The organism is Chitinophagales bacterium, assembly GCA_040877935.1.
In the GTDB taxonomy this organism is placed as follows: Bacteria; Bacteroidota; Bacteroidia; order Chitinophagales; family CAIOSU01; genus JBBDNB01.
In genome coordinates this window covers 1-57,671 of record JBBDNB010000008.1, presented here as the reverse complement: position 1 = coordinate 57,671, position 57,671 = coordinate 1, and the positions used below count along the sequence as shown (strand labels likewise).

45 protein-coding genes (1 of these 45 running past the window's edge) are annotated in these 57,671 nt (G+C 34.3%); 17 read left to right on the top strand and 28 right to left on the bottom strand.

Annotated features, from left to right (window positions below; all coding sequences use genetic code 11):
- From WD048_01880 to WD048_01865, 4 genes are all read right to left on the bottom strand, one after another.
- Positions 1-1,442 carry the 5' portion of a hypothetical protein gene (locus WD048_01880; GenBank protein MEX0810935.1) on the bottom strand. 127 nt of this gene lie to the left of the window's left edge, so 1,442 of the gene's 1,569 nt are visible here — the first part of the coding sequence; its start codon is at positions 1,440-1,442; its stop codon lies beyond the left edge, outside the window.
- 502 nt (positions 1,443-1,944) lie between these two features.
- Positions 1,945-4,236, bottom strand: a complete 2,292-nt coding sequence (locus WD048_01875) for a hypothetical protein (protein MEX0810934.1) — start codon at positions 4,234-4,236, stop codon at positions 1,945-1,947.
- An 84-nt stretch (positions 4,237-4,320) separates the two neighbouring features.
- Positions 4,321-4,911, bottom strand: coding sequence for a hypothetical protein (locus WD048_01870; GenBank protein ID MEX0810933.1), 591 nt, complete (start codon positions 4,909-4,911; stop codon positions 4,321-4,323).
- 60 nt (positions 4,912-4,971) lie between these two features.
- Complete coding sequence (locus WD048_01865; protein MEX0810932.1) at positions 4,972-6,438, bottom strand: hypothetical protein; 1,467 nt, start codon at positions 6,436-6,438, stop codon at positions 4,972-4,974.
- 442 nt (positions 6,439-6,880) lie between these two features.
- Here WD048_01865 and WD048_01860 point away from each other — a divergent pair, with 442 nt between their 5' ends.
- The 6 genes from WD048_01860 to WD048_01835 all read left to right on the top strand — a co-directional run bounded on the left by WD048_01860 (position 6,881) and on the right by WD048_01835 (position 13,255).
- On the top strand, positions 6,881-8,356 hold the full coding sequence (locus WD048_01860; GenBank protein MEX0810931.1) for a hypothetical protein: 1,476 nt from the start codon (positions 6,881-6,883) through the stop codon (positions 8,354-8,356).
- A gap of 178 nt (positions 8,357-8,534) precedes the next feature.
- Positions 8,535-8,930 (top strand): WxcM-like domain-containing protein, encoded by a 396-nt coding sequence (locus WD048_01855; protein MEX0810930.1) that lies wholly within the window; start codon positions 8,535-8,537, stop codon positions 8,928-8,930.
- 2 nt (positions 8,931-8,932) lie between these two features.
- Positions 8,933-9,835 carry a glycosyltransferase family 2 protein gene (locus tag WD048_01850; protein MEX0810929.1) on the top strand — a complete coding sequence of 301 codons (903 nt, stop codon included), beginning with the start codon at positions 8,933-8,935 and terminating at the stop codon, positions 9,833-9,835.
- Entirely contained in the window at positions 9,832-11,538 is a 1,707-nt protein-coding gene (locus tag WD048_01845; protein ID MEX0810928.1) for a hypothetical protein, read from the top strand. The genes WD048_01850 and WD048_01845 overlap by 4 nt, the downstream gene beginning before the upstream one ends.
- A 42-nt stretch (positions 11,539-11,580) precedes the next feature.
- The gene (locus WD048_01840; GenBank protein ID MEX0810927.1) at positions 11,581-12,606 is read left to right on the top strand and encodes a Gfo/Idh/MocA family oxidoreductase; all 1,026 of its coding nucleotides are present in this window, start codon (positions 11,581-11,583) and stop codon (positions 12,604-12,606) included.
- Entirely contained in the window at positions 12,566-13,255 is a 690-nt protein-coding gene (locus tag WD048_01835) for a glycosyltransferase family 2 protein (GenBank protein MEX0810926.1), read from the top strand. Before WD048_01840 ends, WD048_01835 begins: the two co-directional genes overlap by 41 nt.
- A gap of 5 nt (positions 13,256-13,260) precedes the next feature.
- Here WD048_01835 and WD048_01830 read toward each other — a convergent pair whose 3' ends face one another.
- Positions 13,261-14,934 carry a hypothetical protein gene (locus WD048_01830; GenBank protein ID MEX0810925.1) on the bottom strand — a complete coding sequence of 558 codons (1,674 nt, stop codon included), beginning with the start codon at positions 14,932-14,934 and terminating at the stop codon, positions 13,261-13,263.
- Positions 14,935-15,061: 127 nt separating this feature from the next.
- Between WD048_01830 and WD048_01825 the strand changes: the two genes are divergently transcribed.
- The 3 genes from WD048_01825 (at position 15,062) to WD048_01815 (ending at position 19,517) form a co-directional block, all read left to right on the top strand.
- A complete protein-coding gene (locus tag WD048_01825) occupies positions 15,062-16,594 on the top strand; it encodes a cobalamin-dependent protein (protein MEX0810924.1) in 1,533 nt (510 codons plus the stop codon).
- A gap of 179 nt (positions 16,595-16,773) precedes the next feature.
- Positions 16,774-17,862, top strand: coding sequence for a hypothetical protein (locus tag WD048_01820; protein ID MEX0810923.1), 1,089 nt, complete (start codon positions 16,774-16,776; stop codon positions 17,860-17,862).
- Positions 17,863-17,963: 101 nt separating this feature from the next.
- Positions 17,964-19,517, top strand: coding sequence for a cobalamin-dependent protein (locus WD048_01815; GenBank protein MEX0810922.1), 1,554 nt, complete (start codon positions 17,964-17,966; stop codon positions 19,515-19,517).
- Here the strand turns inward: WD048_01815 and WD048_01810 are convergent, their stop codons facing one another.
- Together WD048_01810 and WD048_01805 are read right to left on the bottom strand one after the other, a co-directional pair.
- Complete coding sequence (locus tag WD048_01810) at positions 19,518-20,549, bottom strand: Gfo/Idh/MocA family oxidoreductase (GenBank protein ID MEX0810921.1); 1,032 nt, start codon at positions 20,547-20,549, stop codon at positions 19,518-19,520. It abuts the gene before it with no gap.
- Positions 20,550-20,562: 13 nt separating this feature from the next.
- Positions 20,563-21,606 carry an FAD-dependent oxidoreductase gene (locus WD048_01805; GenBank protein MEX0810920.1) on the bottom strand — a complete coding sequence of 348 codons (1,044 nt, stop codon included), beginning with the start codon at positions 21,604-21,606 and terminating at the stop codon, positions 20,563-20,565.
- 329 nt (positions 21,607-21,935) lie between these two features.
- Here WD048_01805 and WD048_01800 point away from each other — a divergent pair, with 329 nt between their 5' ends.
- Both WD048_01800 and WD048_01795 read left to right on the top strand, forming a co-directional pair.
- Positions 21,936-23,234 carry a vanadium-dependent haloperoxidase gene (locus WD048_01800; protein MEX0810919.1) on the top strand — a complete coding sequence of 433 codons (1,299 nt, stop codon included), beginning with the start codon at positions 21,936-21,938 and terminating at the stop codon, positions 23,232-23,234.
- Positions 23,231-26,563 carry a VCBS repeat-containing protein gene (locus WD048_01795; protein ID MEX0810918.1) on the top strand — a complete coding sequence of 1,111 codons (3,333 nt, stop codon included), beginning with the start codon at positions 23,231-23,233 and terminating at the stop codon, positions 26,561-26,563. The genes WD048_01800 and WD048_01795 overlap by 4 nt, the downstream gene beginning before the upstream one ends.
- 20 nt (positions 26,564-26,583) lie before the next feature.
- On the opposite strand, the gene WD048_01790 is transcribed toward WD048_01795, so the two are convergent.
- The 5 genes from WD048_01790 to WD048_01770 all read right to left on the bottom strand — a co-directional run bounded on the left by WD048_01790 (position 26,584) and on the right by WD048_01770 (position 31,121).
- Complete coding sequence (locus WD048_01790) at positions 26,584-27,105, bottom strand: GNAT family N-acetyltransferase (GenBank protein ID MEX0810917.1); 522 nt, start codon at positions 27,103-27,105, stop codon at positions 26,584-26,586.
- The gene (locus tag WD048_01785; protein ID MEX0810916.1) at positions 27,092-27,817 is read right to left on the bottom strand and encodes a glycosyltransferase; all 726 of its coding nucleotides are present in this window, start codon (positions 27,815-27,817) and stop codon (positions 27,092-27,094) included. Before WD048_01785 ends, WD048_01790 begins: the two co-directional genes overlap by 14 nt.
- Complete coding sequence (locus WD048_01780) at positions 27,818-28,060, bottom strand: phosphopantetheine-binding protein (GenBank protein MEX0810915.1); 243 nt, start codon at positions 28,058-28,060, stop codon at positions 27,818-27,820.
- On the bottom strand, positions 28,057-29,610 hold the full coding sequence (locus tag WD048_01775) for an AMP-binding protein (protein MEX0810914.1): 1,554 nt from the start codon (positions 29,608-29,610) through the stop codon (positions 28,057-28,059). Before WD048_01775 ends, WD048_01780 begins: the two co-directional genes overlap by 4 nt.
- Positions 29,611-29,801: 191 nt before the next feature.
- Positions 29,802-31,121, bottom strand: a complete 1,320-nt coding sequence (locus WD048_01770; protein MEX0810913.1) for a hypothetical protein — start codon at positions 31,119-31,121, stop codon at positions 29,802-29,804.
- A gap of 448 nt (positions 31,122-31,569) precedes the next feature.
- Here WD048_01770 and WD048_01765 point away from each other — a divergent pair, with 448 nt between their 5' ends.
- The 3 genes from WD048_01765 (at position 31,570) to WD048_01755 (ending at position 35,166) form a co-directional block, all read left to right on the top strand.
- Positions 31,570-32,700 carry an aminotransferase class V-fold PLP-dependent enzyme gene (locus WD048_01765; GenBank protein ID MEX0810912.1) on the top strand — a complete coding sequence of 377 codons (1,131 nt, stop codon included), beginning with the start codon at positions 31,570-31,572 and terminating at the stop codon, positions 32,698-32,700.
- A gap of 243 nt (positions 32,701-32,943) precedes the next feature.
- On the top strand, positions 32,944-33,990 hold the full coding sequence (locus tag WD048_01760; GenBank protein MEX0810911.1) for a monodechloroaminopyrrolnitrin synthase PrnB family protein: 1,047 nt from the start codon (positions 32,944-32,946) through the stop codon (positions 33,988-33,990).
- A 138-nt stretch (positions 33,991-34,128) separates the two neighbouring features.
- Positions 34,129-35,166, top strand: coding sequence for an RluA family pseudouridine synthase (locus WD048_01755; protein ID MEX0810910.1), 1,038 nt, complete (start codon positions 34,129-34,131; stop codon positions 35,164-35,166).
- 6 nt (positions 35,167-35,172) lie between these two features.
- On the opposite strand, the gene WD048_01750 is transcribed toward WD048_01755, so the two are convergent.
- Positions 35,173-35,589 carry an energy transducer TonB gene (locus WD048_01750; protein ID MEX0810909.1) on the bottom strand — a complete coding sequence of 139 codons (417 nt, stop codon included), beginning with the start codon at positions 35,587-35,589 and terminating at the stop codon, positions 35,173-35,175.
- Positions 35,590-35,592: 3 nt separating this feature from the next.
- The gene (locus WD048_01745) at positions 35,593-35,982 is read right to left on the bottom strand and encodes an energy transducer TonB (GenBank protein MEX0810908.1); all 390 of its coding nucleotides are present in this window, start codon (positions 35,980-35,982) and stop codon (positions 35,593-35,595) included.
- Positions 35,983-36,110: 128 nt separating this feature from the next.
- Between WD048_01745 and WD048_01740 the strand changes: the two genes are divergently transcribed.
- On the top strand, positions 36,111-37,799 hold the full coding sequence (locus tag WD048_01740; GenBank protein MEX0810907.1) for a S41 family peptidase: 1,689 nt from the start codon (positions 36,111-36,113) through the stop codon (positions 37,797-37,799).
- A gap of 59 nt (positions 37,800-37,858) precedes the next feature.
- On the opposite strand, the gene WD048_01735 is transcribed toward WD048_01740, so the two are convergent.
- The 7 genes from WD048_01735 to WD048_01705 form a co-directional block, all read right to left on the bottom strand.
- Positions 37,859-38,665, bottom strand: a complete 807-nt coding sequence (locus WD048_01735) for an NAD(P)H-binding protein (GenBank protein ID MEX0810906.1) — start codon at positions 38,663-38,665, stop codon at positions 37,859-37,861.
- Positions 38,662-39,513 carry a hypothetical protein gene (locus tag WD048_01730; GenBank protein MEX0810905.1) on the bottom strand — a complete coding sequence of 284 codons (852 nt, stop codon included), beginning with the start codon at positions 39,511-39,513 and terminating at the stop codon, positions 38,662-38,664. The genes WD048_01735 and WD048_01730 overlap by 4 nt, the downstream gene beginning before the upstream one ends.
- A 14-nt stretch (positions 39,514-39,527) precedes the next feature.
- Positions 39,528-40,808: an aminotransferase class V-fold PLP-dependent enzyme gene (locus WD048_01725; protein MEX0810904.1), complete on the bottom strand. Its 1,281-nt coding sequence runs from the start codon at positions 40,806-40,808 to the stop codon at positions 39,528-39,530.
- A 183-nt stretch (positions 40,809-40,991) separates the two neighbouring features.
- Positions 40,992-44,141 carry an immunoglobulin-like domain-containing protein gene (locus tag WD048_01720; protein MEX0810903.1) on the bottom strand — a complete coding sequence of 1,050 codons (3,150 nt, stop codon included), beginning with the start codon at positions 44,139-44,141 and terminating at the stop codon, positions 40,992-40,994.
- A gap of 133 nt (positions 44,142-44,274) precedes the next feature.
- Positions 44,275-46,179, bottom strand: a complete 1,905-nt coding sequence (gene yidC, locus WD048_01715) for a membrane protein insertase YidC (protein MEX0810902.1) — start codon at positions 46,177-46,179, stop codon at positions 44,275-44,277.
- Positions 46,180-46,203: 24 nt separating this feature from the next.
- Entirely contained in the window at positions 46,204-47,865 is a 1,662-nt protein-coding gene (locus tag WD048_01710; GenBank protein MEX0810901.1) for a CTP synthase, read from the bottom strand.
- A 169-nt stretch (positions 47,866-48,034) separates the two neighbouring features.
- Positions 48,035-48,580, bottom strand: coding sequence for a tetratricopeptide repeat protein (locus WD048_01705; GenBank protein MEX0810900.1), 546 nt, complete (start codon positions 48,578-48,580; stop codon positions 48,035-48,037).
- A 55-nt stretch (positions 48,581-48,635) separates the two neighbouring features.
- Between WD048_01705 and WD048_01700 the strand changes: the two genes are divergently transcribed.
- Positions 48,636-49,931: a reprolysin-like metallopeptidase gene (locus tag WD048_01700; protein MEX0810899.1), complete on the top strand. Its 1,296-nt coding sequence runs from the start codon at positions 48,636-48,638 to the stop codon at positions 49,929-49,931.
- A gap of 3 nt (positions 49,932-49,934) precedes the next feature.
- Here the strand turns inward: WD048_01700 and panB are convergent, their stop codons facing one another.
- Entirely contained in the window at positions 49,935-50,750 is an 816-nt protein-coding gene (gene panB / locus WD048_01695; GenBank protein ID MEX0810898.1) for a 3-methyl-2-oxobutanoate hydroxymethyltransferase, read from the bottom strand.
- 404 nt (positions 50,751-51,154) lie between these two features.
- On the opposite strand from panB, the gene WD048_01690 reads away from it, so the two are divergent.
- Complete coding sequence (locus WD048_01690; GenBank protein MEX0810897.1) at positions 51,155-51,463, top strand: hypothetical protein; 309 nt, start codon at positions 51,155-51,157, stop codon at positions 51,461-51,463.
- A gap of 178 nt (positions 51,464-51,641) precedes the next feature.
- Here WD048_01690 and WD048_01685 read toward each other — a convergent pair whose 3' ends face one another.
- The 6 genes from WD048_01685 to WD048_01660 form a co-directional block, all read right to left on the bottom strand.
- Positions 51,642-53,258: a UvrD-helicase domain-containing protein gene (locus tag WD048_01685; GenBank protein MEX0810896.1), complete on the bottom strand. Its 1,617-nt coding sequence runs from the start codon at positions 53,256-53,258 to the stop codon at positions 51,642-51,644.
- A 3-nt stretch (positions 53,259-53,261) separates the two neighbouring features.
- Complete coding sequence (locus WD048_01680; protein MEX0810895.1) at positions 53,262-53,429, bottom strand: hypothetical protein; 168 nt, start codon at positions 53,427-53,429, stop codon at positions 53,262-53,264.
- Between the two features lie 540 nt (positions 53,430-53,969).
- On the bottom strand, positions 53,970-54,476 hold the full coding sequence (locus WD048_01675; GenBank protein MEX0810894.1) for a hypothetical protein: 507 nt from the start codon (positions 54,474-54,476) through the stop codon (positions 53,970-53,972).
- A gap of 31 nt (positions 54,477-54,507) precedes the next feature.
- Positions 54,508-55,134, bottom strand: coding sequence for a hypothetical protein (locus WD048_01670; GenBank protein MEX0810893.1), 627 nt, complete (start codon positions 55,132-55,134; stop codon positions 54,508-54,510).
- Between the two features lie 18 nt (positions 55,135-55,152).
- Entirely contained in the window at positions 55,153-56,589 is a 1,437-nt protein-coding gene (locus WD048_01665; GenBank protein MEX0810892.1) for an ATP-binding protein, read from the bottom strand.
- Between the two features lie 32 nt (positions 56,590-56,621).
- Entirely contained in the window at positions 56,622-56,843 is a 222-nt protein-coding gene (locus WD048_01660; protein MEX0810891.1) for a helix-turn-helix transcriptional regulator, read from the bottom strand.
- Positions 56,844-57,671: the final 828 nt, after the last annotated feature.

The window sequence follows — 57,671 nt, the reverse complement described above, 5'->3', positions numbered from 1 at the left end:
GATGCGCTCATTAGAAAAATGTTTTCCTCTCCTCCTTTCCTTACAAATTTAAAGAATTCACCGTAATGATTGGGGTCACAATTACAATAAGCTTGTAAATAAGACCTGTAGGGTTCTACGGTGCTTATATGTTGGATATCAAATAATACCACACTTTGGTAATTGTTGAATTTATAACTTTCAAATGGTTTAAATGCATTTAATATCATACTTGCAGATTGGCTGTTTAGGAAAATATTTTTGCCTTGAATGATTTCATCAAATTCACTTTTCAGGTTTTTTTGTTCTATATAAAACTTATTTAAGCTCCTGCTTTTGAACCATAAATTTGTTCCATGCCCTAAGAAAAAAACAAGGGACAACATCAAAAAAATATTTTGCAACGCATTATTTTTAATATCAATAACTATAAACAAAAAAGATACATAAAGTATGTTGATAGAGCATAATAATACAGACATTCCTGTATCTGTCATTTTAACTTTATACCCAATAAAGAGAAAAAACATCCAAATAATAATATGATAAAGGAGCATTTTTAAAGTTTCTTTATTCTTTTTTACATACCCGGCCAGCGTTATGAATAAAATAATTAAAATATTAAACAGGAAAAGGAATTTTGAAGCCAACAAAGCGTTAAAAAAGAGTGTCCAGGTATTCATCATCATGTATTGATAATCCCTTGTTTCCATTTCTTTATCAATTAATGATCTTAGAAATTCAGCATCATTAGTTGTAGCATCTCCCCACATATTTTTATTTATAGCTTTATATCTCATTGTATCAATGTAGCTATTCATTTTGTTTACAGATACGATATTATTCCTCGTGGTGAGTTCATACTCTACATCCGGTTCTATTTTTTTGTAAAATGCATCTGATGTACTGATATCATGGGCAAACCATATAATTACTGTTACCGATATTATCGCTGGTATCAGATATAGCTTTATTGAGTTTGTAAACTTTGTGATTAATTTATTTTGATCTAAAATCAAGAAGTAATAAAGCCCAACAATAAATAGCATTAAAACAGCAGCTTCAGGTCGTGTGAAAAGCCCCGCTACATAAAATAAATTATAGAACAGCCTACTTTTATAAGTGAGTTTATTGTGCCTAAATTCATATGCCAAAGCAAAGAGAGCTGAAAAACTCATTAAAAAACCAATATTGGTGCATATTAGAGTTGTTGCTTGTTCACTATAAAATATTATTAGTAGTATAACGACAGCTAAATAGTTTTTGAATTTTAAAACATATTTACTGAATATATTTAAAATTATAAAAAGGCTAACCAACAAGTAGGAGTATTGGAATACACTTAACCAGGGAATTTCTGGGAAACTTGTAAAAAAATAAGAGTAAACCTTAATGAGTAGTATATGAACTAAATAATAAAAATCATTATAAGGCATTCCTGGAGTAAGCACTCCCTCAATCATTGCTGTAAAAATAGGTTCATATCTTACATAATAGAACCCATATAGAAAATAACTAAATAATAGTGTTAAAAATGACAAAACCAATAAAAATATACTGTTTCTTAAAAGCAAGTTTATATTGTGTATGGTGCTATGAATCACAGTTTTAATTTATAGTTTTGTTACAATATTATCAATATAAAAAACATGTATTTGATTTTAAGATTTAAAATACAAATGTGACAAAATACTGCTTACAACTTACTGATAAAGTTACTTATTTCTTTGTAGAATCTTTTAAGCATAGGAATTTGCAGGGCAATTAATTTTTGTATAATTTTCTATAAAATGAACAATTGTCAATTGAAAATATATACCTTGCCATAAAATCAATAGAATAGTTGAAGCTTTTAAAACACCATAATGATAAAAGAACTTTGCACAAACATCACTTTTAGAATCATATAAATATTCTATTGGTCAAGCACATTCCTCTTGTTCGGATATAAATGCTATACGAAACTTAATTAGAATTAATAATTGCTTTGTTTAAAGACTCATGTAAAATGATCTTGTTATTAATATCACTGATTAAGTCAATTTCATTCAATCTGTTTTTTTTGAACCATAAATAATAATGAAGGGAGTAACTCAAAATTTCGAATTTATATTCATTTTCTTTTTGAGCAAAATGGTAATCTTCTATATCCAATGGAAAAAAGTTGCAAGCGGGAATCTCTTCGTACAGATTTCGTTTCCTGCGTAAGATACTGTCATTTAAATGAAGTAGGGTAACATTATCGGTAATATTTATGTTTTGTTTTAATTCATCTATTGATACTGCCTTACGAGAGTCTTTATAGATTGGACCAATGATACCATTTTGAACATCTATAGCCACAGCATATAATATAGTCTTTTCTTTAAAATAAACAAGGCATATATCGTGTTCAATTTCATCTAAATGTGCAGCAGTAGCAAAATAATTACTTTCACCCAGTTCATTTATTATCCTTGAAGTAATTAATGAGATTCCTCCGCACTGAGGTGCCCAAACACCTGATATTATATTTGATAATATAGAATCTAAAGACATTTTTTCATATGGATAGTTTTCTTTTTGAGGCATCCTTGGATCCGCAAATATTTGATATAATGAAGATGTTAAAGCAATTAGACCTTCAACACCCCCTTTTTCAATATCTTTATTAAGGTCTATCCATTCAAAATTGATTGGTGGATAAACAAGTACTTGTTTATTACATAATGAATCACTTGGATCAAAAAGTCCAATATTAATTGCCGAGTCTATATTCTCTAAAGGAATATTATCTGATAAAAATCTTTTTTGTAATTCTTCCTTGCTAATCTTTTTTGAATTGAATTTGCTTTTTTTCCTTGGTTTAATTTCCTTATCTCCTTCTAAAATAATTTGCTGGACTTTAAAATAGCTCTCGTATACTTCATTCCATCCTCCAAACCTGTTATTTTGTAAATCGAAGCCGCTAAAAATTGTTTTGGGTTTGCTTCTAAGCGTATCAATATATACGATATCATTTTTGTCATGAGTTTTTAATAGCTCCAAACGTTTTTGCATCTCAAGATGGTAATTTCGAGCATCTCCACTAAGAATATCAGTTACTGCCGAATTCCAGGTAGGTGAAAATGGCAATAATCCCAAAAAAGTAAAGCTTGAAATAATATTTACATTATTAATATTTAGCGAAATATTTAAATAGGGGTAAGAAAAATTAAGTATGTTTTGAAGTATAAAAAACCACAGAAATGGAAAAAGAAAATGTGTTACATTGAATATCCTATCCGGATAATCACCTTCTACATGATCTAGTGCCCAGTAATAGGGCAGGGGTAATATTAAGTATATTGCTAAAGCAGATACGCAAAACAGCAAATATGATTTTTTGTTTTGCTGCAAACTTGGGTTGTTTTGAACCAGTTTTATTCCTACAGGAATATATAGAACGCTTAGAGCCCATAGTAAATAATGATTTTTAAGCCAAGTCCAGTTTATTTTTATGTTTTGCGAAATAGTTATGCTTATTTTATTTGATAAATAAGCCAAGTCAAAATTAATAGGTTCTTGTGTGAAATGTGATTGGATACCAGGTGCAGATAGATGAATATATAAACCACAAGCAACGGCAAACAATAAAATGAAACTCTCAGCTTTATGATCAGATTTTTTGAAAGAGAAGTATATTACTAAGCTGAATACGGTATAAGGCAATAGGATTAGATACATTTCATTACATCCCAAAATCATTAAAATAAAAATAGAAGCAAGTAGTAAATATATAAACTTACGTCCTCCTACTAATGATTTATACATTAGTATAATTAATATGCACAGTAGTACAGTTAATACCATTGGTGTGAAATACACCATTGTACTTACCATATAATAAAAGGCTGCAGGCATAGAGGGGAAAACATAAATGCTCATTGCAAATAATAGAATAGAATAAAGCAATAAGGTGTTTAAGTTTGTTTTTGGGAAACTTACTTTCATTAAGTATAATAGTCCTGAATATAATAACACAAAATGAAGCAGTGGAATAAGTTTATACATCCAAAAATTGTAATTAACCAGTGGGTTAATTGCATAAAGTAGAGCTACAAAATATCTTCCGTCATAGGTGAAATACAAATCCTTGAAATGTACAAAACGCCCCAATGTTTGTGAAAGCATCGATTGTGAATAATCTTCAAGTCCCGGATATGTATAGTACGAAAGTATACAAAAGGGCAATAGCAAATAAACCAATAGGCTAAATAAAAAATATCTTTCTTTCATAAATAGGTGTTGATCCAATGATTTTGGAACTATCTAATATTCTGTTTTATAACACTAAATTAAACATGCAAACTGATAAGTGTTTTACATTGATGTTTGTGTAGAGTTGTTACTACATATGTAATGTAAAAAATTATTTACGTTGTTTATTTCATCGATTTTAACTTTATTAGAACCGGATTTATGCCTGCGTAGTAAGAATTGAGCACTAAATGAATCTATTTCATTTATGTGAATTGATTTAGGATGATTAGCCGGATAAAAGACAGCTATAGAATAAATTGAATCAATAGGACTGATTTTGTGGAGCGGGGCTGATAAATTAAAAATCTGTTTAACAGTAAGCATAAGTGCACTATCGCTATTTGTTATGTTTATTTTATTTTCTAATGCTGACCAATAATTATTGCAATTTTTATTTGATTGATGAATTTGAGACTTAAGTGATTGCTGTAACTTTTTTTTATCTAATATTAAATTACTAAAAAGCTCTGTATCTTTTAGAAGTAAGCTTTCGAATAATGCTTTCGTAGATTTAGTTCGTATATCAGGCTCATATTTAAATTTTTCAGGAGCAATTATACGCAATAGCTTATTGTCATGAAGAAATGTTATACTCAATGCACAAGCTAACAACAAACTGAAGATAAAGAGCAAACCAGCTTTATAACACACTTTTTTGATTTAAACATTTAAGTACTTATATTTTGTACTTTAATTTATTGATGTTTGCAGTTAATTACTTTCGGTTTTTACAATAATAGCCCCAGCATTTTCAGGATTTTTAAGTACTAATTCAAAACCCAGGGCAAAGGGTATAAATGATGGGTTAAAAGCAGTTGTAATTTTACCACCCCCGTTAGATGAACAGTTTTGCAAATAAAAAATATTATCTGGGCTTACATTATTTGAATCGGCATTATTCTCATCTAACCATACATTAAACACTGTATTACCACTGATTTGCTTACCCCCAAATATGAATCCATTTTTGCTGCTACAATTCGTGACAAAGAGTGGGGCTTTTAATGCTCCGCTTTCAAATCCGGATTCCGGGATAATTAAATCCAATGTATCCAGCGGAGAGTTGCGGTAGATGAATCTTTCAAAATGCTCATGATACCTAACAAACAATTTGTTATTCAGGAAGTCGTAAAAATATTTCATATGCAAATCTACCGGTTCGTCAGGGAAAAAATCATTTACACCGTAGATGAATTTTTTAGCAAAAGACATGCCTTTTGATTCGGAAATCTCCCCGTCTAATGAAAGTCTGGTTAATTGTTCTCTCATTAAGTGCAATGAATCGAAAAATACTTTAGCTTCATTTTTTCTTAAATCCAGTACATAACCGGATTGTTCCCAATTAATCTCGCATCCAGCGCATAATACGAATTCACCTGATATTTCTTTTGGTTTAGAAAGGGGGGAATATAAAGATACCGCTAAAGTGCTTGCTGATTTTTTCATATTCCTTTTATAACCTTCAAGTATATCCCCACTTACAGGGATAATCTCTTTTTTGTCCCACCAAGGATTGATATTGTATTTCTGAACAATAGAAGTGTCCTTTACTATGGCTTCATAAGAGGCAAATCCATTAGGAGATTTTCTGTATTCATGGATAAAGCCGGGCATTTTTGGATCAATGTCAACCATTATCCATGAATCATTAACCTTTACTTCTCCAAATGAATGATAATTTGTAGATAGTTCTCTAAAGTCCTCTACTTTGAAATAACCGGTTTTCATGAGCAATTCCGCAAAGCCCCTGAAAAAATCTTTAGAGCTTTTAACATATTGTCCCCATAGCATGCCCATTAATGAGTATTTCAAACTGTACAAATAATCAGTTTCTCCAGAGAACAAGTCCATGTCATTTTTGAAATGTATAGACTTAAAAAGTTGTCCGGCTTGTTTTATCAAGTGGATTTTAATGGATGCTTCATCACTTTTTTTATTAATGCCTTCAAGTAAGTAGTTTAATAGTGTAGAATCATTTCTAAGGGCTGTGTTTAATTTTGGCACATTAGGTTTAATATAAAATGATATAGGTTCTGAACTTGAGTTTTTTATATTGGTAGTAAAATGAAATTTGTTAGTGCTGGAATCGAACTTATGACCGGAAACCTCTACTTGTGCAAGTATGTTTTCATTGAAGGTCAATAAACATAGGAAAATAACAAGGTCTACTAATTTCATGGTAGGATTAATTTATATTGTAAATATAAAAGCGAACAATTCAGCTTTGTTTTGTCAATAATAGCATTTTGATGATGATTTTTCAAACATCTTAGGAAGCTGCCAATGACTAATTTTGTAAGAATTTTTTCTTATTTTGAATTTTAATAACAACAAGTGTTTTTAATAGTTGAAATTCCAAACTGTATTTTACTTATTCTTCAGCTATTTTAAATAATAAACTCAATTTATTTTTGAATAAATACTGGCAATATGGTATAATTGGTAAAATATAAAAACTACTATTGTCAGCTAAACATTACAGGTTAAACTCTTACTACATGAAACGAACATGCCAAAAAATTTTGACACACATGAGCATGATTAAAATTTTTTGGTATTGTGAGTTCTCCGCCTGTTCGGTCAGGCAGGCATCTAACCACTAAAAATAAATTTTAAACAGATGAAATTTTCAATTACAAGTATTTTGATTTTTATTCTTTGCTCAAATATTTCAGCCCAGTTAAAAGTACCCGGGCATAAATTTGATTCTAAATCCAAAAAATTTCATTTTACTACGAGCATTACAAATGCAGGGGATAAGCCAGTAGCATTCTATGTTCAGCCAAATATACCTGATTTAAAAAATGCATTTAGAAATGATTCGACTCTAATTGCTTATTTACTAGAGGGTTTAAATAAAGAAGCCGAAAAAGCAGACATTCAAATAAAACTTATTAAAAAGGCAGGAAGCTTATTCAAATCTGTTTTTTTTAATAATGATCGACATCTTTTCCTTGAAGATGAAAATGAACAGCTCTATGCCTTAAAATATTCGTTGATGGGCATGATATGGGGGCAGCCTTCTAAAAATTCCAATGATTTTTATAAAGGTTTTATTGAGCTGTTGGTTCGAACACCGTATTTTGATTATGATGATTTCAGAGAAGTAGCTTTAGATCACAACAGTTTTATAGAGGTTAAAATTAATGATGCCTGGGTCATGGTTGATGTTGACCCGAAGAAGCCTGCGTTTATTAATAAATATAAAAACTCACCTAATGGCTATGCTTCATTTGAAGATATTGTTGCTGATACTTCATTGATTGAAAAATATGATCATCATCAATGGTGGAGTGAAAAATATGATGTTCCTGAAAGAGGAGACATTATAGAAAAATACAAAATTAATTTAAAGCAAAAGTCAAATACAGTAATGTACAGTCCTGTGTTTCATAGCGAACAAAAAATGAAAATATCGGGAGAATTCGTATTATGTCCTGGTTGTGAAATTTTCTGGGAAGAAAGGGGCTATTTTTTAAATCTGGAAGAAAAAAGAGGTGCTGTAGTGTATGATTCCATAAATTTATTAGTTATGCAAATTAAACAACTAGATTTAAAAGGAAAATTTAATGACGTGAATGGGCAAGTTTACGGAGAAAAATTATTAGGCTTAGTAAATAATTATATACCCGATTCACCAATAAAAGAGATGGATGATTTTATACCTTTTATCTCAAATGAGTTGTATGTGATGAATAAAAACATGTTAATCAGATATATTCACAGGAAATCACCATTAGATCAGGTTGTGATAAGTGTTCCTGATTCAGGTGTAAATATTAACCAGCTTAAAGCACCTTTATTCATAACCAAAAGCGAATCTGAAGAAAACATAAAAATTAATGGTGGCAAAACTTTATCGAGTGGAGAAAACAATTTTAATGTTTGGGGAAGTGAAAATGATTCAATTCCTGTAAATCCTTCTGAAATTTTATATCTGAAAGATATAGCTACGGTTGCTAATGCAAAGTTTACCTGCCCATTTAATCCTGCTTTTATTCCATTTGCGTTTGGATTTAATTTAGTTTTATCAAATGAAAAACTATCAGAAAACCTTAGTATTGAATTGAATAAGGACGATAATAGTAGTAAATAATTTCCGGACTCAGGTTTATAAGTAATAAAAGGGTAGGGGCAGTCGGATCGATCAGCGTTCTAAACTCAATACTTTTAGTATTTTACGCTAATTTCACATTTGGAATTAAGCCATGATTCCAAATTTAGCAATTATTAATTTGTGTAAAAACAATTTTAAATTATCCCAAACTAAATAAATGCGCAAAAATCCAAGTTTAATTGAGTTCGATCAAATTAGTTTGTCCGAAGATCAGGTCAATATTGATGTATTTAATTTAGTAGATTTATGCCCTTTTGTACCCAAGAGAATTTATACAATAAAAACTGCTGAAAACGAAAGCCAAAGAGGATTTCATGCACATAAAAATCAATCGCAAGTTATCAGTATTATAAAAGGACAAGCAAAAGTTTTATTATTAAATAATGAAGGTGAAAAATTTGTTTTTAATTTAACTGCTCAGGCATTATTTATACCGCAAAATCATTGGATAGAAATCACACTACATAAGGATAGTATTCTTTTGTGTTTTGCTGAAAAGCTCTACCATGAGTTATCTACCATAAAAGATAAAACGCGCTTTCTAAATAAGTAAAAATGAATATTTCAATAATCATACCTTGCTATAATAATGCAGAAAGCTTGTGGGAACTGATAAATCGACTTAAAAAAATTGAAGAAAATCAAGTCTTTAATGCTCATACTATCGAATATGTGTTTGTGGATGATAAATCTGAAGATGATACCTATACAATTCAACAGGAAATAAAGGCTAAATACCCTAATCAAATAAAGATTATTAAACTTACCCGGAATTTTGGTTCGTACAATTCATTTTTAGCAGGTATGATCTATGCGCAAGGTGATTGTAATGTTTATTTACATGCAGACCTTCAAGACCCCCCAGAGTTAATACCATCAATGTTTGAGCATTATTTAAATGGATACAAACTTGTTATAGCTAATCGTTCAGAAAGGGCTGATAATAGTATATTTTCAAATTTATATCATATAATGGTTAAACACTTTGCTATTAAAGATATCCCTAAAGGTGGCTTTGACCTTGTATTATTTGATTCAAAAATAAGAGAAGAAATTGTAGCGATTTCTGAAAAAAATACCAATAATGTTTATTTAATTTCCTGGTTAGGATATCCATATGTTAATATTCCATACAATAGGGAGGAACGAAAATATGGGAAGTCGCAGTGGAAGTTTTTTGCAAAAGCTAAATTGTTTGTGGATACATTCTTTTCTTTTGGTAATATACCACTCTGGACAATTAGGTTTTCGTTTGTGCTATTAGTAATATATTTATTTGTAAAATTATTGATAGTGATGATTACCCCTGGGTACGACTTAGAAAAATTAGAAATTCCTTTTTTATCTGTTTTAATTAGTCTAATGCTCTTAATAATAGGAGAGTATATTAGTAGGGTTCATGAAAGTGTTCGAAAAAGACCTAATTTCATTGTTGAAAAGGTAATAGATTCAGAATGAAACAAGACTTTACATTCACTAAAAGATATTATTTAGCAGAACTTACAATCAGTATTTTAACAGTATTAGTTTGCTTGATTTTTTTTCCGATCACCTTTGATGATTCTTATGATTCGTTAATTTACAATGCGGCTTCATTACAATTTAGTAATTACTCTATAATAGATTGGCATTACCTTTTCTTAGTTGGAATTAACGAACCTTTAAAATTTTTATTCAATATATTTCCGGCAATTAACTGGTTAGTAATAAGTTATGTGTTATTCTGCTGGTTAAGTTTATTTGTTGCATTAATTTTAGTCAAAAAAGTAATATTTGACAAACACCAGGGCTATGTTTTGTTAATATGGACACAAATTTTGATTTCATTAATATTCATGGAGTCTTTTATATCATTAACATATACAAGGACAGCACTTCTATTGTGTGGTGTATCTATGTTTGGATTTTTCTTCAGTCCAAAAATTACATTTAAGCAAGCATCCGTTTACACTATTATATTCATATCAGGCATGTGTTTTAGACCGGAAGCAGCAATTGGAATGCTTCTATTAATCAGTGTCGGGCACTTTATTTATTTTACTTCTTTTAAGCGTTTAATTAAGCGCTCATTTATACCCACTTTCATAATTTTATTGGTAGCGACAGTTTTTATAATTGACTGGAACCACACGGATAGATTTGAGAAAAAAATAGAACCAAATATTGAGTATATATTATCAACGGGAAGGGTTGTTCCAATAAGTGAAATGGAAAACAAGGTTGATTCCGTTAAATATAGAATGGCTACCAGGGGAATGTTTATTGATTCAGAAACCCTGAGTGCTGATTTTATAAGAGATAAAATAGCTACTCCTGAATATAATTTCAAATTAGATAAGCTAATTAGATCGTTTACTAATATTTATGGGTTTTACAAGTATTATTTATTTATCCCTGCTGTTTTAATAATATTAATTGTATTATCTCTAATCTCTGACAATAGATTGAAAACTTTCACTTCTATTGTATTATTTAATGTTTTCAATTTCTTACTGCTTTCTATAATAGATTATAAAGCAGAAATTTACTTAAGACATTTTTTGTGTTTTCAAATATTTACTTTATTAATCTGTTTGTTCTATTTATTCAGGTCAGAGATAAAAAATAGCAAGCATACACTTATAACTGCTGTTTTATCAATAATACTAATTGTGCCCGCATTTGGATACACAATTAAGAACTATATAGAAAATTACAGTTCAGTAGCTGAAGCCATAGATTGCTACAAATCTACTATGCACAAAATTGAAGAAAACTTTCAAAACCGATATCTCTTAGTATCTTTAGAAGCATATCACCTATTTGACAAACCGCCAAGTATTAAGAATAAGAATTACACAAAGAATACATATCTAATGTACGATTTAAGTACATATTCAATAGTGCCTTCTTATGTGCGATATTTGTCCACAATTTGTAATTGCAAAGCAGAAAACCCTGTATTATTTTTAAATTGGGCTGCCGATAATCAGGTTTTATACATAGGGAATACAAATAGAGTTGAGATTTTAGAACAATTCATGAAAGTGATTTATGATATTGAAGTTTCATTCACACCTATCAGTAGTAAAAAAAATAAGCATGAATGCATGAAACCCTCTGTGAGCAACAACTCTATTGCCGGCAGTGATTTTGAGATTTTTCAAATTGATTTAAGGTAAATGGGTTAAAATAATTATTAGAATATAATACACTGAATATTTATGTTGAAAATTGGCTTAATTGGTTTTGGCTATTGGGGCAGAAATTTTGCAAGGGTAATTTTAAATTCAAGTAGTGCAAAACTATTTGTGATATGTGATATAGATGAAAATCAATCCAACGATATTTTCTTTCAAATTCACGATCAAATTCCATTCGAAAAAGATTACAAAAAAACTTTAAACTACGATTTAGATGCGGTAATAATTTGTTCACCTACAAACACCCATTTTAATATTTCTAAATTCTTTTTAGAAAAGAAAATTCATGTTTTTTGTGAAAAGCCCTTGGCCACTGAAGCATCAGAGGTATCTACACTTGATGACATTGCCCGGAAGAATAACGTTACCCTTATGGTTGGGCAGATTTTTGAATTCAACCCAGTTGTTAATAAGATTAAAACAATAATAGAAAATAAAGAATTAGGAGAGATACTGTACATAACAATGGTAAGAGCTAGTCTTGGGCCGGTAAGAACAGATGTGAATGTTGTATATGATTTAATAACACACGATGTATCGATTTTAAATTATTTATTAGATGATCAGCCTAAACAGATAAATGCTACCGGAATGTGTTTCTTTAGTGAAGGCATAGAAGATTTAGTGTTTGTTAATATGAAATACAACAACAAGTTAATTGTTAACATTCATGCATCATGGCTTGAAGCCTCAAAAGAAAGAACCATAAAAATTGTTGGTGATAAAAAGATGATTATTTTTAATGATGTAGATACTAATTCAAAACTTAAAATCTTTGAAACCGGTGAATCTTATCAAAAATTTAATGGAGATTTTGGTAGTTTTCAGCTTTCAATGAAAGATGGAGATATACATATACCTAATATCAATTACGAGGAGCCTTTAATAATTGAGTTTAATCATTTTATTAGTTCAATCGTAAACAAAACAATTCCAATAACAAATGCCCAAAATGCTTTAAAAGTTGTTTCTGTTTTAAATAAAATCCAAAAATCCTTAGAAATTAATGCGAAAAAGTTCTCTATCTATAATAACTCCGGTATTTAATGAAGAAGATATTATTATTGATTGCATTTCAGAAACAATTAAAAATGCAAATTTATACTTTGACAAAGTAGAATATATAATTGTTAATGATGGCAGTACCGATAAATCTTTAGAGATTATTAATACAAATTATGCTCTTAACCCTGATTTTAAAATTATAAACAAAGAAAATGAAGGGTTTGGTAGCGCTGTTAAACTAGGTATAGAAAATTCTACAAATGAATATATAATTTGTATTCCAGCAGATAGTCCGTTGGACAAGGATACTTGTCATACTTTTTTTAGCAGCAATATTGATTTTGCAGACATTATTATAAGCTACAGAAAAGAAAGAAAAGGCTATACAAGGTCAATGCTGCTTAACTCTAAAATTTATCACTTTTTAATTTCCTGGTTATTCTCAATTAAATTAAAAGACTACAATTGGATTCATTTATATAAAAGAGATATTTTCAATTCTATTGAAATAAATTCCAAAGGGCTTTTTATGCTATCTGAAGTGTTGGTAAAAGCAAATAAACTCGGTTTTAAAATCGAAGAAGTCGAAGTCGATCAAAAAATGAGATTAACCGGAATTGCAACAGTTTCTAAGCCATCAGCAATAATCAATACTTTAAAAGAAATGATCAGCTTCTACATATTTAGGTAAAGCTCCTAACAATTGCTGCACTTAACATAAAATGGTTTAAGTGCGTATTCTTTTATTCCAGTATTAATATGCCTGAATTCTATATCCATATCATGAATATTCTTCAGGTATTCTTTAAGAAACTGATTGTATCCATCTTGTGATATAAAAACAATGCTAGAATCATTTGCGCATTTACTTATTCTTTCAGAAAGGTATGGTAAATCCTCTCCAAAAAATGGTCTATTGTGTTTTTTATAAAAATCAAAAACATGAAACAGATAAAAATCTAAGTTGTAATGCTTGATTTTTGGTGCGTGTAAATCAGAGAACAGTTTTGAAGGATAATTTGTAAAATCAAAGCCATGGGCAAATACTATTGTCTTATTTTCAGGTGAATTTGCAAAATTCTCTTTAATCTTCCTTACTGAAAATGCCTTTTTAAAATTATCCGCTTCAAAACCAGCCACTTCTTTATAATAAAATATAGATGATAATATAAAAAAAACAAATATGAATGATAGGTTAATTTTTCCGTGTACCGAACTGTCATTTTTTTCTGCAATATATATGAAATATAATACGCACATTGACACGCATATAGAAATAGCTACAGAATATGGAAAAACAAGGTAAACATTAAATAATACAGGGAGCGTTAACAAAAAGCCTGCAAATAATAAAGTTTTATATGCTATTGACCTCTGCTTGTTTTTGCCAAATAGGTTGACAATAACGATATGAGATGTAATGTATAGTGTCAAAAAAACTAACCATTGGTACTTTTCTAAATCATACAATAGATCATCAAATTTCCCAACATAAATGGATCTAAAATCACTACTCTTAAAATATTCAATAAGAGATCTTTCCTCCATCAATATTTGATAGTCATCAATGTCGTAAACTTCATCATCCCTTATGAACCAGTTCATAGCTTGTAACTTGTAATAGGAGGAATCATTTTTCTCCGCTTTAATACTCATCCGGTCAAAAAATTCATGTTCTGCCTTTAAGATTAGTTTATGATCAGGATGATTCGATGATTGATAAATTAAATAATAAGAATATAAAGAGATGGATGTCAACAATAAAATAGTCGTTGTTTTAAATAATTTTCTATTAAATAAAAACACAAAAACTGAGGCTATTAATAATGTTATAACAGCAATTTCTAATCTTGATACAATACCAATACCAAGCAGTAATATAGATAAGCCTAAATAATATCGGGGGATGTTGTGATAACGTATAAGGTACAATAAAAGAAGTGCAGCAAAAATAGAAAAATAAGCAGCCCTGTGGTTATTTACATATACTATACAGCAAGTAAATGTTACTACTGAAAAGAGACCCGCCAAAGACGTGAAAACTAAATTTTTATTTTTATTATAGATGATCATAAACACAAAAATCAACACTCCTAATATCAAAGTATTTATAATTGTGTACAGCAGGGCATAAATATGTGCTTGAGGAAAAGCAGAACTTAAATCCGAAATTAAAGGGAATACACCAAACCATTGTGGCACAAAAAAATTATTGGTAATTGGTGCAGCACATTCCTGAAGCACAATTGAATTTATGAAAGATTCATAGGTGTCGAAATAGGTACCGAAAAAATAATTGATTGCAGCAATGTATATTAATGAAATAATGCTAGCGATTAAAAGCAAGCGATTAACCTTTTTGCCAGGCATATACTAATAAATTATTGGTTTATACTAACGAAATAAAATCATGCGGTGTAATAGTTCTCTTCTTTTTAGTTACATTCACTATATCCTTTGAATAAAAAATTGATAGAGAAAAATTTGCGTTAAGCTAATGAAAATTTGTCTAATAAAACCACCAGTTCTACATAAGGGAGTTTCCTTTGCCAGGTATGCAACCCCCCCTCTTGGCTTAGCATATATTGCAGCTGCTTTAAAAAAATCTGGAAATGAAGTGTATGTTATTGATGCTTCAGCAACTGGTATTAATAGCGTTGAGAAATACAAAGACAATATATACTTATTTGGGTTAAATAAAAACGATATATCTGATCTGATTCATGCAGATACCGAGGTCATTTGTTTTAGTTTTATGTTTACCAATAATTGGCTGTATGATCGAGAATTGGTTGGCTATATAAAGGAAAGATATCCCAATGCTATATTGATAGCAGGAGGAGAACATGCCACTGCAGCACCGCAATACTGTATGGAACAAGCTCCATTGGATTTCATTGTGCTTGGAGAAGGTGAAAGTGCTGTAGTTGAATTATGTAACAGTTTAAAAGAAAGTAACAGCTTCAGTGAGGTTCCAGGTATAGTCTATAGGAACAATGAAGGAATAAATTATTCAAAAGGGAAAAAGAGAATAAAAGATATAGAAAAAATCCCCTGGCCAGCCTGGCACTTGTTTCCTGTTGAAGAATATTTTGAAAATGAAATGACATATGGGGTTCACAGGGGCAGGACCTTACCTATTATGGCAACAAGAGGTTGCCCTTATGATTGCACATTTTGTTCCAGTCCCTTGATGTGGGGAAGAAAATACCAAATGCGTTCTCCCAAAGACTTTGTTGACGAAATTGAACATCTATACAACACATATAAAGTAGATAATTTCGATTTGTATGACCTCACTGCTATTATAGTTAAAAGTTGGATTGTTGAAATGTGCAATGAAATCATCAAACGAGATTTAAAAATCACATACCAGCTACCATCAGGTACCCGGGCAGAAGCAATAGATTTTGAGGTAGCTGATTTATTGTATAAATCAGGGTGTAAAAATATTACTTATGCTCCCGAATCCGGTTCTGATAAGGTATTAAAAGAGGTCAAGAAAAAAGTTAAGACTAAGAAAATGCTCGAATCTATTAAATACTCAAACCAGGCAGGGTTAAATATTAAACTCAATATGATAATGGGTTTTCCAGATGATACCCATAAGGATATTTGGATTTCATTTTGGTTTTTAATTAAGTCAACCTGGTATGGTGCTAATGACGCAGCACCGGCAATTTTTTCACCATATCCTGGATCTGAATTATTTGATCGTTTGATTGAGGAAGGAAAGTTGAATTTAAAAAATGATGATTTTCTTTATAGCATAATTGATTCTTATGATGTGGTGCCAAAAAAGGTATATAGTAACAATATAAGCGCTTTTTCTATAAGGGCTTATATATTTATATTCTTGATTTTGTTCTATGGGTCTAACTATTTGTTCAGGCCTAATAGATTTTTTACTACAATTTATAATGTTTTAAAAAACAAACAAGAATCTAAAATTGAGCAGTTGATTCATGTAAATCTTATAAAACCAATTGTTTTGTTTTTCAATAGGTCAAATTTATACCACAATAAATGATGCGCAAATTAAAAGGTATGTACACCTACATATCAATTACATTATTATCTGCTATTATAATATTTATTTTAATAAACCTCATAAGTTTGTTACTGCTCAATTACAATAAATCAGCAAATAATAACAAGGACAATATCATAAACAAACTGCTCTGCTATAATGCATACACTAACAAAAAATTGGGCATTAGAGTAGATACTTCAACAGTAGATTCTATGTTGGATGAGTATATGCAGTATTTGAAGTTAGGCAATAATGAATTTGAATTTCACCCGGTTACTGAGTATCAACAAGCCCCAATTCATTTTGAATGGTACAACATAAATCACAATAAGAATGATTTCAATACAAGGTCAAGTGGAAAAGAACTTAGCTGTAAAAACACTTATAAAGTGTTTTGTATTGGCGCAAGCACTACATTAGGAGTTTTACTGGAAGACCAGCATACATGGCCGTCTTTTCTTTATCGAATACTTAATGAAAATAAAGATGAAAATGCCTGTTATAATGTAACGAACTACGGTGTGGCTTCATTTAGTCCCACTCAGGAAACCAACCAATTCATCCATTTGCTTAAACTTGGTCATCGACCAAGTCTTGTCATTTTTATGGATGGTACAAGCTTTGGATCCACACATGATGGGTCAGAATTTTCCAGTAAGATATTTAACAGATTTAATTATAGTGGTTTAAAATTGGCTGATTTCCCCAAATTTTTCTCATTACTTCCTGCAATAAAATTAATTAATGGCAAGCCAATTAATGATGAAGTTGATTTTTTTAAAACTGATGAGGAGTATGATTTGCTAAATGTTGAAAGCACAACTGAATACAATGATATTATTGTAAACAGATTTATTGAAAATGCCAGAATAAGAAAATCAATTGCAGACTTGTATGGAGTTGAAATCATACAAATTCTACAACCCAATGCTTATATTAACTATAATAGAAAATATTTCTCTAAAACAGTTCAGGGATGGATGGAGAATGAAACACTGGTTGAAAAAAATCATCGCTATATTTATAATAAAATATTAGAATCTGATGTGGGCTTTGTTGATTTTAGTGAATTGTTGATTGAATATGAGAAACCTGCCATTATTGATATAGTGCATTATTCTCCTGATTTTAATAGGTACTTAGCAGCAAAAGTAAATGAACTATTAAGTGAAACTAAAGATATGGTTCCTTATAGATTTGAAGAGGATTCTGCAACAGGATATTTTTTTACTCCTAAAAAAAATACATCTATTGGTTTAAATTAAAGTACTCAATAGAGCATTGGATTTTAGAAAATATATTGTTAATTTGAATCTTAAGCTAGAAATAGCAAATTGATTTGTTGTTTTGTTTAAATATAACATGTATGAAAATTTGTATTGTTCGTCCATCAGTTTTACATAAAGAAGTTGCTTTTTCTCATATGCCTGTCGCCCCTTTGGGACCAGCATATATTGCAGCAGTATTAAGAGAAGAAGGACATGAAATTCAAGCACTTGATGCAGCAATAGAAGGCTATGATCAGGTAGAAAAATTTAAATTTGGCACCTATATATTTGGCCTCAACAAAGAAAACACAATCAAACAGATTGATGAAGGGACTGAAATTATATGCTTTAGCTTTATGTTTACCAACAATTGGTACTTTGATAGAGAACTGGTTGATGAAGCCAGAAAAAAATTCCCTGATTCTGTAATAATAGCTGGAGGAGAACATGTTACAGCTGTACCTGAATATTGTTTTGACACCGCTCCTGAACTTGACTACATCGTTATGGGCGAAGGTGAGGCTACAATCGTAGAGTTAATTCATTGTATTGAAAACAATAAACCGGTTGATGAAATATCGAGAATTGCCTTTAAGAAAAACACTTCAGTTCAAGTAAATAATACAAGTAGAAAAATTAAAAGAGTTCAGCAAATCAATGATATTCCCTGGCCTGCTTGGGATTTATTTCCATTGCAAAAATATTTTGAGAATAAGATAACCTATGGAGTTTATAGAGGAAACTCATTGCCTATCATGGCATCCAGAGGCTGTCCTTATGAATGTACTTTTTGTTCCAATCCTCAGATGTGGGGACGTAAATACAGTTTAAGAAGTGTGATGGATTTTGTAGATGAGATGGAGTTCCTGAACAGTAAATACAATGTTGTAAACTTCGATTTCTATGATCTTACTGCAGTAATTAAAAAATACTGGATCATAGAAATGTGCGATGAAATTATGCGTAGAAACCTGAAAATATGTTATCAAATGCCAGCGGGAACACGTACGGAAGCTATAGATTTCGAAGTGGCAGAAAAACTTTACAAATCTGGTTGTAAAAATATTACTTATGCACCAGAATCCGGTTCAGATATTGTTTTGTCTGATATTAAAAAGAAAGTAAAACTTGAACACTTACTTGAATCTATAAGATTTTCAAAAGATGTAGGGATGAATATCAAACTCAATATTATGGTTGGGTTCCCTGATGAAACCCATATAGATATTTTGAAAACCATTTCATTCTTAGTCAAATCAAGCTGGTATGGAGCTAATGATATGTACCCTGCAGTTTTTTCACCTTATCCGGGATCTGCTTTATATGACAGGCTTGTAAGTGATGGCGAAATTGATCTTTACAGCGATGAGTATATTATGGAAATAATCAATTCACATGATTTATGGCCTGGAAAAGTGTACAATAATAAAATCAGTTCCAATGCGATTAAATTTTATACTGTGATTATGTACCTTGCTTTTTACTCCTCTAATTTCTTGTTCAGGCCACAAAGATTTTACAATTTAATTAAAAATTTAGTGACCAGTAAACATGAATCAAGATCAGAATTAGTAATATCACAAACACTGCAAAAACTAAAAATGTCTAAAAGTAAATCGGTGGTGAAAGAAAATAAACGCTTAGCGAGCTAATTATTCCATTTCGTTCTTTGAGGACAATTTACTAACCCCAGATTGCCAAAACATAGAGTCAATAGCACTCAGGCAATAACTTTCATTATTTGTTAAAAGTGGAGCGTTTGATGGCGTTGATAGTGCGTCAACCATTTTATCGATGCTGACAGACAGTAAATCACGAGAATAAATTTCCGGATTATTATTTACTTTATAACTTGTTTTGAAATCTGCTCCAATTTTCACGCCTGAAACAATAGCTTCAAAACTATTATCAGTTCTTATTTTAACACTTGCCAGTTCAACATTTTTACTTTGCTCAATTCTCATTTTTCCATTAATGAGTTTGTCTTTTTGATTTAAATAACTGAAAGACAAAACACACTGGATATGATCATTATCCTTACTGAAATCAATATTCGAAATTGAGTATTTGCTCTGATTATTCAGGTTGAATTTTATTAAAATACTTGATAGATGAGAAATACAAAGTTCAAATAATTCTTTAGGGGGCAACAAGCCGGTCTTAGCACCAATTGAAAAAACTATTTCAAGCTCTGATTTTAATTCAGGAAGTAACTTGTTTTCTGCAAGAAATACAGGAATATAAGCTCTTTGACAATTAACCGAAAGAATAAGTCCTTTTTTTTCAGCCATTTTATATAAACTCTGCAAATAATTCAATTTTTCATCAATGATATTATCAAAACTAAATAGTGGTTTTTCACAAAATACATGCTTATTGTTTTGAATGGAAAGTTCAATATAATTCAGGTGAGTAGGTGTAGGACTTGCTATGACGACCATATCTATATTTTCAGAGCTGAAAAACCGATCAATTATTTCAAGTGGATACAGCTCCGTGCCTACCGGTATTTTTGAATATTTATTTTCAATTTCCTGGATGCTCTTTTTAATGCTTTGGATTGTGGTTCCTCCAATAGCCGTAAGCAGGGCATTTGAATTATTTAGAATCTCCCGAATTATAAAAGTGCCAATGCCATATCCATTATCATTTCTACCTGGGCCAATAATCCCTATTCTTACCATATTAATAATTCCATTATGACAAAAAGTCCAACAATCTATTCTCTGCTTCGAATATGGTATTAATCTTTCCGGAAAATACTTTTATTAATCTCCCATCATATTCAATCTTACAGGTTCTATTTGCATTCAAATCATTTATAATTGCTCTTGTAGATAAAACAGCATTTTCAAGTCTGAATTTTTCAGAAAACCCAGGATTATAATATTCCGCTTTATCTATTATTTCGGATGAATTTTCCACTTTAAAATCTTTCCCTGTACTATTTATCTTGCTAAATTCATTTTGGATTTCTTTAAAGTTATCGCTGATGTGGAGTCTTGAGTATTTCACATCATAGAGAGAGAAAACATTTGATTTATTGTTTGTTTTTAATGGAGAAAGTGTTTGAAATTCACCGTCCATTATTACATAAGAAATGTTTTGTTTTTTAGTTGTATCAATAAATATTGGCAGTTGAACAAGTTCATACTGCACCTCAAAACCAATCATTTGTGTAAAAGCACCATAAGTGCAGTCAATTACATAGTCAAAATCATATTTATTATCTATTGATATTACATTCCCTTTTTCGGAAATAGATTTAACTTTATGATTAAATGTTATTTCATCTCTAATGCGTTCATTGAAAAAATTTATAGACTTAGAAAAATCTATAAAGTATTCATCGCAAATTAAGGCACCGCTGAGATTTCTAAGCCCTAATTCGTCAGGTGATTTTTCAACAAATTGTAATCCGGATTTTTTTAGAACATTTTTATATGAATCCCAACTCATGTATGAACCATCTTTTGAAACTCCATATATATTTTTATCTACTTTGTACAGAAAGTCTTTATATCTTTTTTCAAACTCCAAAAAACCCAACTTTGTTTGATTCATGGTTTCTTGACATCTGGGATAATGAAATCCCCTATGAAGCCTGCCAGTATTGTTTCCTGATGCACTAGAAAAAATCCTATCGTTTTTTTCAAATAGTTTTATGTGGTGGCCTTTTTGTTTAAGTACGTATGCTATATGACAACCAAACCAACCTGCACCTATAATTCCGATTCTCATTTTCCTATTTATACTTGATTAGACAACAAATCTCGTTACTATTTTAAGATTTCCTATCTATTTAGATTGAGTTTAAGGAGTAAATTAAAGAACTTTTAATTAAAATCTCACTAAGCATCGAAATAGATTAATCGGCATGAAATAATTGTCCCTTTCAGTGATAATTTGGCTCTATGCTAAATTATTGCAGGAAGAATCATTTAGTTTTTGTGAATTTTTCCATTTTAAGTTTAGAGATAAAAGTATAATTTCATGGCAGTTATTTAGTACAATGAGTAATAAGCCTTTAATCCCTTTAACTTTTGAGGTTTATCTAAAAGAAAAAATTGATGATTTTAATAAAAAAAATAATTATACCATTGTTTGTTTGGTTAAGTTTTGGTTGCAATGAAAAGACTAAAATAATCCCAAATGATTATTTCATAAGTTGGAATGATCTTACTATTCAAACAATGAAAACCGATGGAATAAACCCTGTATTGGCAACCCGAATTTATTTGTATCCAAATATTGCTGCTTATGAAGTGATGGCTCATGCAGCTGATTCTCTGACTCCTTTTTCAGGAAAGATTACCGGGTTAGATTCTATACCTGCTCCAGAGAATAAAATAAATTATAACTGGGCTGCAATTACAGCATACTATAAAGTAATGTTGAAATTGAATTACAGGGAAGACTTGTATCATGATTTATATGAAAATCAATATTTGTATTTTCAGGATTTATATGCTTCCGGAATTTTGAAAAACAGTTCTGATTATGGTGAAAAAATAGCTAATGTAATAATCAAATGGGCAGAAGATGACCATTATAAACAAACTAAAGGCATGCCCTATTATATCAATTCTGAAGTACCAGGCTCATGGGTGCCGACTCCCCCGGAATACAGGTCAGCATTAGAGCCTCATTGGGGGAAGCTGAGAGCATTAACTATTGACTCACTTCCAATGTTTTCACAAGCTTTTACTATTAATTTTAGCGAAGACAGTGCTTCTGAATTTTATAATCTTGCCAGGGCTGTTTATGATTCCTCAATTAATTTAAAAGAAGAACAAACTAAAATAGCGTGGTTTTGGGACGATAATCCAGATCTAAACAATTTCAAAGGACATATGCCTGTTCCCAGAAGGCATATTAATCCTACTTCTCATTGGATGAGTATTATTGGCCAGGTGTCAAGAAAAGAACAACTAAGTTTTGCAAAAACCATTCAAATATATGCGGCTGCATCTATTGCTTTTTTTGATGCCAATTTAGTTTCATGGTATGATAAGTATCACTACAACCTGATTCGACCGGTAACCTATATTCAGCAACATATTGACCCCAAATGGATGCCATTGCTTGTAACACCTCCGTTTCCAGAACATACCAGTGCACACAGTTCGTGTAGTGCTGCCTGCGCAAGTATATTAGAACATTTTCTTGGTGATGAATATACATTTACAGATTCTACTCACTACAAAATAGGCTTGGGCACAAGAAGTTTTGATTCATTTTCTGATGCAGCCTGGGAGGTTTCTTTAAGTAGATATTATGGGGGGATTCATTATATGACCGCTATTCAACAAGGCAATACCCAGGGAAATGAAATTGGGAATCACATTATTAAAAAGCTTGAATTATGAGGTCGTATTTTCTATTCAGCATTGTCTTGTTTTATTGTTTTTTTGTTGGATGTAATGATAAGGAGAATAATGAGGGTGAAATAAAATATCTTTTTGAAGCACTATCCCCTCAAGAATCTGGGATTTACCACAAATTTGGAAAATTACCTCATGCTGGTTTAGAGGGAGGAGGAGTAGCTGTCGGTGATTTAAATGGCAATGGTTTGCAGGATATTTTTCTTGTAGGTGATTCTCTTCACGGTTTATATGAAAACCTGGGGGATCTAAAATTTGAAAATCGTTTTGGTTTATCTGGAATCCCCCCTTTCAGAGGGGCTACCTCAGTTGTAATATGGGATATCAATAACGATGGGAAATTGGACTTGTTAATTGGAAGGAGAGATGCTTCAAGTCAATCTTCATATGTAAACTTTACAGAAGACGAAAGTGTGACTTTGGAAAAAATAGAATCTAATTTTCAGATATTTATAAATAAAGGGAATTTTAAGTTTGAAAAAGACGATGCTTATAAAATAGACTTTAAAGATGCTGTTAGTGGTATAGGCCTGGCTGATTTTGACAAAAATGGATTGACAGATATAGCCATTTCAACATGGGATGTTGATTTTAATGAAGAAAATACCATGCTGTTTAAAATTGAAGATGATATGACTGTGGACAGTATACCCCCGGTTAAAATTTTCCTTCAATCTGAAAATGGTGGATTTTATTCTCGCGCTAAAGAGCTTGGGTTAAATAAAGGAAGTGTAGTTCAAACTTCATGGTCATTGTTTTGCTCAGATTTTAATAATAATGATTGGGTGGATTTATTTGTGACAAATGATTTTGATCCTCCAGACCTCTCATTTATAAACAATGAAGGAAATAATTTTGAAAATGAAATTCTGTTTGAAAACACTTCTTTCTTCTCAATGGGTGTAGATGGAGCAGATATTAATAATGATGGACTCTTAGATTATTTCGTAACGGATATGAGACCCTATACATATTATCGTGACAAGACGGTCAAATATGAAAAGTTATTTGACTGGAGTTATGGCAATATTTCAACTTTAATAAAAAATCAGACCGTAAAAAATATGTTGTATGTCAATCATGGGGAAAAGCAATTTTCAGAAATATCAGAGATGATTGATGCGGATGCCACTGAATGGAGCTGGTCTGTATTGCTGGCTGATTTTAACAACAATAAGCACAAGGATATATTTGTGAGCAATGGATATTATATTCAGAAATTCCTTGAGCATGACACTCCGCTTTATTTTGACTCTATAACCAGAGATGAAAATTTCAATGTATTTGAATTGATTTTAGGAGATACAATCACTGCTGACTATTTTACCAATTTCTTTTTTAGCAACAAGGGTGATTTGGATTTTACTGATGTGAGCCGGCAATGGTTTAAAAATAAACCTTTGAACACCAGGGGAGCTGCCTATGCAGATCTGGATAATGACGGGGATTTGGAATTGATTTTTAATAATTCCAAACAATATAGTGTCATTTTAAAGAACAATTCGAGGGAGCTTAATGACACTACAACTAATTATTTGCGGGTTAAATTAGATGCGGGCAATAAATTTTCAATATTGCACAGCAAAGTGAAAATTTACTACAATGATGAAATGCAACTTCAGGAACTCAATCCTTGCAGAGGATTTTATTCAAGCTCTGAGCATTTTTTACATTTTGGCCTAGATGAGGTTGAAAAAGTTGATTCCTTGATAGTTACCTGGTCAAATGGGAAACAAACGAAATTGAAAACGATTCATGCAAATCAACTACTTGAAGTGAATTATTTAGAAGACGAGCTAAGAGCAAAACCAGCCGAAAATAAGCCGAATTCCCCATTTCAAATTGCAGAAATTCCTGGTCTTATAGATTATCAACATAGAGAAAATGATTATTTAGATTTTGAGCAAAACCTACTGTTGCCTCAATTGTACTCGCGTTTTGGTCCCTATATGGCTAAGGGAGATATTAGTGGGAATGACTTGGAAGATATTATAATTGGTGGAGCAGCAGGATATCCCACTGAAATTTATTATCAAATTAGTTCTGGTGTTTTTAGAAATGATACCACAACACTGGCAGGTGAAAAGTGGAAAGAAGATGCAGGTATAGCTATTTTTGATATCAATGGCGATGGCATGAATGATATTTATGTGGCCTCTGGGGGCAATGAGAAGGCGCATGGAGATGATTTTTATAACCACCGTTATTATCTCAATAAAGGAAAAGGTAAATTTCAGAAATATATCCTGCCACAGATTAATACTAGTGCTTCAGTTGTGCGTCCCGGAAAAATCGATAATCAAACCTTTGTTTTTGTAGGGGGGAGGGTTAAGGCATGGGAGTACCCGTTGCCACCGGAGAGCTACCTGTTTGTATATGAAGATGGAGCGTTCAGGGATCATACAGATAAACTTGCAGTAGGATTGAAAAATATTGGAATGATAACAGATGCCATTTGGACTGATTTTAATGGAGATGAAAATGATGATTTGATAGTAGTTGGAGAATATATGTCTCCTCAGTTTTTTCAATATGTAAATGGAAAACTAGTAAATAAAACCAGGGAAATTTTCCCAGTGGATACCTTAAGTGGTTTTTGGAACAGCATAGAAACTGGTGATTTTAACAATGACGGGAAGCCGGATTATGTTATCGGTAATCTTGGCTTAAACACGCGGTATAAAGCTTCAGCTTCCTATCCGCTGGAGATATTTGCTGGTGATCTTGATGATAATGGTTCTCTTGATGTAATAACAGCATGCTATTATGAAGATAGTGTCCTATATCCTACTAAGCAGTTAGGGCCATTAAAAAAGAAAATAAACGGACTGTCCAAAAAATACTATCGATATTCAGATTTTGGTAAGGCATCAGTATATGATGTGTTTGGTATGGAAAATTTAGAAAGCGCTTATCATTTAAAAGCACACACTACAGCTTCAATTTATTTGCAAAATTCAGGTGATGGAAAGTTTGATGTTAAAATCTTGCCCGTATGGGCACAGGTAGCTCCTATTATGGACATGCTTGTACTTGATTTTGATAAGGATGGAAATCAGGATATTGCAGTAGTTGGAAATTTCTATCACAGCGAGGTCGAAAGAGGACAATACACAGCTCAAAAAGGCTTGATATTGAAAGGCGATGGAAATGGAGATTTTAATGAATTATTACCTGCTGAAACTGGTTTGTGGGCGGATGGAGATTGTAGGGCAATAATTGATGTTGATACTGATGGAGAAAAGCCTCTGATTATTGTTGGAAGAAATAATGGTAAACTAAGTTTGTATAAACTAACAAGACATGAAATGTAATTTAAGGAGATTTGCAATTATCAATTCCCGAACAATTTCTTTTTAATTACAGATTGATTGTTGTAAAACTGCTTCCTGCTTATTTTAGAATTCATAAGCTCTGTATTTATTGGAGTAAGCCCAAACCCTAAAAAGCGATACAATTGAATGGCAGATTTGTTTTCTGCTAAAACCACAGATTCTAAATGATTTAATTTCAGATCATTAAATGCCCGCTCTATAAGTTTATATACTGAAAATACAGCCACAGGATGATTTCTGAATTTAATATTTCCTATGAAAAAACCCGGTTGGGCTGTTTTTTTCTTGTAATCTATATTAACTAAGCTTGCACAACCAATTGCTGTGTTTTCATAATAAACGATATAATAAATATTTTTGCGCTTATCCAATTCAGCAAACCACTTTATTTGCTCATCTGCTTTTATATGATTTTTATTGACAAGAAATTGTTTGACCTCATCAGTATTTCTCCAATTCCTTAACATCTCCAGGTGCTCTTCAGATAAATCCGCGAAATGTATATTGTTATAATAGCTCATCTGCTTTGAATTTCTTGAGGTAATCAGACGAAAAATTATTGGTATTTTGTTTTTTTAGAAAATTAAAATGTAGATAATGAAACAGAAAGGTTGATAAAAAGTAAACCTTTGAAAAGATATTGTACCGACTTTTGGTATTGTTAAAATGCAGTACATCCTGAAACTGATATCTGCTGGTGTTGTGAAAAAGTATTATGTCGATAAAAAGCAAATTAGAATAGTAATTTTCAATTCTACCAATCAGTTTTTTATGAATTATTTTATGATTTGTACTATAATTGTCAATTTTTAGCAAGCGTTTTACCAACTCATTAAATGCCAGTCTGACTTTGCTTTTGCGGCTTTTATCGTAGGTCATTACCAATAATTCATTCCCGCTATTTTTAAGAATGTGAAGGCATTTTTCAATTTCTACACAAGGAATGCTCATATCATCATCAGTAGTTACAGCAAATATGTTTTGCGAATAAGTAAGCCCAATAAATGTAGCCTTGTGTTGCCCCAGATTTTTATTTAGCCTTACGATTGAAATTCTTTCTGAGTGCGTTTCTTTTATCTTCAATAGCGTATTCCAGGTTTCATCCTCACTACAATCATCTATTAGAATGATTCTGCTATTTATAAATGCTTCTAAAAAAGCTGTAACAGTATTTTCTATATGTTTATCAGCATTAAAAACAGGTATTACAATATCGATATAGTCACTATTCAATCAGCTCTGTTTTTGATTTTTTTGAATTAACTTAAAAAGTTCTTCGATTGAATGTGAAGCTTTTAATTGCTCAAAACTTATTTCAATTTTATAATGCTCGCTAATCATGTTTAAAATAAAAACTGCATTGATGGAATTCCATTGATCTAGTTTTTTTATGTCAATGGCCGGTGAAAGATCCTCTATTGAAACATCTTCTAACTCATAAGATATCAATTCTAAAAAACGATTTAATTCATTCATAAAAACTCGATTTCAAGATTAATATACTTATCTCGAATAAAACTTCTCCTTTGTTTCATATTGTGTGTGTACTCGCCTGAATCAGGACTCCATTTATTCTCTGTGATAATATAGCCCGAAATCTTTTCATTATCAATATGCTTTCGATTCAAAGCTAAAATGTGATTTTTAATTTCAGATGTTTTTAATTCATTTGATTTTTCTAAATGCAGGTTGATAATAGCAATTAATCTGTTGTCTTGAAGTGTTAATATACATTCGTTTACAGATTTCAAGTCCTTTATCTTTTCTTCAAGTGCAAATGGATCAAAAAACCTTCCATTCGGTAATTTGAAATAGTTGTTTTTTCTCCCTTTTAGGGTAAGATAACCTTCATTATCCAATTCACCTAAGTCACCTGTTTTAAAATAATCACCCTCAAAAAAAGCTGAAGTTTTAATTTTAAAGTAATTTTTAAATAGGGTAGGGCTTTTTACCATTACTTCGCCTTCATTGTTGATTTTAATTTCTACATAGGGCAATATTTTTCCCGAGGTACTTGGCTTGTTGTGATGTATGTTATTTGCTGAAATTCCAAGACATTCAGTACAGCCATAAGACTGTAATAACAGAATGTCCGTTTTTTCTTTGAAGAATTTAATTATAGATTCATTGAGTTGAGCACCTGAACTTGAGATTATCTGAAGTTTAGGGAATACTTTATTTATTTCTTTTTTATCAACCTCAATATTTCTGAGCAAAGTTGAAAGAATTGATGGAACAATCGTGAAAAATGTTGGTTTAATCTGCTCAATGTATTGCAATAAATTTGGTCCCGGATCAATATAATTCACTTGTTTTCCATGCGCTTGATAATAATAAGAATGACTTCTTTCAAATCCGTGACAAAGTGGAAGAAAGCTTAGCATATTTGACCCGGCAAAATCACCATAAGTATTGTTTAGACTTTCAGCATAAATCAAAAAACTTGTGTGGCTTATAGGTACACCTTTAGGTTTGCTAGAGCTACCTGAAGTATATAAAATTGAGCAGATCGATTCATTAGTGATATTCTTTTTTCTTCCTTCTAGTTTGTCTTTTAAAATTGTAGATGTCTTATCGGGGATGTAATCGTAAAATTGATTGTTATTTACCAGTATTATATCCTGTAAATTAGGCAGTTTGTCTTTTAGGGAAAGAATTTTGGAATAGATTGATGGTTTAGAAACAAATAATACTTTAACTTTTGATTGACTTAAAATGTGTATTATATTTTCTTCAGAAAAAGTAGGGAAGATCGAAACATGCACAGCGCCTGATAGCACTACCCCCATATCAATTATATTCCATTCTTTTCTGTTGTTTAAAATAGATCCAACAGCATCTCCAATACATATTCCTGAGGAAATAAATTTTTCAGCCAGAAGATGGCTCAGTTCGTAATATTTTTCGTAGGAAATAAACTCCGTTTTTTTGTTTGACAAACGGCTGAAAGCTATGTTTTTACTGTTCTTGAAAGGCTCAATAAGGTCAAATAATCTTTGCTGCCTACTTGGAATTTTATTATTCATGGACGAGACATGAGATTTTGTTAAGGGTAAATATAGAAGTAATAAAATTATCAGTAGGATAGTATACTGTATCTGAATTAATTTTAAAAGTGCATAATAAACTCATGTAAAATGGGGCTTAATTTTATTTGATTTGCATTTTGCAAATGCACTTCAAATGTAAAATGCAGGTTTATTGAAAAGTTGTTTACTTATTGAATCATCTCGATTCTGAATTTATAAATATCAGTGTTTTCAATGTTTTTAATAGGTATAAATTCAATTTTAAAATCATGAACCCTATTTAGGTATGCTTTGTAAAAATCTGTTATGTAATTGCTGCCATAAACAGCTCTTTTATTTTTGATTAAATACTCGAATCGATGTTTTAGACTTGCATAATTTTCACCAAAAGTTCGCTCTTTCTGTAGCTGAAAAATATTAGTATGATCGTATTGTCTGAAACTTATGCTGTTAAAAATAAAACTTGCATTGGGGTGAAACAACTCAACTGGTAAGATTTTCCAGTCAAATATTGTCAATATAAAAACTTCTTCTTCAGTTTTAAAATCATTGTATATTTTATCAGAATTTAGCTGTAGGTTTCTTTTTTTATTTAGTGTAGGTTGAATATTCGTGATATATAGCAATAGGCTACAAATAAGGAATGTCATTCCAAAAATAACTTTAACTGTTTTTTTCATTTTGATATTTAAATAAATGTACCAAATAGAAATAAATACTCCTGTAGTAATGTATGGAGCAATAAATGATTTAGGAACCTCCCCCATGAGGGCCAAAAATGGAATAACAGCAATGTAACACAGAGTAAAAAGTATGATTTTTAATAATTGAGCTTTTACTGAAAGGGAAATATAAATAATGCTAATAAAAAGAATGATAAGTACCGGCCAGTAGTATTCAGTGAATATTTTGTAACTTTCTATAAGTTGATTGGTGTATATGGAAAAAAAATCTGAATTTTTCATTATGTATTCACTGAAAGTTTTGTGCTTTAATACTTTTGAAAAATCAAATTCTTCTATATTTAATGTAGGTTCATCCAGAACAAATAAAGCTCTGGCATACATTTTCACCTCTTCATTTGTTAAAGTATTTAAGTTATTTATGCTTGAAAACCTGAAATCTCTCCTGTCGTCAAGTGCCTTTTCAATTTTAATATAATTATAAGCTGTGTTATTATAGGTGTAATTGCCCCAAAGAAATACGGAGTAGAATACAGCACATATAATAACTGCATTTGCACTGTGTAGTATTTTCTTTTTTGAAAAAATAAGACTATAAATAAACCCAAGTATAAAAACCACCATAGCTATTTCTATCCTGTTTATAACGGACAATACAACTAAGGTGTAAAACAATAATAAATTTATTTTCTCACCTTTTATTTTTGATACAAAAAGGTACATTAAAGTAGCAAAGGACAATAAGAAACTGATCCTTACATTGTTAATGAAAACCATATTTTCAAAATATAGTAAAATGCATATTCCCAATAAGAATAAATGCATGACTGTTTGTTTTGATTTGCTAATAATGCAATAAAACATTATCCAAAACGAAATCAACACAAAAAAGACTTTAGCTAAACTAAATACAGAAATATTTGATGTTTTTTGCTGTAGGAGCATGTATAACTGAAAAAGTCCAAAATCATTATTAGATATTGCCTTAAAATAAGTGTTTAATTCTGCCGCTGAGTAAATTAAATAATTACTGATAGGTTCGTAAGAATCAAAATAAGTGTTAAAAAACACATGAGTAAATATCATTAAAAATATCGAAAGGATTCCCGAAAGAAAGAATGAATTATTGGCGCACATGTATTATATAAGATTAATCATTTTGTAGTAGGGAAATTATGACTTTATAAATTTAAAATTGCTTATTGTACTGTACCCAAATTCGTTTTCAAACTTAGGTTCTAAAAAACTATTTTTACAAAAACATTACTCATTGATGAAAATCCCATTCAATATACCATATACCTGCAATGATAGCAGTAATAATGTAGAATTTCTTGTTAAAAATCCAGAGACCATTAGTGATTGGGTATTTACACAAAAGTGCAAAGAATATTTTAAACAGAAATACCCCGAATACACTGCATTTATGACCAGTTCCTGTACAAGAGCAATGGAATTAATTGCTTTGTCTATTGGCATATTACCGGGCGATGAAATTATTATGTCCTCTTATAATTTTGTTGGTGTGGCCAATGCTTTTTCAAATTACGGTGCGGTATTAAGGTTTACGGATATTGATCCAGAAACCATGAATATTCCCCCTGAGAGTATAAAAAATTTGATAAACAAGAAAACACGAGCTGTAATTGTTATGCATTATGGAAGTGTGGCTTGTCAATTGAACAAAATAAAGCAAATTTGTGATGAATCTGATGTGCTGTTAATTGAGGATAATGCACAGGGGATATGCGCAAAAACGGATGATGACAGATTGCTGGGTAGTGTGGGTGACTTTTCCTGTATCAGTTTTGATACATTGAAAAATATTGGTTGTAGCGAGGGAGGTGTATTATTATGTAAAAATAGATATGTCGATAAAGTAAAAATATGCTACGATAATGGGACCAACAGATCTGCTTTTTTCAAAAAAAAAGTAAATGCTTATGAATGGATTGACAGTGGTTCAAAATTCAATATGCCTGAGTTCAATGCTGCTGTTTTATATCCTTTATTAATAAAAAGCGAACAAATTATTGAAGAGAGGAAATTGAAATGGAATACTTATTTCAATTTAATGCTCGAAAATCCAATTCTAAATAAATTGCTTCCTAAGCATCAGGCTGATTACAAACACAACGCTCACATTTTTTTCTTGAAATGTGAAAACAAGCGACAAAGGGATGCTTTAATGTCTTACTTAAAGAAAAATGGAATAATGAATTCATTTCATTATACACCATTGCACAATTCTATTCGCGGCAGAAAATTAAATTGTAGCATTGATAAAGATGAATACACTACATTAGAAAGCAATAAACTATTAAGATTGCCTATTTATAATACTATTTCTGATGAAGAGATAAAGTATGTTGTAAGTAAAATCGAAGCATATTTTACTCAATAATCGAGATTTGAACCTGCCCGACTAAGCAGGCGGGTGCTCCGAGGCTTGTCTGACGACAAAGGCAGGCTTGCCCCAGGTTGTTTACTAAATAATAAAATACACAACGCTTCCAAGTAAATAATCTTATTATATCACATTGTGTTTGGGCTTAAATTAAATGTGAACTCAGGTAGCTTTTCTTTTAATTAAATTGGTGGAACTAGATGCTTAAAATGATTAAGTTCGTATAATAATGGTTTGAAAATGATAAAATACAGTGCAGATTTACATTTAAGAGTTTCTGTATTGGATCCTTTAGGTTTCGATCCTTATGTTGACATGTTGCATGATTTGAATCAAAAGGAAAATTTAAAGGGTTTAATTGAGTTAACTTCTGATTTATTACCTTCTCTTAAATTTATACAAAGTCTTGATGTAGAAAACAACCTTGCAGCAATGAGGGATTTGGGTTTTCTGATATCTTCAATTAGAAAATTAGGAGTCCAACCGGTTAAAGTTGTTTCAAATTTAGAGACTATTTTACTCCAAATTGCAAAAAATACGGCTTTGCCACCACGGGAAAGTTCCTACCATTATGGTGTGTGGAACCCTGCAGGAAGCAGACAAAGAACTTTCACAAAATTAGAGGATGAAATAGGCTTAATAAATGGCGTGAGAAATACAATACCTTATTTTGAGAATATTGCCTTTGATATTTTTAAACTTTTAGAAACAGATAATTCTGATTTTTCAATGCTTCTATCTAACATAGAATCCAATTTTGAAAAATCCGTTTCTGCATTTGCACAATCCATGAGGCTTATAGACCCCTGGGTGTTTAGCAATCGATTGCGCCCCTATTTTGACCCTGTGGAAGTTGGAAACAAAGAATATATAGGCCCGGGAGGTGGGCAAATCCCATTATACCTTGTTGATAAAATGTTATGGTTTGATAATGATGATGAGATATACCTTAAATTTACCAGAGAGTGTAATGCGTATATGCCAATTTATTTAAGGGAAATGTTTGATGAAATTGAAGATAAACCTTCACTGTTAAAAAAAGTGAGTACAGCATTGACTGATCACTCTAATACTGTTGATGGTAAGTGTTTAGAGCAAATAGACAATGTGTTCAAGTTATTGTATAAATTCAGAAAACCACATACAAGCTTAGCGAGAAAGAGCTTGAGTAAGGAAAATAGGGGTAATTATGAAACAGGTAGTGCAGGCTATAAATTTTCATTCGTTGAGCATGTTTTGAGATTGAATATCGAAAAATACGAAAGTTTTAAAAATCAATTTAGCTGACGGTATAGTATTCTAATACATCAGTAAAAAGCCTTTCTATAAATAAATTATTATTTATTGTTTTGTGTGTAGGCTGGTTAAATTTAAGCCCAATTAATGCGCATTACAGAATAAAAGTATGCAATCTGAAAAATAAAAATGGAAGAAAATACAGGTAATGATATTGAAGAGTCAGAAGGATTGTATGAGCAGCACCGCTTTAAAGCCGATAAAGGTCAGGAACCGATGCGCATTGATAAATTTCTGCACAACCGAATAGAAGGTATTAGTAGAAATAAAATTCAGAATGCAGCGAAGGAAGGACAGGTTTTTGTCAATGGAAGTGTAGTGAAATCCAATCACAAGATACAGGCAGGAGATGATATCAGGATTATGCTGACTACTCCTGCACGGGAATTTAAACTGGAGGCCGAAGACATCCCAATTGATGTAGTTTATGAAGATGAGCATCTTGCAGTGGTCAACAAGCCGGCTGGACTTGTTGTACATCCCGGTTCGGGAAATTATACAGGGACACTTGTCAATGGACTTTTGCATCATTTTAATGAATTGGCCATGAAAGCTGACCGAACTCGCCCCGGCCTGGTACACCGCATCGATAAAAACACCAGTGGACTGCTTGTGATTGCCAAAACAGAAAGGGCACTGACCCATTTGTCAGAGCAATTTTTTGAAAAGACCACAGAGCGTAAATACCACGCATTGGTTTGGGGCGATTTGCCCGATGATGAAGGTAAAGTTGATGTGTTCATTGGCAGAGACCAACGCTATAGAAAAAAAATGGCGGCCTATCCTGATGGTGATTTCGGAAAAGCAGCTGTAACGCATTATAAAGTTCTGGAGCGCTTTGGCTATACCACATTGATAGAATGTGAACTGGAAACAGGACGCACGCACCAAATACGCGTGCATATGAAGCACCTCAACTGCCCACTTTTTAATGATGATACTTATGGAGGCGACAGAATTGTCAAGGGAACCATTTACAGCAAATACAAGCAGTTTGTAGAAAATTGCTTCCAACTGATGCCCCGGCAGGCATTGCACGCAAAGAGTCTGGGTTTTGTACATCCCGAAACGGGCAAGGAAATGTTATTTGAGTCGGAATTGCCCGAGGATTTTACTGCCGTTTTGGAAAAATGGCGCGGCTATTATAAGTATGCGCTGAGGAAGTGAGTGAATCTATTTTCCTTTTCTCTTCTTGTTTTTAGGGGTTAATCTTTCAAATGGAATCGGTAATACATATTGCACGATCACCTTTTTCCCTAAATGTATGCCCGGTTTCCATTGCGGCATTTTTTCAATGTGCTCAATGGCTATAAGTCCCAGTTCATCATTATCGGTTTGGTTTTTCACACCTATGTTTTGCACATTTCCCGCAGTATCTATTTGGAACTGAATTTGTATCTGATTTTTAAACTCTGGGGATTTGTATTTTTCGGGAAAAGGAACTTCATATAAATATTCATAGAGTGCCATTTCACCACCCGGATATTCGGGCATTTCTTCTGCAATAGTATAGATTTTTTGAGCTGTTACATCAATGGAGAAAATCCATAAAATTAAAAATAAGACGAAGGTAAACGGCTTGCTTAACATGATCTACTCCTTTCCGGCTTCGGCTTGAAATTTATAGGGAACCACATATTGTACAATCACCGGCTTGCCCTTTTGCCGGCCTGGTTCCCATCTTTTCATTTTTCGCACATGCTGCACTACGCTTTGTTTCAGCGCTTCATCATCAGTTTCAGATTCATTGGCTATAATTACTTCTTGTACCTCGCCTGTAGTATCTACCAGGAATCTTACATAAAGTGTAAAATCCTTTTCCAGTTTTTTAGGCTTTTTGAGCTTCCCCAGGTATTCCAGCAGTTTTTCCTGCCCGCCCGGGTATTCTGGCATTTGTTCTACTTCGGCAAACACTTCCTGGGCAAATGTACTACTACAGGAAACCAATATTGCCAGGCTAATTAATAGGAGTATACGTTTCATTTTTAAAGTTTTTGATTGATGTAATAAATTTTCTAATGCATATTCCGGCTTTAAGCACAGGTTTTTAAAAGAGGTTTTGATTAATACTACAATGTAATGTTTTGTTTTATTAACTTAAAATCAATTTAATGTACTTGTTCGATATCAAGCAAATGTCAGGATTTAGGGAGCTATACTTTTTGATAATTCTGTGGATTTTAATATTTCCCTTTCAGGAGAACCATGCCCGAGAGAGGAATGACAACACCGATCATATTGCCAAATACATCGAGTTTTGGGGAATTTTAAAATACCATCACCCGGCAGTTGCAGGAGGTAAAACAAATTGGGATGCTGTATTTCTTGAATATTTACCAAAGCTTGAAAATGCCAAAAATACAGTAGAATTGAACACAGTTTTATGGCAAATGCTCAATTATTGCAATGACATTAAAAAGCCAAAAAACAAAAAATTTAAAAATAAGCGAGAGTTGATTGTACTGAATTCACTCACTTTTGAAAGTGGAGACACAATTCTTGATGCTAAAATTGAGAAACTGGTCCACAGTTCTGTAAAAAAACAGCATTATCTCATTGCTCCCTTTACCAATGGTGTAATGACTCTGATCAACGAAACGGAGCCGCAGGAAGATGTGCGCCAAAATAAAGCGGTGCAATTGCTTGCCTTTGCCCGGTTCTGGAATTTGATGAATTGGTTTTATCCCTATAAATCTCTTTTGGACTCAGATTGGAATACCGTTCTTGAGACCTATATTCCAAAAATACAAGCCAAAGCAAAAGCAGCGGGTTATGATTTTATAATGCGCGAGTTTGCTGCAAAAATTAGGGACACACACCTTGTTTTCAAAAGTTCTATGCTTGATTCGATTTTGGGATATTCACAGCCGCCATTTTTCACAAGTATTATTGAAGGCAAATCTGTAATCACCTGGTTGGACACTAATGATAGCACTGTGGATGAAAAACTGGAAATAGGTGATGTATTGTTTAAAATTGACGAAACTCAAGTAGATTCCCTTTTAGAATATTATAAAAAATATGCTCAGGCTGCCAATAAAACGGCAACAGATAGAAATCTGAATTACTATCTTTTCAATGGAAATCGTGATTCGGTTAGCATTGAAGTGCAAAAGACTGATATGTCTATCAGAAAATTGGTTTTAAAAAATAAGAAGGGATACAGTTCTGAAAGAATCTACGACCAATCCTTACTTCCTTCTGGCAACTTGTTCAAAGTGAACGACACTTGTCTGTATGTAAATGCATATCAGGCCAATAAAGAAAAATTAATGGAAATGTTTGCTGATGATAGCAGCATCAATAAAATCATTATCGATTTGCGCAATTACAGTTATGAGAGGGAAAATTACGAGACTTATAAATATTTGCTGAATATATTGGCAGCTGATAAAAACTTATTTTCCAAATTATACATGCCTCTTTGGGAAAAACCTGGAGCATTTTTCATGCAGGAAAACAGATTGGAAAGCTATAAAAAAAGTAGCTTGAAAAATTTGAAAAAGGTGATTCTCGTAGATGAATTTATACAAAGTGGAGGTGAGTTTAATTGTATGCGATTTCAGAGTCTTTCCAATACCACTACTATAGGCACACAAACAGCGGGAGCATTGGGAGATGTAATTTGTTTGCCTATGCCCGGAAATATCAAAATTTATTTCACACGATCAGTGGTTGCCTATCCCGATGGAACTTATATTTATCCCAATGGTGTGAAAATTGACCATAAAATAAATAGAAGTATTTCGGGCATTAGAGCAGGAAAGGACGAAATTCTGGAAAGGGCAGTGGCTGAGTGAAGGCTTCTGTTCTGGTTTTCGCACTACAGAATGTCCAAAATAGATTTTCAGGGCTAAAATCAAAGCGCATCCAAGGGATTGGCATAGACAAACCGGTAATTCAGTAATTTCTTCAATTTTTCATTGCTGACAATTTTATGTGGCTTGCTTTTTTCGGCACTGAAATGGGGGAGGGGCCAGCCATTTTTCTCCGCCATCACTGTGTAAAATTCTTCTCTGCTCGGATGTATATCACTACAGGCATTCATTATTTCAGGGAAAAGATCTTTTTGTATGAGCGCATGAATAATATCGATACAATCCTCAAGATGAATCATATTTACGGGCTGATTGCCATTGGGCAAATCCTTTTTTCCGGCCAAATATTTCCCTGGTAGGCGATCTCCTCCAAATAATCCAGCCAAGCGCAGAATGCTAGTTTTAAATCCTTGTGATTTGGTAAAAAGCTCTTCCAGAGCCAGCATTTCAACTCCCGAATGTGGACTTTTAATATAAGTAGCATCCGATTCTTTAACAATGGAATTGTTGCTGGAATATACAGAAGTGGCACTCGTGTATAGAACACGTGAGACCTTTTTTTCTTTTGCTTCTGCTATGATTTGCTTGAGCGGCAATTCGGGATTTTCTTTAGATGCAGAAGGGGGAATGCAAACGATCAAAAGATCACAGTCTAAAAAATCCTGCCATTCACCATTAAAATTGGCACCAAGCTGAATCAGGTTGGCTTGAATGCCTTTGCTTTGAATTGCTTTAAGTTTTGAAGCCGTGGTTGTACTTCCTTTTACTTTATATCCTTTTTGTACTAAAAATTCTGCTAGGGGAAGTCCCAGCCAACCACAGGCTATGATGCTAATTTTTTGTATCACTGAATATTTGGTTTTCCCCACTTAAAATCTGCCAGCATATAAAACAATGAAAGCCCCACCAAACCAATAAATGATTCTACAGGACTAAGTACATGATAAACTGCCCCGGAAAACTTATGTGTAATCCAGAATTCACCTCTTTCTTCCATTTGATTTAAAATCAGCCAGGTTTGTTCTGTCTGATTTTCAGGATAAAATACAATAATGCTGCTAATAAGAAGTATTGTCGTAAGGGCAATGTAACCTAAGAGTAATTTAAAATCCCAGCGTTTGTATATTGCTGTGGCACTCACATTGTGTTTTACACCACTTATCCAAAGAATAATACACAATAAGGTGAGCCCAAAAATATTCATAATGATATCGTTGAACTCAAAATATTCTACATATCCGGGGTACAAGACCTGGTATTGGTACCATTCGTCAAGTAGCATAATAGGCAATGATAGTACCACTGCTGCTCCTATTTTTCTGCTAAATGGGAACAGTAAAAACCCAAGAATGCCATACTGCAAAGAGTGTATGATTTCAATATTCATTTCAAACATAAAATGGAAATGAATAAACATTAGAATCAATGTGCTTCCCAGGAAGAAAAGTTTTTTGCCAAGCTCATTTTTATTATTTAGGAGCTTAAAAACCACATAAACAATTAACAATACGCCCAATATTAAACTGCCATAGGCTACTATTGTATTGTAAAAATCCATACCAAGGGCATTCATTACCGCAATAGATTGCTGCACCATAAAATCATGGAGAGAAACAATTGTTATTGTGTAGATTAAAATTAGAATTAGGTTTAGAATTGGCCGACTTTCAAGGAAGGATATTAGTTTTTCAAGCATTCTAATCGTATAGTTTAAACGTGCAGTTCTTTAATTGCTTTTGCTAAGATATCCAATTCCTTTTTGCTGGTGTAGATATGGGGTGAGATTCTTACAGCCTTCAAATTTGGCAGATTTACTTTTCCAACATGAATCTTATATTTTTTGATGAGTTGCTCTACTATGGTGTCGACAGAAACATTTTTTAAACTGAATGCTGCAATAGCACCCCCTTCATACATGGAACATGCTGGGGATTTCAATTCAAAGTCCTTTAAATCGCTGACTTGATCTATCCAGTAATTTTTAAGCAGGGAAAGCCGTTTGTATTTTATTTCTGTCCCAATTTGTTCATGAAATTCAAGTGCTTTGGCAATAGTCATTTCTGCCGCAAATGAACGTGAGCCCAGGAATTCAAATTTTCTAATATCATCACTTTTAGGATCATAAGCAGAGTGCAGCGGCCAAGTATTGGAAATATTTTCTTTTTTAATGTGGAGGAGACCTGTGCCAAAAGGGCTACACATCCATTTGTGAAGTGATGCAGCATAATAATCAGCATTCAACTTTCTAATGCTGTGGGGCAGATGCCCAAAGCTGTGTGCCGCATCTACAATTACTTTGCATCCATATTTATGTGCCATTTTCACCAGCTTTTCTACCGGAAGAATTTGCCCGTTCCAATTGATCATGTGGGTTAGGTGCAGCACTTTGGTATTTGGACTGATGGCAGTTTTATACTTTTTTATAATATCCCTATCTGATTTTTCTGGGCTATTAAGTGCTACAAATTTGAGCTGTATTCCTTCTCTCTGAGCTCTTTGCTTCCATGCATTTATCATAAATGGATAGTCCATATCGGAGAGCACTACTTCATCCCCTCTTTTTAAATCAATACCATAAATTATGCTGTTCAATGCTTCAGTAGCATTTCTGCTAATGGCTATTTCATTTGCTTCACAACCAGCAATTATTGCAAGTTTATTCCTAAGGTTTTCTCTCTGGCTGTCAAGTTTTTCCCACATAAAATAGCTTGGGCCTTCATTGCTGTACTGATCATTTCTGTAATGCTCTTGTTGGACTACAACTGGTTGTGGGCTTAAAGCGGCATTATTCAGGTTAATAAGGTTGGTAGATGTGCAAAACTGCGCGCGAATTTCTTTCCAAAACGACTCGTCATTGGCATCGGTTACTGAATTGGATAAATTCAGAGCAGGAAAGGATGCGGGAGCACTAAGTGTGTTTAATCTGCTCAAGCCAAATGCGGCAGAAGCAAATATACCTGTTCTTAAAAATGCCTTTCGAGAAATCTTCATCTCTTCTAAAATATCAAATTGAAATTTATAATCCTAAACCAGTATGGATATAAATATCAACATGCATACAAGAAGGCTTGGCTATAAAGGGTAAACATATAAATGACAAAATAAAAAAATAAGCAAATGAAAAGGGCTGCCTCAAACTGAGACAGCCCTTTTTAAATTCAAGCAGCTTTGATATTATTTATTGAAAAGGTTTACACGTTTTGTGATTACTCCTTTATCTGTTTGAATGCGAACTAAATAAATTCCATCAGCATTTCCGGACAGATCAAGTTCAATATTAGCAGCACTTGGTGCTTGACTAAAGTTTTGATTTAATATTTCTTTTCCAACCAAATTGAACACTGAAATATTCAGGTTTTTAATTTCAGAGCTGGAGTAATTGATATTCACAATGGCTTCAGTCGGGTTAGGATAAAGATTGAAAATTTCATTCAGTTCAATTTCGTTAATTCCAACACCTACTATTTCTACATCTTGGCAAAACTGTTTTTTAGGCACATTAAAACGTGCGTTCCATTCATTACCAACTTCTAAACAAACTTCAAAAATACCGTTTTCAGGAAAATTAAAAGTTGGGTTTTGATTGGTTTTTGTTCCAAAATTTGGCGCATCACTGGTCCATACCCAACTTGTAGGATTATACCTTGATTCATCCGTAAATTCGATCCTTCCGACTTGTGATCCTTCTGGTTGAAATGAGAAATCAGGATCGGGCTCAGTATTTACATATACGGTTCTGGTAGTTGTAGAAGTATTTCCACTTCCATCAGTAGCTTCATAAACTACATCTACAGTATCCCTGGCAGTTGTATTTGCAGTAGTTGTAGTATCAACACTTAAAGCACCATCTACACAATCTTCTGCAAGAACTCCCGGATCATTATAAGATTCACCGAGGTATGCCAAATCTGGATTGTCACCAAATAAAGTGAAATCCGGACCGGTTGCATCAGCCGTTACTTCTACTGTTCTTGTTTCTGTTTCAGGAGGATTTACTCCATCATCAGCAGTATAAGTAAATGTATATGTTCCTAAAGAATCAATATTAAAGGGTGGAACAGATGTAACATTAACAGTAATTGGGCCACAAGCATCTGTAGCTATAGCTCCCGGATCATTAAAACCAAGACAAACTTCAGTCTGTATTGTTGAAGCTCCGTTAAGTGTAATTGTTGGTGGTGAAGTGACTATTTCTACTACTCGAGTTTCAGTAGTCGCAGCATTTCCTGCTCCATCTGTCACATCATATTCAATGGTGTAGGTGCCTACGACACCTGTATCAACATTTGAAGTAACTTGGATGTTTGCTGTGATATCTCCATCTACATTATCTGAAGCAGTAGCTCCCGGATCTACAAAGAATTCACAAGATTCAACAGTTATGGTATCATTGCCTATTAAAGTAATAACTGGTGGGGTATTGTCAGCAGCTGGTTCAACATTTACTGTTCTTACAAGCTCACAAGAAACATTACCTGCTGCATCTTCAGCCCAATAAGTCACAGTATAACTCCCAACAGTATTGTTGTCAACACTGTCAATAGTAGTAATGCTTCCTCCGCTAAGTGGCCCATCTTCATTGTCAATAGCCGTTACTCCCGGATCATTAAATGGATCACCTGAAACTATAGTCATAGGGTTACTGCCATTCATCGTAATTTGAGGAGCTTTATAATCAATTATAAAGTCTGCATCAGTGTAAATTATATCCTTAACATAGTGAAATGAAGCTGGATCGGCATCGCTTCCGGATGGGTTTATCCTGGTAAAAACAACCGGTAGGTTGTAAGTATTGGGATTTGTTTCAAGTGCATCTTGCGACATAGTGCCAAATAAAGCACCACCGCCCCAAATAGGGTCACCTTCTGTCCAGTTATCAATTGTAGTAGCGAGGCCATTGTCAATATCAAATCCTCTTACATGAAAATCAGGGATTTCATTTGATCCACCTGTAAATTGTGGATCTGAATCTAACCAGCTGATAAACACTTTAGAGCCATCGGGGCTTAAAGAAGCTTGTGGTCTGTTGTCTTCAGATACTCCTGAAGTGATTTGTCCACGGAAAGTTTCCATATCAGCAACAAATACAGCTTCCCAACCACAGCTTGAGTTTTTGTTAAAAGTAATATCGTAAAGCGCTAAGATGCCAACATTTGATCCCGCTTGATTGGTGGTGATTGCATAATCTGAAGATGAACCAACGACAACTGCTATATGCGGATTGCCATATTTGTCAACTACAATATCGCAATCGAAAGCTGTTGTTGGAACATCCCCGGGTTGAGATAAACTGTCAACTACATATTGAAAACCAGCCAAATCAACTGTTTCTGGACCTGTCCAACTTTGGCCGCCATTTACAGTTTTATATACTACAGGATTTAGAGTGTTTACTCCACCAGGGGTAACATCACTTAACATAACTACCCAACCAAATTGACCAGTTGGATCAAAAGCCATGTTTAACCCTGCGGCATATGTATCTCCGTCAAAACCCTGATCAAAACCGGGGACAAAGTAGCGATCTACTGCCCAGTCAACATCATTTGTGACAGAGTTAAAAGTTCCTTTGTAAAGTATTACACTGTCAGCATCAAATGCAGCGCCTTCTTCAGAGGCAAATGCAACAGACCAGAATACATTTTGAACGCCATTGCAAAGTCCTGAAGCAACACTTACATCGCTGTTATTTGGAGTGTAAACATTTTCAGTAAAAGTAGCCGGATCATTATCCAATCTTGCTACTCCTCCAAAAAGTCCGTCCCAGGTACCATTTTGGTCAAAAGGCAACCATGTTCCCTGATACGAAAGGAAAGCATTATCAGAATTGGTATTGCCAAGTGGATTGTGAATAACAGCTTGAGGAAATCTTCCTGCAAGTGTCAGCTGATTTCCAGAAGGATTCAGTAGTCCATGATCAATTGTCCAGGTTTGACCTTCGTCAACAGATACATCGTAGCGATATTGTCCAACATTATTACCTGCATGTACACTTGGGTCAGTTCTGTGAATGAAAGCTACAGTACCAAGATCATTATTTGCAGCCAGACTGTTTACAGTGCCATCAATAATTGTGAATAGATTGCCCGCAGTACCAATAGGTACAGTTGTGACAGCTCTTGAGCCAGCATTATTGTTTTGAGTACTGCTCTGGTAATTTTGAAGTGTGGCTAAATGAGTTTCAGAAAAAGGAACAAGTGTCTGATTGCTCAAGTCATCAGTACATTGTCTTTCCGAATTTAGTCCAACAGCTACGTAATTTTGAGCATAAACAGCAAATAATCCGCTCAGGATTAAGAGCAATGTTAAGTTTAAGCTTTTCATAAAGTTGTTTTGTTTGTGTTTATTGGAAAAATAGAAAGTACCAAAAATACAGCTTCATACTTACTTAACAAAATGTGGGCTTTGCATTGTGACCAGTGGACTTGTTTTGTGTTATAATACCTGTCCTGAAATTTTATTTCTTTTTTGTTTTTTGTTTTTGCTGCTGTTGTTTGGCCATTTCTTCTAATTTCTTCTGAAAGGTATTCTTCTTTACAGGTTTCTTTTTGTTTTTCTTAATCTGTTCCAGCAATTTATCGTCATCTATCACAAATTTTTTGATAAAATACTGTTGTGCATAGCTGATCAGGTTGGAAAGAAAGTAGTAATAAGTCAATGCAGCAGGGAAATTATTGAAAATCCCAAGAAGCATTACAGGGAAGATATAGGGCATATATTTCATGCCCGGCATATTGTTTCCTCCTGCCGACATTTGGGCATTGGATACGGCATAGAGAATAGAGGTAACAGTCATCAGTAAGGTGAATAAACTTACGTGGTCACCGTAAAATGGGATGTTAAATGGCAGATCGTAAATAGAGTCATATGTGGAGAGATCACTTGCCCAAAGGAACGCTTCATGCCTTAATTCTATGGAAGAAGGAAAGAAATAGTACATGCCAATAAGAAAAGGCATTTGTAATACCATTGGCAAACAACCACCCAACGGAGACACCCCTGCTTTTTGATACAATTTCCATTGTTCAGTACCTTGCCTTTGCTGGTCATTTTTGTATTTTTCTTTTAATTCATCTAATTCCGGCTTTAGTACTTTCATCATAGCCATTGACTTATAGGATTTATAAGTCAGCGGGAATAGCACCATTTTAATCAAAAGGGTGAGCAGGAAAATGATCAGTCCATAATTGCCGATGAATCTACCGAGGAAATCGAAAATTGGAATAATGGTATAGCGATTGACAAGCCCAATCCATGCGAAAAGCGAAAAATTAGGCCCGAGCTGCACAATCTCTTCCAGGTCATTGCCATATTTTTTCAGCAGTTTAAAATCATTTGGACTATAGAGGTATGTCAGATTAAAAGATTGTTTGCCTGTGCCTTCAAAAGGCAAGGTAAGTGAGGCCTGCATGGTTTTCAGCAAGGGGTCGGTCTCTTCTTCTTTTCTATCTGATTTTAAAGTGGCATTGAAAAATCCTTTTTCGCTGATCAGCGTACTGTTAAAAAATTGTTGTTTAAAAGAGATCCATTCGATGGATTCATTGACAGAGGTATTGTCATCAGAGGTTTCCGATAGACTTTCTAAACTACCATCTTTCATCTTGTAAAACACATAACTGTAGCGGTCTTCTGTACTCCGGCTTTTCTCTAATTGGGCAATATCCTGCTTCCAGAATAAATTGATATGGCGAGCATTATTGGCAATCAATCCACCCATGCCTTCAAGATTGACCTGGTAATCGATGCGGTAATCATCGCCTTTAAATGTATAAACCTGCTCAATAAAGCGACCGGGCTCAATTTCTATTTTAAAGCGCAATGTTGCTGTCTCAGATCCGCTGATCTTGCGATTGCCGGAACTACTTTCAAAATAAAGCTCCCGGGTATTGATCTCTTTGTTATTGTTGAGAAAGAAATGCAGGTTCTTATTGATTTGTTCTTTGCTCGCGAGAATTAAAGGCTGCTCATCATAGGTGTCAAAGTTTTTCAGCTCTACATATTTAATGCTTCCGCCTTTTGAGCTGAGCCTTACGATCAGCTCGTCAGTTTCAATTTCAATATCTTTTTGTGTGCCGCTGGCAAATGGAGCAAATACCCCGTACTTGTTGGCTTGGCTTTCAGTGACTGTTGATTCATCATCCCTGATTACAGTATGGGGGGCTTCTTCGCTTTCAGAATAAGTGTCTTTTTCAGAATCTACTGAATCTAAATATGCGGAACTCTTATCTGTTTCAACTGGAGAAGTTGTTTTTTCAAGTTTATCTTTTTCTACCTGTTCCTGAACCTGCTGTTGGTTGTAATAGGTATAAGCAATGAGAATTAAACCTATCAACAAAAAACCTGTAACTGTATTTCTATCCATTAAATGCCTTTGTGGCGGGCAAAATTAAGAATAAGAAACCACATTTTTTTTATTGCTGCTATCCAATTTGTCTTCAGCTTTAGCATTTTTACAGGCGATGGCCGCTTGCACAAATTTTACAAAAAGTGGATGAGGAGTGGCTACATTGCTTTTGAGCTCAGGGTGAAATTGCACACCGATGAACCAGGGATGTTCTTTTAATTCTACAATTTCCACCAAATTTGTTTCAGGATTCACACCTACAGGAAGCATTCCCTTTTTTTCAAATTGACTTAAGTACATGTTGTTGAATTCAAAGCGATGCCTGTGCCTTTCACTGATGTTTTCACTTTTGTAAGCTTCAAAAGTTTTTGTACCGGGTGTAACTTTGCAATTGAATGCCCCAAGACGCATGGTGCCGCCTTTATTTATTATATTCTTTTGGTCTTCCATCAGGTGAATTACAGGGGTCTTACACTTTTCATCCATTTCAAATGAATTGGCGTCTTCTAATTTTAGTACATTTCGAGCATATTCCACTACGGCACATTGCATACCTAGACAAATTCCGAAAAATGGAATATTGTTTTCCCTGACATATTGAATGGCAAGCACCTTTCCTTCAATTCCACGATTTCCAAAACCAGGTGCTACCAAAATACCATCTAAATGACCAAGAGAAGCTTTCAGATTACCTGGAGAAAGGTCTTCTGAATGTATGCTTTCAATATGTATGGAACATTCATTTTCTGCTTCTGCATGAACAAAAGATTCCAAAATAGATTTATAGGCATCCTGAAGTTCTACATATTTACCTATAAGACCAATATTTATCGATGTTTTAGGGTGTTTCAGTTTCTTGAGAAATTGCTTCCACTTATCAAGGTTTGGCTCGTTTTCTATAGGGATTTGTAATTTTGAAAGAACTATAGAGTCAAGATTTTCTTTTTGCATTTCAAGAGGCACCTGATAAATAGTATCGCAATCAATTGCCTGAATGACAGATTCAATATGGACATTACAGAATTTAGCCAGCTTGGAACGAATCTCATAAGTGAGCTCATGTTCTGTTCTGCAAACCAGAATATCAGGTTGCACCCCGTCTTTTAATAATTCTTTGACAGAGTGTTGTGTAGGTTTTGTTTTTAATTCTTTTGCTGCACTTAAGTAGGGGATAAGGGTGAGGTGAATGACCAAGCAGTCTTTCATACCCAATTCCCAGCGCAATTGCCTGAGTGATTCAACATAAGGCAAGGATTCAATATCGCCTACTGTGCCTCCTAATTCGGTTATGATAACATCATATTCGTCATTTTTCCCCAAAAGCATCATACGTCTTTTGATCTCATCAGTAATATGGGGGATAATTTGTACGGTTTTACCGAGGTAAGCGCCTTCTCTTTCTTTATTGATTACATGTTGATAGACCCTGCCGGTTGTTACATTATTGGCTTGAGATGTTTGAATATTCAGAAAGCGTTCGTAATGCCCGAGATCCAAATCTGTTTCGGCACCATCTTCAGTCACATAGCATTCCCCATGTTCATAGGGATTCAGGGTGCCTGGATCTACATTAATATATGGATCGAATTTTTGTATGGTTACTTTTAATCCCCTGGCTTGCAATAATTTACCGAGGGAAGCAGCGAAGATACCTTTCCCAAGAGATGATGTTACGCCACCGGTTACAAAAATATACTTGCTCATGGGAAATTGATTTTATGCGATTTTGTATCCTTCACAAAGATACAAATTAATTGGCTTGAGGGCTATTGCAAATAACAATCTCTGAAAAGTTTTCTGCTTTTGATTAAAAACTCAGGAGCTGAAAATTAATTTAAGAACCCCAGCAAATACTTTTTTGAAGTTTTATAAATTATAAGACAGAATCTTGAATGGCAGCAGCATTTTGCTTTTTATTGAATTCCTTGATGATGTCTTCAGGTGATTTTCCAAGGTTGTCTAAAGAAAATTTTACATCATCGGACAAATCGTGATTGGGGTATTTTTCGAGAAATGCCTGGTAGCGCTCGGCAGCTTTTTCCATGTCGCCAATTTCATTTTCATAAACAAATCCCTGTAAAAACAAACTGTGTGGAGCTTTATTATGATCTGAATAATCGTTTTCAATTTTTTTATAAATATCCATAGCCACTTCATAATCCTTCATAGCCCGGTGTAGATCGGCTTTCTTAAAAAGAATATTAGGAGTCAGCGAATCTTTGGGGAAATTTTCCGCAAAATTACCATAAGCATCTATTGTAGATTGTGCAAGTGCCTCATCAAATTTAAATGATTCGTTCTTGTCAAAAAGCATGCTTTCGGCTTCCTTTACTTTTTCAAGCGAACTTGATCTGTCTGGACCGGTGCATGCAGACAAAAAGATTAAAAGCACTAAAGATAAGTTTGCAGTTTTTTTCATTGTGTTAAAATTTATGCTAAAATTATAGTTCTTTTTTCAAAGAAATAAATCTAAAATGCAAAAGTATGTTTGTTTTTGTTGGTTTTTGCTTTTCTCTTGTACACCCCAATTGAAAAGCTACCTGATTTCTTCACTGGAAGATCCATATATTATTCGAAAGCAAATTCCAGCACCGCGCACCAACCTCTATTCCTGGCAAAATAATCTGCCCGACACAGTATATCGAAATTCAACTTCACAAAGAATTATTAAAGTGCGTTACAATTTTATTAAAGCGGCTTCTCAGAATGAATACTTTAGTCAGGAAGCTGCGGAAAAATTTGCCCAGACCTTAAATGCTGCTGCTAATTTCAGGTTTTATCACAATCAAAAAATGCATTTGCCCAAAGGCAATAATACGCCTGTATTTCCTATCAATTTGAAACTTGAAATTACTCCGGACAATACTGTTCAGGGAGATAATGGCATTGCAGTTTATGAAGAAGAAGATGCTGCTAAAGCTTATTTTAACAAGCAGGGCACGGGTAAAAATTTGTTCTCTTCCTATGTGTATGATCAATATGGGAAAAATAAAAACGAGGTGTTGAATATTTTTGTAATGGAGCACCACCCCGACAGTATAGCATCACCAACTTATAAAGCTGAGCATAATGGTGTGGGTAGTTCTAAATATTTGAAAATAGCAGGGGCTTATCATACTTCAAGAGATTCTGTAATGAAAAATGACAAGTCAGGAAAAAGGGCAAAAAACGGTTGGGATATGATAGGCATTATTGTTCATGAGTTGGGACATACTTTTGGCTTGGCACATACCTGGAATGCAAATGACGGTTGCGATGACACTCCAAAAAACGACAATTGTTATTCTCCCAATACCCGTCCCGATTGCCCTGGGGGATATTCAAACAATATGATGGACTATAATTATTGTCAGTGTTCATTATCTCCTTGTCAGATAGGCCGTATTCACAGTAATATCTATAAGAATAACAGTCAGTTGCGCAAATTTGTAAAAGAAGACTGGTGTGATTACAACCCCTCAATGAAAGTCAAAATTAGGGAAGCAGACACTTTAATTTGGTATGGAAATAGACAGCTTCATGCTGATTTAATATTGGGGTCAAATGCTTATTTGGAAATACGGGGCAATGTGCATTTGCCTGAAAATGCGCAATTGAAAATTGGCAGCGGAGCTACTTTGTTTTTAAATGGAGGCCGCTTATACAATGATTGTGATGCGCAGTGGGGCGGTATTGTAATTGAGTCAATTAAAGCTGAGTCTGGAAAAGTTATTCTTAGCAAAGAAGCTTTGATTGAGAATTGTGCTTTTGAGCAGGATATTGGGATTTAGGATTTAATACTGCTCCTTATCATTGGGGAAATCCCTTGATCGAACATCTTCAATGTATTTCTGTACACCCGATTTGATATCTTCAAAAAGATTGAGGTAGGTTCTTAAAAAGCGGGGTTTAAACTCATGCGTAATACCCAGCATATCGTGCAGCACCAATACCTGTCCATCTACATCTCCACCTGCACCAATCCCGATTACAGGTATGTCAATTGATTTAGAGACTTTGGCACCAAGCTTGGCTGGAATCTTTTCCACTACCAGAGAAAAACAACCCAGTTCTTCCAACAAACGGGCATCTTCAATCAGGCGGGCGGCTTCTTCTTCCTCTTTGGCACGAACGGTGTAGGTGCCAAATTTATAAATGGATTGCGGGGTCAATCCCAGATGCCCCATTACAGGAATTCCGGCACTCAGGATGCGGGTGACAGATTCCCTGACTTCTTTTCCACCCTCTAATTTTACTGCATGAGCTCCCGATTCCTTCATAATGCGAATAGCCGAATCCAGTGCCAGTTTGGAGTTGCCCTGGTAAGAACCAAAAGGCAAATCCACAACCACCAGTGCTCTTGTGGCTCCTCTTACCACAGCAGAGGCGTGATAGATCATTTGGTCAAGTGTTATAGGCAGTGTGGTTTCGTGCCCAGCCATTACATTGGAGGCAGAATCTCCCACAAGAATAATGTCTATGCCTGCTGCATCTACAATTTTCGCCAGTGAAAAATCATAGGAGGTAAGCATGGCAATTTTTTCGCCATTGCTTTTCATTTCCTGAACGGTGTGGGTGGTGACTCTTTTTACATTCTTGTGTACTGACATGAATTCTATTTTAGTCGAAAATAGAAATATTGTGTGGTAAAGGCAAAAGTCAGAGATTGCATGGCGGCCATTTTACTTCATTACCACTGCAAAATGTGAATCTACGGGTTCGTCTTTTTGGCTTTTGATCTCTGTTGGCTTATGAAATCCTTGAAGGTTTCCGAAACCTTTAAGGATTGAAAGTCTAAAAGATGGCTGATGCTTTTTGCCAGGGTTCCAATTTAGTAGGCACGCCTTCGCTATATATAAACTGCCTGTTGGTAGGGCTGATAGAGTCTTCAGTTAACATTTTCCGGTGTCAGTTGTTTAAAAAATATATGTACCATTCAACTAAAATTATCTATTTCCTTTCTTTCACAATATTAGTCTTGTTCAGCGCCTGCAGCAGCCCTGAAACTCGATCCATGGAAGTAACGGCTACTGCTTACAATTCAGTAAAAGCACAAACAGCCAATGATCCGGTCATCACTGCATGGGGTGATACCCTGAAGGCCGGTATGAAGGCCATTGCGATTTCCAGAGATCTGATTGATTCAGGATTTTATCACAATATGGAAGTCACCATTAATGGACTGGAAGGGAAATACAAAGTGCTGGATAAAATGAATCGCAGATGGACTAAAAAAATCGATATCTATATGGGTGCGGATGTATCTAAAGCCCGAGAATGGGGTAAGCAAGAGGTCACCATTCGCTGGAAGCCTGCCGAATAAGGAGCCAGTGTGAAAACAGGGGGAGGTACTTTTTTGTGTTATCTCTACTAAATGATTTCCCAAAGTTTACAGGTGTTTGTACTGACGATAAATGTCAGCATCTTGGACTTGAGGGACTTTCCTCGTCAGTTATCTTTGGCAGAGCAGGCTCGATTGCAGCCATGTGCTTTTTATTCTATTACCCGTAAAGCTCTTTAAGTTCTAATTTTTTAATTCTCGAACGAATTGCTCCTTTTGTTCTTCCGAAGTGTTTTGCCAAGTCTTTCACATTTACACCTTCGCAATACATTATGGTTAGTTCATTGTCAAGCTCTTCTGCCCAAGGTTTGTAGGCATCTTTGTGTTTTGTTCTAAGTTCATCAACGGAATATGCTTTCTCCTTTCCGTCAGTTTCGGTATTCACTTTTAATGTTGGCTTTTGAGTTGTAGCTTCCTTATTTTCCTTTTCCTTGGCCACTCGTATTATATGGATTTGCTTTGATGAAGGAAGCTCTGGAGGCATTAAAGTTTCAGGAATATAAATGCTGCTTTTAGTCCTTGTAATTGCTACATACAAGAGGTTGATTTCTTCATTCAGTTTCCCAATATTAAGCTCATCTTTTTGGATTTCATTCGCAAGCTTTTCTAATTTCTCTTTTGTAATGAAGTCGTTCACAATTTGAATGGTGTCATATTCCATTCCTTTGCAACGGTGAACAGTTGAAAAGACCATCTCCGCATTTTCTTTGTCGTCATTGTCAATATGCTTCTCCTTAATGGCCTTTATAATATTTGGAATTTTGTTTTCGTATTCCCTTACGATTTCTACCATCATCCCAAGCTGGACATCTTCTGTTTTTTCAATGTATTCCTCAAGTTCTTCCATGCTCCTCATTTCTTTGATGAGCTTGTCTTTTATCAACCTTCTCTTCTTGTTGTAGAGGCTCAGTACATCATAAAGCGAAGCACCTTCATCTGCATAGGTGTAGGAATTTATGTTGCCTTCAAAATAAATGTTCTTTACTTTTTTCTTTTCTGTTACATACTCTATTGCTTTCAACAAGAGCCCTAAATTGGTTCGGGCGATAACAGCTTTTGATTTGATTTTCTTGGTGGTTCCTTTGCCAGCAATTTGAAAAGGTGCTTCTATTTCAATTATCTTCTTCAATTTTAAAACGCCCATTGCCAAATTGGCTATATCTTGACTGAACCTGAAACTTGTTGATAGATTGTAGGTTTTGAAGTCTGCTTTTTCAAGAGAGTTTACAGCAAAACGCCATCCGTATATTTGTTGGTGCGTATCTCCAACAATTACTTTTGTTGCCTTTTGCTTGAAAAAAACATCCAGCATTGCGGCAGAAGCATCCTGTCCTTCGTCAAAAAGTATGTAGTCGTATTTGAGTTTTGGGCTTACAAGCTGAAACTTTTTGAGATAGAAATCGTGGGTGATCTCAATTTCACCTTTGTCCATTTTACTCAAGAGCAGTCTTGTCTTCCTTTTTATGTAATTGTAAAATGTTGAAACGAATGTTTTTGCTTTGGGGTCTGATACTATTTCTAAATAGTTAAGATCTTGAACTCTTGCCTTGTCGCTGTTACAGAAGTACGAAATGAATTTACTAATGTGATTTGCCACAATGTATTCTGCATGTTTTTCTCCATTTCCTTCAAGTCCAAGCAGCTCTGCAATTTCATAAATCTTGTAGCCTTGTGGTCTTACTTTATAGTTGTTTTGAAAGACGATGTGCTTGTATGCAAGCGAATGAGCGGTTTCAACTTTCACATTCTTTAAACCCTTTTCTGAAAACTTTTTTATTGCTTATAGCTTAACAGATTTGTTGAAGGCCAGGTAAAGTATTTTACTGCTCTCGGGTCTTGCTTTTGCATATTCAATGATGGTCGTGGTTTTTCCAGATCCGGCAACAGCATTGACCTTAATGTTACCTGTCGAGTTGATTATGTCATATTGTTGCTTCGTTAACTCCATTGTCAGTCATTGTCTTGCTGAAACGGTTCTTTTTTGGGATTGGCTACAAACGGTAAATTGTACGATTGCTGGCAGATTGAGTATCACTTTCCCGTAAAACCTAGATACAATTCGCCCTGCCATTATTTATTCAAAATATGTGCGCCTTAATTGGTAAATATAGTTCATTAAAATGAACGTCCCAAAGGGTGGTACAGACGCTAAGCCTGCATCTAGGATTGTGAGACCACCCGACAAGTCATTCAAAAAACCGCCAAGTACCTGCCTTTGCCGTAGCCGTTTCGGCAGGCAGGCGTGAACCGTACGCTTGGTGGTACTGACGATAAATGTCAGCATCTTGGATGTGAGAGCCTCAACCTGAGCCTTTTGGCTCAGGTCGGGCTACTCGATTAGCTACTGTAGCCCCCATTCCCCCAATGTTTATTAGAACAACTTTGTCCTTCTTTTTTGTCAGGGAGGGAGGGGTTTTTATTTACTCACTCCATTGTTGATTTTCAAAGGTGTTCGTGAATGCTTCGCATTTGATTTTCTTCTATTGTTTCAGGGTTGGGCAGACACACGCTGCCGCCAAGCTTGGGTCAGTGTGTAGGCTTCCCGAAGGGTATGCTTTTTTCTTTCATCCTGAAACTCAAAATCAATGTCTTGCTGCTTGCAGTACCTGATCAATCTTCCAATAAAGCCCCTCGGAATAATTACTTCATGTTCTGTTTCTTCGATGAAGCGGAAATACCGCTCGGTTCCCCAAGTGTTCCTGCCAGATTTCTTTTTGATGAAATATTCTGAGTTCGCAAAATTCAGTTCCTCTTTCAGAAAATTGATCAATTCGGGTGTCATGCCCGATCGGTTAAGACGGACTACACTATTTAATTGTATGTGGAGTCTCTCTGAATTTATATTTGGTGATACCGAAACTTTGTCCGGTTGGAGCGTATTAAAGATTGCGTCAAGATGGGATGTGGATACTTTTTGAATAGATGACAGGAATGTCCACTGATCCGGATATGCGTTCAATTGTTCGTCCACAAAGCAACTGTTCTCTTCTTCCAAAGTCGGTTTATAGAGAGGCAGGGCAATTAAATTACCCAATCCCTTTCCCTGCCTGCGGGCCGTAGCCCTTCTGCAGGCGAAGGCCCGAATGGAAATCCTGATTGGGGAAAAGCCGGTCGAAACTGGAACTCTTATCAAACACGGAGAAAATATCCGTCTGTTCCAAAAGATTGATTAAAATCTTACGGCTTCTGATGGCCGGATAGGGTTGGTCGAAAAATATCCAGACATGACCTCCTTTGCCGGAACGGGAGCGTTCCAGATAAGCAGGAATGCCGTGTTCTTTACAGATATTGAGAAAAGTACGGCATTCGTCCGCCCATTTCTCTTTATCAAAGTCTGCTGCAATAAACCAGGAAGTGTTGTCCTGCAACAATGGATAGATACCGATTAATTTTTCACCATTGAAATGCTTTAGAAGTTGCTGATCAGTAAGTGGGAGGTAGGTTTTGTCTTTGTAGTCTTTGAAGGTACCGCCTTTCATTTTGTGGAGCCGGTACATGTATGGGTCATAATGATAAGCGGGCATGTATCCGCTTTTATTCCCCCCGCCAGAAGTTTGGGCACGCTTCTCCCAACGAATGGCAAAGACATCCTCCCTGCCTTTGAAGAGGCTTTTGAACAAATTCAGTTTTTCTTTTTCTGAATATTGATGCATATTCTGTCATCTTTTTTCTCAAACGCTTATTTTCCAATGCCCACCTTTATCTGGTCCAATCCTTTCTATAATACCTTTATCTTTAAGTTTTGAAATTTGTTTTTCAATGGCTCTGGTAGTTACGTGGACAATTTCTGCCATCTCCGAGGTTGTAATATTTTTGTCTTCGAGCATCAAGAGAATTATTTTCTCCGAACTTTCTCCGAACTTTTCTCCGAACTTTCTCCGAACCCCCTCCAGACGATCCTTGTGTTTATCCCGTAATTCTTCCACATTTATCCCGTACTTATCCTGTAATGAGGTTAAAGTATCCTCCGTTTTCTCCGTACCTTCTCCGTACTTTCTCCGTACCTTCTCCGTACTCTTGAATACCTTACTCAGGAAACCTCCTTGCTCATCCTTCAAAACTGGTTCTGGCAACCCGGCCTCTTTGCAAGCTTCAATGATTTTTATGGTTCCCCGACCCCATGAATCAATATAACCAGCTTTGAAACATACATCTGCAAGCAGTGGATTTCTCGGTTTCGATCGGTGTACTTTCTTTAAATCTTCTTCGGAAATTCCTTCGGGCAAACCGCCATCATTCCAAACACTGAAATTGTCTTCATACAAACGGATTTGTGTCGGGGCTCCCATGTAATTCCGGTGCACCAATGCATTGAGGATCATTTCACGGACAGCATCTACAGGGTATTCATCTCGTTCTACCCGTTGCATACCCATAAAGTCAATCGGGTGAATGAAAAACTTGGCGTTTAGCATTTCTCCAATCCCGTCCTTAAGCTGTATCAGATTGCCTTCTATTACCTCATGAAATTTCAGGTCGGCATCAGTTTCTCCGAATTTACCGATCTTAACCGCCATGTTCGGGTAGAATTTTCCGGGGTCTTTTCCAAATAAGACAATGGCAGCTCTTTTCAAATGTCCATCTTCGAGCAGACGTAGTTTTTCAAGCAAGTCCGAAATGCTGATATTGTCCTCAACATTGATCCGTTTAACGATCCTTGCATCTTTCAAAAATTGCTTAATGCTTGATTCATCAATGTCATTGATGGAAGCTCTTTGTTCAGGAATATCATCCCAGGTCTTTCCGGTACGCTTCAGGATAAACTCATTCAATGCCGGACCTTTCAGTTCCTGCAAAGTACTTCCGGTACGGACATAATATTTGCCTCTCACGGAAATAGGCACATCATACCGGGGAACAATGATTTCAAGATAGTGTTTACCCTTTTTCTCTTTCAAGTTCACTTCCGCATACACGCCCAGAATATCCCGGAACTTGTTGGGCAAATCTTCCAGTAACTTGTTGTGATTGTCAATGCCCGTAACCTTGCCTTTATCGTCAATGCCGATATACAGCTTGCCACCGCTGGCATTCGCAAAGCCGCAGATCCATTTGAGATATTCATCCCGCCAGTTGGCTTTGTATTCTATGTTGTGGGATTCGGGCATAGTTATTTTAGTGGAACTTTTGTAATCACCTTTTACTTTTCGTCTTCCAATTTCAATTCTTTGAATATCTCTTTAAGCATCTCTCCCGGATCAATGTCAATAGCCAAAGCAATCAAGTATAATTCACCTGCACGGAGCTTGGTTGATTCATTTGAACTCAATTGAGACAGTCGTGCCTGACTGATCCCTGTTCGTCTGGAAACCATTGCTCTGTTTACGGATTTTTTGGTCAAATACAGTCCTAAAGATGTCATAAATCTTTCGATTTTGTTGAGGTAAATATACCTTTTAGAAAGAAAAATATAGAATATCTAGAGTTTCATTTTGAATTTCGATAGATAATGTATAGATTTATTTAGAATTTCTAAAGAATACTATTAAAACTTTTAACATAAACAGAACATACACAAAAGCCGACCTTGAACAGATTGTTTACACTCAACTGGAAAATCTCAATGCCATGCACGATCTCTTAAACATCATGAAGGTTCAAAATGAGTTGCTGCACAACGCCAATAAGAAACTGAAAGATGAAATCTCCGAGTTTAAAGAGAAACAACACGTTTATCCTACACGAAAGAGATCATCAAAGTCGTAGTCTGCGGGCTGGAGGGCAAGCTCTTTTGCAAAGCTTTGGCTGGCGGGTCGGCCTTGCGGGGCTTTGTAAATGTGCTTGCCGTGTGTGGGCAGAAAATCAAATAAAAACCTCCTGCGCGCCTGCCTGCACGTAGCCGTTTCGGCAAAGGCAGGTTGGCCTTTTTCTTTTTGTCCACCGGTATTTCAAAGAACCTCTGTCCTTTCTGTCAGCACCGTCCTTGTCAACGGAGTACGTCCCTTTTCTCTTTTTATTTTTTCTTTTTCGTCACCCGATTAGAAGCACTACAGTGTCCGGGCGGCTATTAAATACAACGGTTTTCAGCTATACGCAGGCAGGGATTTTAACCACTGAACTTCATACGAAGAACCGAACTTCAAATTTACGAAAATCTGTCATACGAAGCACAAAACCCCTGCTTGCGTATAGGTGATGTGTGCGCCTTGAATGGTAAATATAGTTCATTAAAGTGAACGTCCCAAAGGGT

Bases quoted from the DNA above. Each gene is read 5' to 3' on its own strand.
- WD048_01680 (MEX0810895.1), bottom strand. From the start codon at position 53,429: ATGGAGTTAACGAAGCAACAATATGACATAATCAACTCGACAGGTAAC.
- WD048_01875 (MEX0810934.1), bottom strand. From the start codon at position 4,236: ATGAAAGAAAGATATTTTTTATTTAGCCTATTGGTTTATTTGCTATTG.
- WD048_01790 (MEX0810917.1), bottom strand. From the start codon at position 27,105: ATGAGCTATTATAACAATATACATTTCGCGGATTTATCTGAAGAGCAC.
- WD048_01845 (MEX0810928.1), top strand. From the start codon at position 9,832: ATGAAACAAGACTTTACATTCACTAAAAGATATTATTTAGCAGAACTT.
- WD048_01725 (MEX0810904.1), bottom strand. From the start codon at position 40,808: ATGAAGATTTCTCGAAAGGCATTTTTAAGAACAGGTATATTTGCTTCT.
- WD048_01865 (MEX0810932.1), bottom strand. From the start codon at position 6,438: ATGAAATTAGTAGACCTTGTTATTTTCCTATGTTTATTGACCTTCAAT.
- WD048_01690 (MEX0810897.1), top strand. From the start codon at position 51,155: ATGGAAGTAACGGCTACTGCTTACAATTCAGTAAAAGCACAAACAGCC.
- WD048_01770 (MEX0810913.1), bottom strand. From the start codon at position 31,121: ATGCATTTATTCTTATTGGGAATATGCATTTTACTATATTTTGAAAAT.
- WD048_01665 (MEX0810892.1), bottom strand. From the start codon at position 56,589: ATGCCCGAATCCCACAACATAGAATACAAAGCCAACTGGCGGGATGAA.
- WD048_01730 (MEX0810905.1), bottom strand. From the start codon at position 39,513: ATGCTTGAAAAACTAATATCCTTCCTTGAAAGTCGGCCAATTCTAAAC.
- WD048_01850 (MEX0810929.1), top strand. From the start codon at position 8,933: ATGAATATTTCAATAATCATACCTTGCTATAATAATGCAGAAAGCTTG.
- WD048_01830 (MEX0810925.1), bottom strand. From the start codon at position 14,934: ATGCCTGGCAAAAAGGTTAATCGCTTGCTTTTAATCGCTAGCATTATT.
- WD048_01835 (MEX0810926.1), top strand. From the start codon at position 12,566: ATGCGAAAAAGTTCTCTATCTATAATAACTCCGGTATTTAATGAAGAA.
- WD048_01795 (MEX0810918.1), top strand. From the start codon at position 23,231: ATGAGGTCGTATTTTCTATTCAGCATTGTCTTGTTTTATTGTTTTTTT.
- yidC (MEX0810902.1), bottom strand. From the start codon at position 46,179: ATGGATAGAAATACAGTTACAGGTTTTTTGTTGATAGGTTTAATTCTC.
- WD048_01815 (MEX0810922.1), top strand. From the start codon at position 17,964: ATGAAAATTTGTATTGTTCGTCCATCAGTTTTACATAAAGAAGTTGCT.
- WD048_01775 (MEX0810914.1), bottom strand. From the start codon at position 29,610: ATGAATAATAAAATTCCAAGTAGGCAGCAAAGATTATTTGACCTTATT.
- WD048_01670 (MEX0810893.1), bottom strand. From the start codon at position 55,134: ATGCATCAATATTCAGAAAAAGAAAAACTGAATTTGTTCAAAAGCCTC.
- WD048_01825 (MEX0810924.1), top strand. From the start codon at position 15,062: ATGAAAATTTGTCTAATAAAACCACCAGTTCTACATAAGGGAGTTTCC.
- WD048_01780 (MEX0810915.1), bottom strand. From the start codon at position 28,060: ATGAATGAATTAAATCGTTTTTTAGAATTGATATCTTATGAGTTAGAA.
- WD048_01710 (MEX0810901.1), bottom strand. From the start codon at position 47,865: ATGAGCAAGTATATTTTTGTAACCGGTGGCGTAACATCATCTCTTGGG.
- WD048_01855 (MEX0810930.1), top strand. From the start codon at position 8,535: ATGCGCAAAAATCCAAGTTTAATTGAGTTCGATCAAATTAGTTTGTCC.
- WD048_01700 (MEX0810899.1), top strand. From the start codon at position 48,636: ATGCAAAAGTATGTTTGTTTTTGTTGGTTTTTGCTTTTCTCTTGTACA.
- WD048_01765 (MEX0810912.1), top strand. From the start codon at position 31,570: ATGAAAATCCCATTCAATATACCATATACCTGCAATGATAGCAGTAAT.
- WD048_01760 (MEX0810911.1), top strand. From the start codon at position 32,944: ATGATAAAATACAGTGCAGATTTACATTTAAGAGTTTCTGTATTGGAT.
- WD048_01745 (MEX0810908.1), bottom strand. From the start codon at position 35,982: ATGAAACGTATACTCCTATTAATTAGCCTGGCAATATTGGTTTCCTGT.
- WD048_01860 (MEX0810931.1), top strand. From the start codon at position 6,881: ATGAAATTTTCAATTACAAGTATTTTGATTTTTATTCTTTGCTCAAAT.
- panB (MEX0810898.1), bottom strand. From the start codon at position 50,750: ATGTCAGTACACAAGAATGTAAAAAGAGTCACCACCCACACCGTTCAG.
- WD048_01705 (MEX0810900.1), bottom strand. From the start codon at position 48,580: ATGAAAAAAACTGCAAACTTATCTTTAGTGCTTTTAATCTTTTTGTCT.
- WD048_01750 (MEX0810909.1), bottom strand. From the start codon at position 35,589: ATGTTAAGCAAGCCGTTTACCTTCGTCTTATTTTTAATTTTATGGATT.
- WD048_01800 (MEX0810919.1), top strand. From the start codon at position 21,936: ATGATTTTAATAAAAAAAATAATTATACCATTGTTTGTTTGGTTAAGT.
- WD048_01755 (MEX0810910.1), top strand. From the start codon at position 34,129: ATGGAAGAAAATACAGGTAATGATATTGAAGAGTCAGAAGGATTGTAT.
- WD048_01720 (MEX0810903.1), bottom strand. From the start codon at position 44,141: ATGAAAAGCTTAAACTTAACATTGCTCTTAATCCTGAGCGGATTATTT.
- WD048_01740 (MEX0810907.1), top strand. From the start codon at position 36,111: ATGTACTTGTTCGATATCAAGCAAATGTCAGGATTTAGGGAGCTATAC.
- WD048_01840 (MEX0810927.1), top strand. From the start codon at position 11,581: ATGTTGAAAATTGGCTTAATTGGTTTTGGCTATTGGGGCAGAAATTTT.
- WD048_01810 (MEX0810921.1), bottom strand. From the start codon at position 20,549: ATGGTAAGAATAGGGATTATTGGCCCAGGTAGAAATGATAATGGATAT.
- WD048_01805 (MEX0810920.1), bottom strand. From the start codon at position 21,606: ATGAGAATCGGAATTATAGGTGCAGGTTGGTTTGGTTGTCATATAGCA.
- WD048_01660 (MEX0810891.1), bottom strand. From the start codon at position 56,843: ATGACATCTTTAGGACTGTATTTGACCAAAAAATCCGTAAACAGAGCA.